This window comes from Ensifer sp. CCNWLY38 (assembly GCF_037120565.1).
GTDB lineage: Bacteria > Pseudomonadota > Alphaproteobacteria > Rhizobiales > Rhizobiaceae > Ensifer > Ensifer adhaerens_H.
This window is the reverse complement of sequence record NZ_JBBBBO010000007.1, coordinates 1-55,600: the sequence shown is the minus strand read 5'-3', so window position 1 is coordinate 55,600 and position 55,600 is coordinate 1. Positions and strand designations below refer to the sequence as shown.

53 protein-coding genes and 1 pseudogene (1 of these 54 cut by a window edge) are annotated in these 55,600 nt (G+C 63.1%); 24 read left to right on the top strand and 30 right to left on the bottom strand.

Annotated elements, in window-relative coordinates:
* The 3 genes from V7S54_RS16290 to hutF all read right to left on the bottom strand — a co-directional run.
* Positions 1 to 441 carry the 5' portion of an ABC transporter permease gene (locus V7S54_RS16290; protein ID WP_057254726.1) on the bottom strand. 417 nt of this gene lie to the left of the window's left edge, so 441 of the gene's 858 nt are visible here — the first part of the coding sequence; its start codon is at positions 439 to 441; its stop codon lies beyond the left edge, outside the window.
* Between the two features lie 141 nt (positions 442 to 582).
* Positions 583 to 1,617, bottom strand: coding sequence for an ABC transporter substrate-binding protein (locus V7S54_RS16285; protein ID WP_065375302.1), 1,035 nt, complete (start codon positions 1,615 to 1,617; stop codon positions 583 to 585).
* 35 nt (positions 1,618 to 1,652) lie between these two features.
* On the bottom strand, positions 1,653 to 3,029 hold the full coding sequence (gene hutF, locus V7S54_RS16280) for a formimidoylglutamate deiminase (RefSeq protein WP_065375303.1): 1,377 nt from the start codon (positions 3,027 to 3,029) through the stop codon (positions 1,653 to 1,655).
* 136 nt (positions 3,030 to 3,165) lie between these two features.
* Here hutF and hutC point away from each other — a divergent pair, with 136 nt between their 5' ends.
* Positions 3,166 to 3,909: a histidine utilization repressor gene (hutC, locus tag V7S54_RS16275; RefSeq protein ID WP_065375304.1), complete on the top strand. Its 744-nt coding sequence runs from the start codon at positions 3,166 to 3,168 to the stop codon at positions 3,907 to 3,909.
* 115 nt (positions 3,910 to 4,024) lie between these two features.
* Positions 4,025 to 6,949 (top strand): aminotransferase, encoded by a 2,925-nt coding sequence (locus V7S54_RS16270; protein ID WP_336408650.1) that lies wholly within the window; start codon positions 4,025 to 4,027, stop codon positions 6,947 to 6,949.
* A gap of 174 nt (positions 6,950 to 7,123) precedes the next feature.
* Here the strand turns inward: V7S54_RS16270 and V7S54_RS16265 are convergent, their stop codons facing one another.
* Together V7S54_RS16265 and V7S54_RS16260 are read right to left on the bottom strand one after the other, a co-directional pair.
* On the bottom strand, positions 7,124 to 8,134 hold the full coding sequence (locus tag V7S54_RS16265; protein WP_065375306.1) for an amino acid ABC transporter substrate-binding protein: 1,011 nt from the start codon (positions 8,132 to 8,134) through the stop codon (positions 7,124 to 7,126).
* A 107-nt stretch (positions 8,135 to 8,241) separates the two neighbouring features.
* Positions 8,242 to 11,298: an aminotransferase class III-fold pyridoxal phosphate-dependent enzyme gene (locus V7S54_RS16260; RefSeq protein ID WP_065375307.1), complete on the bottom strand. Its 3,057-nt coding sequence runs from the start codon at positions 11,296 to 11,298 to the stop codon at positions 8,242 to 8,244.
* Between the two features lie 78 nt (positions 11,299 to 11,376).
* Here V7S54_RS16260 and V7S54_RS16255 point away from each other — a divergent pair, with 78 nt between their 5' ends.
* Positions 11,377 to 11,859 carry an Lrp/AsnC family transcriptional regulator gene (locus V7S54_RS16255; protein WP_058321068.1) on the top strand — a complete coding sequence of 161 codons (483 nt, stop codon included), beginning with the start codon at positions 11,377 to 11,379 and terminating at the stop codon, positions 11,857 to 11,859.
* 11 nt (positions 11,860 to 11,870) lie between these two features.
* Here the strand turns inward: V7S54_RS16255 and V7S54_RS16250 are convergent, their stop codons facing one another.
* Positions 11,871 to 12,809 carry an AraC family transcriptional regulator gene (locus tag V7S54_RS16250; RefSeq protein ID WP_336408651.1) on the bottom strand — a complete coding sequence of 313 codons (939 nt, stop codon included), beginning with the start codon at positions 12,807 to 12,809 and terminating at the stop codon, positions 11,871 to 11,873.
* Between the two features lie 218 nt (positions 12,810 to 13,027).
* Here V7S54_RS16250 and V7S54_RS16245 point away from each other — a divergent pair, with 218 nt between their 5' ends.
* The gene (locus V7S54_RS16245; RefSeq protein WP_065375308.1) at positions 13,028 to 14,074 is read left to right on the top strand and encodes an NAD(P)-dependent alcohol dehydrogenase; all 1,047 of its coding nucleotides are present in this window, start codon (positions 13,028 to 13,030) and stop codon (positions 14,072 to 14,074) included.
* Between the two features lie 134 nt (positions 14,075 to 14,208).
* Here V7S54_RS16245 and V7S54_RS16240 read toward each other — a convergent pair whose 3' ends face one another.
* Both V7S54_RS16240 and V7S54_RS16235 read right to left on the bottom strand, forming a co-directional pair.
* Entirely contained in the window at positions 14,209 to 14,673 is a 465-nt protein-coding gene (locus tag V7S54_RS16240) for an Lrp/AsnC ligand binding domain-containing protein (protein WP_057254736.1), read from the bottom strand.
* Positions 14,674 to 14,692: 19 nt separating this feature from the next.
* Positions 14,693 to 15,856, bottom strand: a complete 1,164-nt coding sequence (locus V7S54_RS16235) for a M20 aminoacylase family protein (protein ID WP_065375309.1) — start codon at positions 15,854 to 15,856, stop codon at positions 14,693 to 14,695.
* Between the two features lie 177 nt (positions 15,857 to 16,033).
* Here V7S54_RS16235 and V7S54_RS16230 point away from each other — a divergent pair, with 177 nt between their 5' ends.
* Positions 16,034 to 17,119 (top strand): D-alanyl-D-alanine carboxypeptidase family protein, encoded by a 1,086-nt coding sequence (locus V7S54_RS16230; RefSeq protein WP_065375310.1) that lies wholly within the window; start codon positions 16,034 to 16,036, stop codon positions 17,117 to 17,119.
* Positions 17,120 to 17,131: 12 nt separating this feature from the next.
* Positions 17,132 to 18,286 (top strand): CobW family GTP-binding protein, encoded by a 1,155-nt coding sequence (locus V7S54_RS16225; protein WP_065375311.1) that lies wholly within the window; start codon positions 17,132 to 17,134, stop codon positions 18,284 to 18,286.
* Positions 18,287 to 18,498: 212 nt separating this feature from the next.
* Here V7S54_RS16225 and V7S54_RS16220 read toward each other — a convergent pair whose 3' ends face one another.
* The 5 genes from V7S54_RS16220 to V7S54_RS16200 all read right to left on the bottom strand — a co-directional run bounded on the left by V7S54_RS16220 (position 18,499) and on the right by V7S54_RS16200 (position 22,562).
* Positions 18,499 to 18,735: a sulfurtransferase TusA family protein gene (locus tag V7S54_RS16220; RefSeq protein ID WP_065375312.1), complete on the bottom strand. Its 237-nt coding sequence runs from the start codon at positions 18,733 to 18,735 to the stop codon at positions 18,499 to 18,501.
* Positions 18,735 to 20,174, bottom strand: coding sequence for a L,D-transpeptidase family protein (locus V7S54_RS16215; RefSeq protein WP_065375313.1), 1,440 nt, complete (start codon positions 20,172 to 20,174; stop codon positions 18,735 to 18,737). The genes V7S54_RS16220 and V7S54_RS16215 overlap by 1 nt, the downstream gene beginning before the upstream one ends.
* Positions 20,175 to 20,441: 267 nt before the next feature.
* On the bottom strand, positions 20,442 to 21,395 hold the full coding sequence (locus tag V7S54_RS16210) for an acetyl-CoA carboxylase carboxyltransferase subunit alpha (protein WP_065375314.1): 954 nt from the start codon (positions 21,393 to 21,395) through the stop codon (positions 20,442 to 20,444).
* 64 nt (positions 21,396 to 21,459) lie between these two features.
* Positions 21,460 to 22,416: a site-specific tyrosine recombinase XerD gene (xerD, locus tag V7S54_RS16205; protein ID WP_065375315.1), complete on the bottom strand. Its 957-nt coding sequence runs from the start codon at positions 22,414 to 22,416 to the stop codon at positions 21,460 to 21,462.
* The gene (locus V7S54_RS16200) at positions 22,413 to 22,562 is read right to left on the bottom strand and encodes a hypothetical protein (protein WP_093233937.1); all 150 of its coding nucleotides are present in this window, start codon (positions 22,560 to 22,562) and stop codon (positions 22,413 to 22,415) included. The genes xerD and V7S54_RS16200 overlap by 4 nt, the downstream gene beginning before the upstream one ends.
* Positions 22,563 to 22,797: 235 nt before the next feature.
* On the opposite strand from V7S54_RS16200, the gene V7S54_RS16195 reads away from it, so the two are divergent.
* Genes V7S54_RS16195 through V7S54_RS16185 form a run of 3 tightly spaced genes read left to right on the top strand, consistent with a single transcriptional unit; the run spans position 22,798 to position 25,821 of the window.
* Positions 22,798 to 23,388 (top strand): shikimate kinase, encoded by a 591-nt coding sequence (locus tag V7S54_RS16195; RefSeq protein ID WP_065375316.1) that lies wholly within the window; start codon positions 22,798 to 22,800, stop codon positions 23,386 to 23,388.
* Entirely contained in the window at positions 23,381 to 24,514 is a 1,134-nt protein-coding gene (gene aroB, locus V7S54_RS16190; protein ID WP_065375317.1) for a 3-dehydroquinate synthase, read from the top strand. Before V7S54_RS16195 ends, aroB begins: the two co-directional genes overlap by 8 nt.
* Positions 24,511 to 25,821, top strand: coding sequence for an HlyC/CorC family transporter (locus V7S54_RS16185; RefSeq protein WP_065375318.1), 1,311 nt, complete (start codon positions 24,511 to 24,513; stop codon positions 25,819 to 25,821). The genes aroB and V7S54_RS16185 overlap by 4 nt, the downstream gene beginning before the upstream one ends.
* Positions 25,822 to 25,824: 3 nt before the next feature.
* On the opposite strand, the gene V7S54_RS16180 is transcribed toward V7S54_RS16185, so the two are convergent.
* Positions 25,825 to 26,106, bottom strand: a complete 282-nt coding sequence (locus tag V7S54_RS16180) for a BolA family protein (protein ID WP_336408652.1) — start codon at positions 26,104 to 26,106, stop codon at positions 25,825 to 25,827.
* Positions 26,107 to 26,254: 148 nt separating this feature from the next.
* On the opposite strand from V7S54_RS16180, the gene V7S54_RS16175 reads away from it, so the two are divergent.
* The 5 genes from V7S54_RS16175 (at position 26,255) to V7S54_RS16155 (ending at position 31,498) form a co-directional block, all read left to right on the top strand.
* Positions 26,255 to 26,884 carry a J domain-containing protein gene (locus V7S54_RS16175; RefSeq protein WP_057254748.1) on the top strand — a complete coding sequence of 210 codons (630 nt, stop codon included), beginning with the start codon at positions 26,255 to 26,257 and terminating at the stop codon, positions 26,882 to 26,884.
* 74 nt (positions 26,885 to 26,958) lie between these two features.
* A complete protein-coding gene (gene cobS / locus V7S54_RS16170; RefSeq protein ID WP_065375353.1) occupies positions 26,959 to 27,954 on the top strand; it encodes a cobaltochelatase subunit CobS in 996 nt (331 codons plus the stop codon).
* A gap of 3 nt (positions 27,955 to 27,957) precedes the next feature.
* A complete protein-coding gene (locus tag V7S54_RS16165) occupies positions 27,958 to 28,398 on the top strand; it encodes a GNAT family N-acetyltransferase (RefSeq protein ID WP_065375320.1) in 441 nt (146 codons plus the stop codon).
* On the top strand, positions 28,395 to 30,290 hold the full coding sequence (gene cobT / locus V7S54_RS16160; RefSeq protein ID WP_065375321.1) for a cobaltochelatase subunit CobT: 1,896 nt from the start codon (positions 28,395 to 28,397) through the stop codon (positions 30,288 to 30,290). The genes V7S54_RS16165 and cobT overlap by 4 nt, the downstream gene beginning before the upstream one ends.
* Positions 30,291 to 30,493: 203 nt before the next feature.
* Entirely contained in the window at positions 30,494 to 31,498 is a 1,005-nt protein-coding gene (locus tag V7S54_RS16155) for an esterase-like activity of phytase family protein (RefSeq protein ID WP_065375322.1), read from the top strand.
* A 205-nt stretch (positions 31,499 to 31,703) separates the two neighbouring features.
* Here V7S54_RS16155 and V7S54_RS16150 read toward each other — a convergent pair whose 3' ends face one another.
* Positions 31,704 to 32,348, bottom strand: a complete 645-nt coding sequence (locus V7S54_RS16150; protein WP_057254752.1) for a queuosine precursor transporter — start codon at positions 32,346 to 32,348, stop codon at positions 31,704 to 31,706.
* 155 nt (positions 32,349 to 32,503) lie between these two features.
* Positions 32,504 to 32,794 carry a 50S ribosomal protein L28 gene (gene rpmB / locus V7S54_RS16145; RefSeq protein WP_034806568.1) on the bottom strand — a complete coding sequence of 97 codons (291 nt, stop codon included), beginning with the start codon at positions 32,792 to 32,794 and terminating at the stop codon, positions 32,504 to 32,506.
* A 380-nt stretch (positions 32,795 to 33,174) separates the two neighbouring features.
* Between rpmB and V7S54_RS16140 the strand changes: the two genes are divergently transcribed.
* Positions 33,175 to 33,951: a DUF3108 domain-containing protein gene (locus V7S54_RS16140; RefSeq protein ID WP_065375323.1), complete on the top strand. Its 777-nt coding sequence runs from the start codon at positions 33,175 to 33,177 to the stop codon at positions 33,949 to 33,951.
* Positions 33,952 to 34,046: 95 nt separating this feature from the next.
* The gene (gene yddG, locus V7S54_RS16135; RefSeq protein ID WP_065375324.1) at positions 34,047 to 34,937 is read left to right on the top strand and encodes an aromatic amino acid exporter YddG; all 891 of its coding nucleotides are present in this window, start codon (positions 34,047 to 34,049) and stop codon (positions 34,935 to 34,937) included.
* Between the two features lie 10 nt (positions 34,938 to 34,947).
* Here yddG and V7S54_RS16130 read toward each other — a convergent pair whose 3' ends face one another.
* Positions 34,948 to 35,385, bottom strand: coding sequence for a cupin domain-containing protein (locus V7S54_RS16130; RefSeq protein ID WP_065375325.1), 438 nt, complete (start codon positions 35,383 to 35,385; stop codon positions 34,948 to 34,950).
* On the bottom strand, positions 35,385 to 36,155 hold the full coding sequence (gene gloB / locus V7S54_RS16125) for a hydroxyacylglutathione hydrolase (protein ID WP_065375326.1): 771 nt from the start codon (positions 36,153 to 36,155) through the stop codon (positions 35,385 to 35,387). The genes V7S54_RS16130 and gloB overlap by 1 nt, the downstream gene beginning before the upstream one ends.
* Before the next feature lie 81 nt (positions 36,156 to 36,236).
* Between gloB and V7S54_RS16120 the strand changes: the two genes are divergently transcribed.
* The 3 genes from V7S54_RS16120 to V7S54_RS16110 all read left to right on the top strand — a co-directional run bounded on the left by V7S54_RS16120 (position 36,237) and on the right by V7S54_RS16110 (position 39,176).
* Entirely contained in the window at positions 36,237 to 37,001 is a 765-nt protein-coding gene (locus tag V7S54_RS16120; RefSeq protein WP_141679460.1) for a class I SAM-dependent methyltransferase, read from the top strand.
* Between the two features lie 145 nt (positions 37,002 to 37,146).
* Complete coding sequence (gene hisC, locus V7S54_RS16115; protein ID WP_065375328.1) at positions 37,147 to 38,253, top strand: histidinol-phosphate transaminase; 1,107 nt, start codon at positions 37,147 to 37,149, stop codon at positions 38,251 to 38,253.
* Complete coding sequence (locus V7S54_RS16110) at positions 38,253 to 39,176, top strand: prephenate/arogenate dehydrogenase family protein (protein ID WP_057254758.1); 924 nt, start codon at positions 38,253 to 38,255, stop codon at positions 39,174 to 39,176. Before hisC ends, V7S54_RS16110 begins: the two co-directional genes overlap by 1 nt.
* Positions 39,177 to 39,236: 60 nt before the next feature.
* On the opposite strand, the gene V7S54_RS16105 is transcribed toward V7S54_RS16110, so the two are convergent.
* On the bottom strand, positions 39,237 to 40,247 hold the full coding sequence (locus V7S54_RS16105; protein WP_065375329.1) for a DUF2125 domain-containing protein: 1,011 nt from the start codon (positions 40,245 to 40,247) through the stop codon (positions 39,237 to 39,239).
* A gap of 202 nt (positions 40,248 to 40,449) precedes the next feature.
* Between V7S54_RS16105 and V7S54_RS16100 the strand changes: the two genes are divergently transcribed.
* Positions 40,450 to 41,001, top strand: a complete 552-nt coding sequence (locus tag V7S54_RS16100; RefSeq protein ID WP_065375330.1) for a gamma-glutamylcyclotransferase — start codon at positions 40,450 to 40,452, stop codon at positions 40,999 to 41,001.
* A gap of 4 nt (positions 41,002 to 41,005) precedes the next feature.
* Here the strand turns inward: V7S54_RS16100 and V7S54_RS16095 are convergent, their stop codons facing one another.
* From V7S54_RS16095 to ftsE, 4 genes are all read right to left on the bottom strand, one after another.
* Positions 41,006 to 41,797, bottom strand: coding sequence for a lysophospholipid acyltransferase family protein (locus V7S54_RS16095; protein WP_065375331.1), 792 nt, complete (start codon positions 41,795 to 41,797; stop codon positions 41,006 to 41,008).
* Between the two features lie 128 nt (positions 41,798 to 41,925).
* Entirely contained in the window at positions 41,926 to 42,624 is a 699-nt protein-coding gene (locus tag V7S54_RS16090; protein ID WP_065375332.1) for a YdcF family protein, read from the bottom strand.
* Between the two features lie 97 nt (positions 42,625 to 42,721).
* Complete coding sequence (locus tag V7S54_RS16085) at positions 42,722 to 43,744, bottom strand: cell division protein FtsX (RefSeq protein WP_065375333.1); 1,023 nt, start codon at positions 43,742 to 43,744, stop codon at positions 42,722 to 42,724.
* Positions 43,737 to 44,396, bottom strand: coding sequence for a cell division ATP-binding protein FtsE (gene ftsE, locus V7S54_RS16080; protein WP_057254764.1), 660 nt, complete (start codon positions 44,394 to 44,396; stop codon positions 43,737 to 43,739). The genes V7S54_RS16085 and ftsE overlap by 8 nt, the downstream gene beginning before the upstream one ends.
* 313 nt (positions 44,397 to 44,709) lie before the next feature.
* Here ftsE and V7S54_RS16075 point away from each other — a divergent pair, with 313 nt between their 5' ends.
* From V7S54_RS16075 to V7S54_RS16065, 3 genes are all read left to right on the top strand, one after another.
* Positions 44,710 to 45,372, top strand: a complete 663-nt coding sequence (locus tag V7S54_RS16075) for a hypothetical protein (protein WP_065375334.1) — start codon at positions 44,710 to 44,712, stop codon at positions 45,370 to 45,372.
* A 63-nt stretch (positions 45,373 to 45,435) separates the two neighbouring features.
* Entirely contained in the window at positions 45,436 to 45,981 is a 546-nt protein-coding gene (gene hpt, locus V7S54_RS16070; protein WP_065375335.1) for a hypoxanthine phosphoribosyltransferase, read from the top strand.
* Between the two features lie 224 nt (positions 45,982 to 46,205).
* Complete coding sequence (locus V7S54_RS16065) at positions 46,206 to 46,565, top strand: response regulator (RefSeq protein WP_057254840.1); 360 nt, start codon at positions 46,206 to 46,208, stop codon at positions 46,563 to 46,565.
* 220 nt (positions 46,566 to 46,785) lie between these two features.
* On the opposite strand, the gene V7S54_RS16060 is transcribed toward V7S54_RS16065, so the two are convergent.
* The 4 genes from V7S54_RS16060 to argH form a co-directional block, all read right to left on the bottom strand.
* On the bottom strand, positions 46,786 to 49,440 hold the full coding sequence (locus V7S54_RS16060) for a TIGR02302 family protein (protein ID WP_336408653.1): 2,655 nt from the start codon (positions 49,438 to 49,440) through the stop codon (positions 46,786 to 46,788).
* Positions 49,441 to 49,643: 203 nt separating this feature from the next.
* A complete protein-coding gene (gene lysA, locus V7S54_RS16055; protein WP_065375354.1) occupies positions 49,644 to 50,912 on the bottom strand; it encodes a diaminopimelate decarboxylase in 1,269 nt (422 codons plus the stop codon).
* Positions 50,913 to 51,029: 117 nt separating this feature from the next.
* Positions 51,030 to 51,224, bottom strand: a complete 195-nt coding sequence (gene lptM / locus V7S54_RS16050; protein WP_057254769.1) for an LPS translocon maturation chaperone LptM — start codon at positions 51,222 to 51,224, stop codon at positions 51,030 to 51,032.
* Positions 51,225 to 51,333: 109 nt separating this feature from the next.
* Positions 51,334 to 52,737 (bottom strand): argininosuccinate lyase, encoded by a 1,404-nt coding sequence (gene argH, locus V7S54_RS16045; RefSeq protein WP_065375337.1) that lies wholly within the window; start codon positions 52,735 to 52,737, stop codon positions 51,334 to 51,336.
* A 26-nt stretch (positions 52,738 to 52,763) separates the two neighbouring features.
* Between argH and tlpA the strand changes: the two genes are divergently transcribed.
* Entirely contained in the window at positions 52,764 to 53,435 is a 672-nt protein-coding gene (gene tlpA, locus V7S54_RS16040; RefSeq protein WP_065375355.1) for a thiol:disulfide interchange protein TlpA, read from the top strand.
* Between the two features lie 74 nt (positions 53,436 to 53,509).
* On the opposite strand, the gene V7S54_RS16035 is transcribed toward tlpA, so the two are convergent.
* The 3 genes and pseudogenes from V7S54_RS16035 to V7S54_RS16025 all read right to left on the bottom strand — a co-directional run.
* Positions 53,510 to 54,382: a 3-hydroxybutyryl-CoA dehydrogenase gene (locus tag V7S54_RS16035; protein WP_065375356.1), complete on the bottom strand. Its 873-nt coding sequence runs from the start codon at positions 54,380 to 54,382 to the stop codon at positions 53,510 to 53,512.
* 150 nt (positions 54,383 to 54,532) lie between these two features.
* Positions 54,533 to 55,462, bottom strand: coding sequence for an electron transfer flavoprotein subunit alpha/FixB family protein (locus V7S54_RS16030; RefSeq protein ID WP_336408654.1), 930 nt, complete (start codon positions 55,460 to 55,462; stop codon positions 54,533 to 54,535).
* 24 nt (positions 55,463 to 55,486) lie between these two features.
* Positions 55,487 to 55,600: pseudogene (locus tag V7S54_RS16025) on the bottom strand (electron transfer flavoprotein subunit beta/FixA family protein); the annotation flags it as partial.

Genomic DNA, 55,600 nt, shown 5'->3' with positions numbered 1-55,600 from the left:
CAGCGCCGGGATCAGGTAGACGAAGCTCGGCATAGTCTGCATGACGTCGAGCACCGGCAGGGTGATGTTGCGCATCACGCGGCTCTTGGCAACCAGGATGCCCATCGGCACGCCGATGACGACCGAGACGATTGTCGCCATCAGCATTAGCGCCAATGTCTGCATCGTCAGGTCCCAGAGGCCGAGCACGCCGACAAAGAAGAGCAGGATACCGACGGCCACCGTCAGGGTCCAGCGCTTGGAGCTCTGCCAGGCGAGCGCCATGAAAATCAGGATGACGACCCACCAGGGCAGGCCGCGCAGAATCCATTCAATGAACAGAACGGCTTTTAGAATGACGGCGCTGATCGCCTTGAAGACCCAGCCATAGCCGCTGACCAGCGCCTGGATGAAATCGTTCACCGGCCCGCGAATGGAGAGATTGAGAGAATCCGGAAACATCGGACGCGTTCCTTGCTCGGGCTGCCAGCGGACACGGTGAGCCGCCGACGGCGCTTGCCTCGGGTATTGTGGCCAACCGCCAGCTCAGGCTCACGCGCGCATTGGATGCAGCGACTAGCCCGAGCCGGCGATGGGTCGCGATTACTTCAGGCTGGCTTCGATCTTGCCGCGGGCTTCGTCCGAAACCCACTTGCCCCAGACGTCGGCCTTGGTCTTCAAGAACTCGGCGGCGGCTGCCGTAGCGTCGACCTTGTTGTCGGCCATGTAGGCAAGGCTGCCGTTGACGGCTTCGAGCGGGAAGGTCGCCTTTTCGAGGATCGCGATGATCTCCGGTGCTTCCTGAGCGAAGGTGCTGTTGACACCATAGGAAACGTCGACCGACGGGAAGGCGCAACCCTGGTCGCGCTTGCCGGTGGCGCTCGAAAGCTCCTTCCAGCAGGCTTCGTTATAGGCCGGCTCTTCGAGCTGGACGAGCTTGAACTTGCCCATGATCGCTGTCGGCGACCAGTAGTAGAAGAGGATCGGCTCGCCCTGGAGATAGGCGGAGGTAATGGCGGAATCGAGCGCAGTACCCGTGCCCGGACGGAAGTTCACATAGGTCTCGCCGAGCTTGTAGGCTTCGAGCTTGGCCGAGCTGACGCCCTCGCAGGTCCAGCCCGACGGGCAATTGAGGAAGCGGCCCTTGGTGGGCTCTTCCGGATCGGCGAAGATTTCGACGATCTTGGCATCGGAAAGCTGCGAGACGCTCTTCAGGTCCGGCGCCTTGGCTTCGATGTTACGGCTGGCGTCGCCCTTGATCACATATTCCGGCACGAACCAGCCTTCGCTGGCGCCGACGAAGGTCTTGCCGACGGCAACGACCTTCTTTTCCTCGACGGCCTTGTTCCAGATGTCCGAGCGGCCGAGCCATTCCTCGGCGAAGATCTGGACGTCGTTGTTGGCGGTTGCCTGCTCCAGCGTCACCGAGTTGCCGGGGATCGAATCCACCTGGCAGTCGTAGCCCTTGGCAAGAATGGTCTTCATCACCTCGGTGATGAAGGCGCCGCTTTCCCAATCGATGCCGGCGAACATGACGGTCTTGCCGTCGCCGCAATAGGACGCGCTGGCGCTGCCGGTGGAGGCGGCAAGCATGAGGCCGGTGGCGGCAAGCGTGAGTTTCAGTTTGCTGATCGACATAAAGCTGTTCCCTGTTTTGATATTGGCTTCTGTGACTATTTCAGTTTCATCAGCACCCGCGCGAAAGCGCGGTCGATGTCTTCCTCCCGGTCGTGGCGTCCGTTCCGGATCTTCCACTCGCCCGCGACCATGACGTCGCGAACGGTCTCGCCGCCGAGCGCAAAGAGCCAGCGGTCGAGGATCTGGTTGTCGCTGGCGGCAGCGATGTAGGGATTGTCGCCGTCGAGCACGACGAAATCGGCGCGTGCGCCGACGGCGATGCCCGCGGTCTTCTGGCCGGCCGCCTGGGCGCCGCCCTTGAATGCCGCGTCGAAGATGGTGCGGCCGATCGAGGCGCCTGGCCCGGTGGCAAGCCGGTTGCGGCGGCGGTCGCGCAGCCGCTGGCCGTATTCGAGCAGACGCAGTTCCTCGGCGACGCTGGTCGCCACATGGCTGTCGGTGCCGACGCCGAAGCTGCCGCCTTCGGCCATGAATTCAACCGCCGGGAAGATTCCGTCGCCGAGATTGGCTTCGGTCGCCGGGCAAAGACCGGCAACGGCGCCGGAGCGCGCCAGACGCTGGCGTTCGGTTTCGGTCAGGTGCGTTGCATGAATTGCGCACCAGCGTTGATCGACCGGCATTTCGTCAAGCAGCCACTCGACCGGGCGGCGGCCGCTCCAGGCGAGGCTGTCGTCGACTTCCTTGGTCTGTTCGGCGACATGGATGTGGATCGGACCGGCGACCGGCGCTGCGTCGAGGATCGTGCGCATCTCCTCGGGCGTCGCCGCGCGCAGCGAATGAATGGCATACCCGAGCGTATTGCTGGCCTCGCGGCAAAGAGGCTCAAGGCGCTGGAGCAGGGCCAGGAAACGATCCGGATCATGCAGGAAGGGCCGCTGCCCGGGATTCGGTGCAACGCCGCCGAAATTGGCATGCGCGTAGAAAACCGGCAGATGGGTGAGGCCGATGCCGGTCGTGCGGGCGGCAGAGAGAATACGCAGCGACATTTCGGCTGGATCGGCGTAAGGGCTGCCGTCGGCCTGATGGTGCAGGTAGTGGAACTCGGCGACGTGGCCGAAACCGCCCTTCAGCATCTCCATGTAGAGCTTGGCGGCGATCGCCTCGACATCGTCGGGGTTTACCAGCCCAACGGTGCGATACATTTCCTCGCGCCAGGTCCAGAAGCTGTCATCGCCGCTGCCGGCCACTTCGGCAAGGCCGGCCATCGCGCGCTGGAAGGCGTGGGAGTGCAGGTTGGCAATCGCCGGGACCAGCGGTCCGACCGCCCGCTCGGCGCCAATGGCGGCGGTGCTGCCGGTTTCGATCGCTGCAATGTGACCTGAATCGTCGAGCGAGATCGCGACGTTTTCGGCCCAGCCACCGGGCAGGAGCGCCCGTTCTGCAAAGATCCGGTTGACGGGAAAACTAACCATGTGCATTTTCCTGTACGTAGTTGTATATGGAACTATAGATATTTTGCGCTGGCGCGCAAGCGTGAAATGAACGAAAAGATTCGTGAGCGAATGCGCATGATTTGTTCGGCATTCTGGAAAGACGGGGCTTGAACCGATGACGGCACTCAGAAAACGGAACGATACGGCCGCCTTCGAGGATGGTCCGGTGCCGCGCTACGAGGCGGTCAAGCAGTTCATCCGCAGCCGCATCGAGAGTGGCGAGTGGCCCGCCCATCACCGCATCCCCTCGGAAAACGACATCGTCGCCGACCTCGGTGTCAGCCGCATGACCGCCAACCGGGCGCTCAGGGAACTGGCAACCGAAGGCGCGATCACGCGGGTGCAGGGCGTCGGTTCGTTCGTCGCCGCGCACAAGGGCAGCACCGCACTTCTGGAAGTCCGCAACATCGCCGACGAAATCCACGAGCGCGGCCATACGCACACGTCGCTGATGACGCTTCTGCAGGAAGAGGTGGCGACGCCGGAGATCGGTTATGCGCTCGGCCTTGCCACCGGTGCCCGTGTCTTCCATTCGATCATGGTGCATTCGGAAAACGGCCTGCCGATCCAGATCGAGGATCGTTTCGTCAATCCGGCAATCTGCCCGCGTTATCTGGAGCAGGATTTCCAGGCGATGACACCGAACGCCTATCTTACCGCAGTCGCGCCCATCACGCGCACCGAACAGATCGTCGAGGCGGTGTCGCCGCAGCCGTGGGAATGCAAGCTGCTCGGCATCGACCGCAACGAACCCTGCCTGATGATCCGGCGCCGTACCTGGTCGGAGACAGCGAATGTGACGACGGCGCGCCTGCTTTATCCCGGCACGCGCTATCGCCTTGAGGGCATGTCGCAGTAGATCGGGATTGGGGCGACGGCAGAAAACCGCACATCTTTTCCTCATCCCGCTCTAATCTCGACAATATTCCGGTCGATTCGGAGGATCGACCGCCGAGTGGGAGGATGACGAGACCATGATTGAGGACGCGCTGAAGCTTCGCACCGAGTTGCCCAGGCCCGATGTCAGCGCCGAGGAGGCGCAGGCGTTGTTGGCGGAGCACTACGGTCTCTCAGGCACGATCAGCGAACTCGGCAGCCAGCAGGACCGCAACTATCGCATCGATACCGGCGAGCGGCGCTACGTGCTGAAGATCTGCCGTGCGGAATATGGGGGGCTCGAACTGGAGGCCCAGAATGCGGCCTTGCAGCATCTTTCCCAGCGCCTGACTTCGGCGCGTGTTGCGGAAGTCGTGCCCTCGCTCAAGGGCGAGGCGATCGAGAGCGTTACCGTCCGCGACCAGGATTACCGGATCCGCCTGTTGAATTTTCTCGATGGCGAGCCACTGACCCGGCGCAAGCATCTCTCGCGTGAAGCCGTTTCCGCGCTCGGCGCGCTGGCCGGGCGGCTGGCCGCTGCGTTGCAGGACTTCGAGCATCCAGGGCTTGAACGGGAACTGCAATGGGACCTGCGCCGCGCCGGTCCCGTCGTGCTTCATCTTCTCGCCGACATGCCGGACCAGCAGCGCAAGAAGCGGATCGCCGAGATCATGGTCGGAGCCATGCGTCGTCTGCAGCCGCTCACGGCCGAGCTGCGCATCCAGGCGATCCATCACGATGTCACCGACGACAATGTGGTGAGCCAGCCCGATGCATCCGGCCGGCCGATCCCTGACGGAGTCATCGATTTCGGCGATATCCTCAAGGGGTGGCTGGTCGCCGAGCTTGCCGTGACCTGCGCCTCTTTGCTGCATCATGCTGACGGTGACCCCTGGTTCATCCTGCCGGCAGTCAAGGGGTTTCACGCCGCGTGCCCGCTGACCGAGGTGGAGCTGAAGGCGCTCTGGCCGCTGATCGTCGCCCGCGCCGCCGTGCTGGTCGCAAGCTCCGAGCACCAGCTTTCGCGCGAACCTGACAACACCTACGTCGAGGGCAATGCCGCGCATGAGCGGGAGATCTTCGACGTCGCGACCTCGGTTCCGCCGGCGCTGATGGAGCACGCCATACTGGCGGCGGCGGGGTTTGCGCCGGCATTGCGGTCGGTGACCGGGGAGAGCCTGATCCAGGGGCTCGGGCCGAGCGATGTGCGCCAGATCGACCTGTCGATCCTGAGCCCGCTGTTGCCGGAGGAGCGCTGGCAGCATCAAGGGCTGCCGATTTCGCTGTTGCAGCACGCGGCCCACGCGATTGGCGTCGCGACAACGCGCTACGGCGAGTACCGGATGACCGAAACGCAACTGCGTTCGCCGAAGCCCGACGCGACGCTGGCGCTGCATGTCGACATCTGCCTGGAAGCGGGCCGCGAGATCGTCGCTCCGTTTGCGGGGCGCGTCATCCGGCAGGACGGGCTGCTGGTGCTGGAGGGAGCCGAGGGGAGCCTGTTCCTTGAAGGGGTGGAAGTCAGCGCCGATCTTGAGGCGACCGCCGCCGCCGGGGCGGTGCTGGGCGTCGTCTCCGGCGAACAGCAGTCCTATGGCCTGATCCGCGTGCAGCTTTGCCGCGAGCATGGCCTCGTGCCGCCGCTCTTTGCGATGCCGCATCAGGCAGAGGCCTGGAAGCATCTGTGCCCGTCACCGGCCGGCGTCCTCGGCTTCGAATGCGATGCGCCGGAACTGCACAGCGAAGCGTTGCTAAGCCGACGGCAGCAGCACTTCGCCAAGCCGCAGAAGAATTATTACCGGCACCCGCCACAGATCGAGCGCGGCTGGAAGGAATATCTCTTCGACGTCGAGGGCCGCAGCTATCTCGACATGGTCAACAACGTAACCATCCTCGGCCACGGGCACCCCCGGCTGGCGTCGGCCGTCGGGCGGCAATGGTCGCTGCTCAACACCAATTCGCGCTTTCACTATGCCGCCGTCGCCGAGTTCTCGACGCGGCTGGCGGCGCTTGCGCCTGACGGGCTCGACACGGTTTTTCTGGTCAACAGCGGCTCGGAGGCGAACGACCTGGCGCTCAGGCTCGCCTGGGCCTATTCCGGTGCGCGTAATGTGGTGACCCTGCTCGAAGCCTATCATGGCTGGACCGTCGCCAGCGACGCGGTCTCCACCTCGATCGCCGACAACCCGCAGGCGCTTGAGACCCGTCCGGCCTGGGTGCATCCGGTGCCGGCGCCCAACACCTATCGCGGCGAGTTCCGTGGTTCCGATACGGCGGACAGCTATGTCCGCTCCGTCGTCAAGAAGCTTACCGAGCTGGACGCCGCGGATGAGAAGCTCGCCGGCTTCATTTGCGAACCAGTCTACGGCAATGCCGGCGGCATCCCCCTGCCGAAGGGCTATCTCGACGCGGTCTATGCCATGGTGCGGTCGCGCGGCGGTGTCTGCATCGCCGACGAGGTGCAGGTCGGTTATGGCCGTCTCGGCGACTACTTCTGGGGCTTCGAAGAGCAGGGTGTCGTGCCGGACATCATCACCGTCGCCAAGGGTATGGGCAACGGCCACCCGCTCGGCGCCGTCATCACCCGGCGCGAGATTGCCGACGCGCTGGAGAAGGAAGGGTATTTCTTCTCATCCGCCGGCGGCAGTCCCGTCAGCTCCGTCGTCGGCCAGACCGTGCTCGATATCCTGACCGAAGAGCGGCTACCGGAGAATGCCCGTGTCGTCGGCGGCTATCTGAAGGCCCGGCTCGAAGCGCTGGGGGAACGCTTTCCGCTGATCGGCGCGGTGCACGGCATGGGGCTCTATCTCGGTGTCGAATTCGTTCGCGACCGGGAGAGCCTGTTGCCTGCGACGGAGGAGACGGTGGCGATCTGCGATCGCCTGCTCGATCTCGGCGTCATCATGCAGCCGACCGGCGACCACCTGAACGTGCTGAAGATCAAGCCGCCGCTCTGCCTCAGCCGGGAGAGCGCCGACTTCTTCGCTGACATGCTGGCACGGGTGCTGGAGGAAGGCTGGTAAGCCAGGCTCTCACCAGGCGGCACCGCCCGCCGTGTTCATCGGCGGGCTCGGCGGCCGTTGCGCCGGGTGAACACCAGAAACGAAAACGCCGCGGGGAGGGCCGCGGCGTCTCGTTGGCGCTTTTCCTCGGTCGAGCAATTCCAAACGGAGACTTTTGCCGGAATTGCTCGGGGATCAGCGTGCCGGCGGGGCGTACATCAGGCCGCCCTGGCTCCAGAGTTTGTTGAGGCCGCGCTCGATCTTCAGCGGGCTGTCCTTGCCGAGGTGGCGTTCGAAGACTTCGCCATAGTTGCCGACGGCGGAGACCGCCTGATAGGCCCACTTCGGATCAAGACCGAGCGACTTGCCGGCTTCGTTTTCGATGCCGAGGAAACGCTTCTGGCCGGTCGTGCCGCTTTCGAGCAGCTTGGCGGCATTGTCCTTGGTGATACCGAGCTCTTCGGCCTCGGTCAGCGCGAACAGGGTCCAGCGCACGACCTTGAACCACTGGTCGTCGCCCTGGCGGACGGCCGGGCCGAGCGGTTCCTTGGAGATGACTTCGGGCAGCACGACGAAACGATCAGGATCGTTCAGCGTCAGGCGTTGGGCGTAAAGCGCCGAAGCGTCGGTCGAATAGACGTCGCAGCGCGCCGTGTTGAAGGCCTGGATCGTCTGGTCGGCCTTTTCGAAAGCGACCACCTGGTACTGGATGTTGTTGGCGCCGAAATAGTCGGCCATGTTCTGCTCGGTCGTGGTGCCGGTCTCGGTGCAGACGGAGGCGCCCGAAAGTTCCTTGACGCTCTTCACGCCGAGATCGTTGCGCACCATGAACGCCTGGCCGTCATAGTAGTTGACACCGACGAAGCTCATGCCGAGATCGGTGTCACGCGACAGCGTCCAGGTGGTCTGCCGCGACAGCAGATCGGCCTCGCCCGACTGCAGCGCCGTGAAGCGCTCCTTGGTCGAAAGCGGCACATATTTTACCTTGTCGGGATTGCCGAGGGCTACAGCTGCGACCGCGCGGCAGAAATCGATGTCGAAGCCGGTCCATTCACCCTTGTCGTTGGGGGCGGAAAAGCCGAGCACGCCCTGGCTGACGCCACAGCGAAGCTCGCCGCGCTCCTTGATGACGTCGAGCATGCCGGCGTTTGCGGCGGTGCCGGCAAGGAACGCCGCGCTCGCCAGTGCTAGAACTCCAAGTTTCATTGTCCTGTTCTCCTCTTTTTCATGTTTTGGGCATGCGTCTTCACCGCCGGGATACGTGTCGTGCATCCCGGCCAACCCGTTTGGTTTTGCTGCTGTTCGACCCGGCGCTAGCCGAGCGTCTTCGCTACGTCTGCGAAGGTCTCCTCAAGTACGTCGATCAAATGATCGGCATCGCGTTTCGAGAAGATCATCGGCGGGCGCATTTTCAGGATGTTGTCCTGCGGACCTTCGGTGCCCATCAGCACGCCCCGGCGGCGCGCGCCGTTGGAAACAGCCCGGGCGAATTGGGTTGCCGGTGCCTTTGTCTTGCGGTCCGAGACGAGCTCGATGCCGAGGAAGAGGCCCATGCCGCGTACGTCGCCGATCACCTCGTAGCGGGCCTGCATGGCGCGGAAGGCGTCGATCAGATAGTTACCGACGGAAAGCGCGTTGCCGCGCAGATCCTGACCCTCGATCACGTCGAGTACGGCGAGACCGACGGCGCAGGAGACCGGGTTGCCGCCGAAGGTGTTGAAATACTCCATGCCGTTGTTGAAGCTGTCGGTCACCTCGCGGGTCGTGACGACAGCTGCCAGCGGATGGCCGTCACCGATCGGCTTGCCCATGGTGACGATGTCGGGAACGACGCCTTGCGTCTCAAACGCCCACCAATGGCTGCCGACCCGGCCGAAACCGACCTGGACTTCATCGGCGATGCAGACGCCGCCCGCCTCGCGCACCAGGCGGTAGACTTCCTTCAGATAGCCCCCCGGCAGGAACACCTGGCCGGCGACGCTCGGGATCGATTCCGCGATGAAAAAGCCGGGGCCTTCGCCCTTTGCTTTCATCGATGCGATCAGTTCGGCAACGCTCTCGGCAAAACGTTTGCCGTGCTCTTCGGCCGGCCAATCCGCCGGCGCATGGTAGCTGTCGGGAATGGTCGCCACATGCACATGCGGCTTCGGGCCCTTACCGCCCTTGCGGCGGAACTTGTAGGGGCTGATGTCGATCAGTTCCTGTGTCGTGCCGTGGTAGGACCAGTCGAGCGTAATCGCGTTTTCGCGGCCGGTGTGGGCGCGCATCAGCCTGAGCGCCAGGCTGTTGGCCTCGGAACCGCTGTTGACGAAGCCGGCAACGGTCAACTCTTTCGGCAGCGTCGCCGTCAGCCGCTCGGCATAGGCGACAATGTTGTCGTGCAGGTAGCGGGTGTTGGTGTTGAGGATCGCCGCCTGCTTGGCCATCGCCTCGACCACCGCCGGATGGGCGTGGCCGATGTGGCAGACATTGTTGAAGCAGTCGAGATAGGCGCGGCCACTGTCGTCGATCAACCACACGCCTTCGCCGCGCACGAACTTGATCGGCTTATCGTACGAGATCGAGAGGTTCGGCAGCAGCAGTTCCTTGCGCCGCCTGACGATCTCCTCGTGCGAGCGGCCCTTCTTCTCGTAGAACTCTTCGGCGATGCCGGCAAAGGTGCGGGCATCGGGGAACAGTTCGGCCCAGACGTCGAGGAACTGCGGCTCGCCGACGCCGAGGATCTCGGTCGCCGTCAGGCTGGTGTCGGTCGAAAGCTGCAGGTGCAGGTGCGGCGCCCAGCCGCCGTTTTCCTTCGGCGCACCCATCTCGCCGACGAGCGCGCCGGCTTCCAGCCGGTCGCCGGCCTTGATCCGGCCCATCGCTTCATGCGCCATGTGGCCCCAGAGGGTGGTGAAGGGCGGGCAGCCCTCCGGCTCGTGGCGAAGCGCGATCAGGCAACCATAGCCGAGCGGGTCTTTTTCGATTTCGACGCTGACGACGGTGGCGGCAAGGGGGGTATAGAGCTTGGTGCCGGCGGCCATGAACAGGTCGAGGCCGAGATGGCGGGTGCGGCGGGTTTGGTCGATGAAGCGTGAGACGAACATCTCGCCAGCATAGACCGTGCGTTCCTCGCCGAAGGGGCCGATGCCGAGCGCGACACCATGGTCGCGGCAATAGTCTTCCCAGATCGCCTGGGCTTCATCCGGCTGTTCGCCTGCGGATTTCACCGTCATCGGATGGGAGGGATCGCCATAGGGCACCAGTGCTGCCGGATAGGTGGCGGCCGGCTTCTCGAGCAGCGGCTTCAGCGTCTTGCGGTTGGCGTTGATCCAGGCTGTGACGCTGCGGGCCCCGGGGGTTGCCTCGAAGCCGCAGGCCTTGCGCAGGATCGCTGTGGCAAAGCGCGGGTTCATCCGGTCGAGCTTGCGCAGCAGCGTCCAGGCCGGCCGCTCGCTGATCGCGAGATAGGGGTTGTCGTCGGTATGGGCCCGGCGCGAGGCCGAGATGGTGACGGATGTCACGAGGCGCATGGCGATGAGATCGAACAGAAGGTCGACCTCTTCTTCCGCCAGCGGATATTCCTGATGGAAGCCGCGGGCGATTGCAGCGGCAGCGCTGATCGGATCGGGATGGTCGAGCCCGGCATAGGCGGCTGTGATCGCCACTTCGGCGATCACCGGCGCGTGCAGGGCATCACCGAAATCGATCAGGCCGGAGATCTGGTCGTGGTCCGCCTTGGCGACCAGCACGTTCCAGTCGTTGGCGTCGTTGTGGATGACGGCGGCGCGAAGGGTGGCAAGGCGCGGTGCGACGGATTTTTCGAAACGGGCGAGGAAGCGCTCCAGCAAAGCGCGGTCTTCGGCCGAGGCGACATGATGCAGCCGGTCGGCCGACCGAGCCGCGTGGCGGATGTCCCAGTCGAGGTCGCGCAGCGCGCCCGGATGCATGAAACCTCTGAGCGATGCGTCGAAGCGGCCGAGCATCTGCCCAAGCGATTGCAGCGCGGCGTCAGTGCGCCCCGTCTCGGCAAGCGGCAGGCCCTCGACCCAGCTGACGAGCCGCAGGCGATGCGTGACGCCGCGCGCGCTCGTGGTCGAAGCGAGGCTCGCGCCATCAAGCGTCGGGCGGATATGCGGCACCGGCAGATCGACGGCATGGGTGCCGACATGGCTGAGAAGCGCCGTCTGGAAATCGCTTTCGACTTCGGGCTCGGCACCGTTGATGATCTTCAGGATGTAAGTGTCGCCACCCGTGGTCTCGACCTTGAAATTCTGGTCGCGTTCGCTGGCAAGCGGCGAGAGCAAACCTTCTAGGCCGTAATGCTCCTTGAGCAGCGCCGCTGCCGCGTCGGTCGAAAAGTCAGGCGTCGTCGTCAGCATATCGTTCATGGGGACCCTCATCTGTCAGCGAGAGTTACATGAGCTGTGCTGCGATGCATCCGGCAATATGCCGGTTGCACCGGCACTATGTTTATAATAACCGTCATATTGTCGGCGCGATCAAGGAGAGCAGACATGCAGGACATCGACGCGATCGATCGCACCATCCTCAGCATCCTGTCGCAAGAGGCGCGCATCCCGATGAAGTCGCTGGCCGGCCGCATCGGTCTCTCGAGAAGTGCGACGACCGAGCGCGTCAGCCGGCTCGAAAAAGCCGGCGTCATCCGCGGTTATCGCGCCGATATCGGCCAACTGGAGGAGGGTACCATCCAGGCCTTCCTGCTCGTCACCTTGAAGCGCACGCCGTCGATCGGCGTGCTCGATCGGCTCGCCGGCTTTTCGTCGGTGCGCAAGGTGTCATCCGTCAGCGGCCAGCTCGATCTGGTCGTCGAGGTGGAGGTCGGCTCGATCAATGCGCTCAACGAGCTGCGCAACGAAGTGGCGACGATGGATAATGTCGAGGACCTGACGACCTCGATCGTCCTTCGGCGGGATATCGAACGGAGCTGAGAGCGTGCTCTTCAGCCCTCGCTCAGCATCTCCGCTTGCGGCCCTAGTCTTTCGAGCAGCGAGCGGCGCACGCGGCCAATGTCGCGCATCGGCGGTTCGCCGAAGTGGCGGGCATATTCCCGGCTGAACTGCGACTGGCTTTCGTAGCCCACCTGGTGGCCGGCGTCGCCGGCGTCGAGTTGCTCCTCCAGCATCAGCCGCCGCGCCTCCTGCAGCCGGAGTTGCTTCTGGTATTGCAGCGGGCTCATCGCGGTGATCGCCTTGAAATGATGGTGCAGCGACGAGACGCTCATGGAGACACGGTTGGCGAGATCGTCGATCCGCAGCGGCCGCGAATAGTGCTCCTTCAGCCAGGCGACGGCGCGGCCGACCTGATGCGGCTGGCTGTCGGTCGTGGCCATCTGCCGCAGGCGGTGGCCGTGCGGGCCGGTCAAAAGCCGGTAGAGGATCTCCTGTTCGATCAGCGGCAAGAGGGTGGGGATATCGTCTGGCCGTTCGAGCAGGCGCAGCAGGCGCAGGGCCGCGTCTTCGAGATCGACAGTGATCTTGCTGACGCTCATGCCGCGCGCCGAAGCGGCAGGCTGCGGCAATTGCGACAAGGACGCAAGCAGCGCCTGAATCTTGCCGGGATCGAGCGTGAAGGCCATGCTGAGATAAGGTTCTTCTGCGGAGGCCTTGCAGACCTGGGAGAGAACGGGCAGGTCGATTGACGTCAGCAGATAGTCCGACGCGCCGTAGATCAGGGTCTCTTCACCGAGCACCACGCGCTTCGCGCCTTGTACGATGATCGCCAGGCTCGGCCGATAGGCCGAGCAGTTGACCGGGGCGTCGCCGCCATGGCGATGAAGGGTCAACCCGGAAATCTCGGTCAGGTGGTCGCCGTCCCGCTCGGCAAACCGGGCAATGACATCGATCATCTGGTGGCGGGCAGTCTGTCTTGTGGCTGTCATAATCTGCGGTCTTTCCAGCGGCTTAGCATTGTGTGAGGCAACGCTCAGATAGGGCATCGACGTGCCATCTCCAGGATCTCACTGTCAATCTTGTAGGATCGTGCAAGAATTTTGCAGGATCGCTCTAACGCTCACCGTGTCTGCGCCCCCATAGTTCGAGGTGCGTCAGGCCGGGTTCCCTCCGGACCTGCACCCTTTCCCAAAATGAGGACAGACTGATGGCCATTGCAAGAGGATATGCGGCGACCGATGCGTCGAAGCCGCTTACGCCCTTCACCTTCGAGCGCCGCGAACCGCGCGACGACGACGTGGTGATCGAGATCAAATATTGCGGCGTCTGCCACTCCGACATCCACCAGGCCCGCAATGAATGGGGCAATTCGGCCTTCCCGATGGTCCCCGGCCACGAGATTGTCGGCATCGTGACGGCGGTCGGCTCCAAGGTCACCAAGTTCAAAGTTGGTGACCGCGCCGGCGTCGGCTGCTTCGTCGATTCCTGCACCACCTGCGCCACGCGCGACCTCGACCTGGAACATTACATGCCGGGTCTGATCGTGACCTATAACGGCGTCGAGGCCGACGGCAAGACCCCGACCCAGGGCGGCTATTCCGACAGCATCGTTGTCAAGGAAGGCTATGTGTTGTCCATCCCGGAGAACCTGCCGCTCGATGCCGCAGCACCGTTGCTTTGCGCCGGCATCACGCTTTATTCGCCACTGCGCCACTGGAAGGCCGGTCCCGGCAAGAAGGTCGCGATCGTCGGCATGGGCGGCCTCGGCCACATGGGCGTCAAGCTGGCGCACGCCATGGGCGCGGAGGTGACCGTTCTTAGCCAGACGCTTTCCAAGAAGGAAGACGGCCTGAAGCTCGGCGCCGACCACTACTATGCCACCAACGATCCGGAGACGTTCAAGGCGCTGCACGGCACGTTCGACCTGATCATCTGCACCGTCGCTGCCGAGATCGACTGGAACGCCTACGTCAATCTCCTGAAGGTCGACGGTGATTTCGTCCTCGTCGGCATTCCGGAAAACGCCGTGCCGGTCCACGCCTTCTCGCTGGTTCCGGCGCGCCGCAGCATTTCCGGTTCGATGATCGGCTCGATCAAGGAAACCCAGGAAATGCTCGACTTCTGCGGCGCGCACGGCATCGTCTCGGAAATCGAAACGATCCGGATCCAGCAGATCAACGAAGCCTATGAGCGCGTCGTCAAGAGCGACGTACGCTATCGCTTCGTCATCGACATGGCGTCCCTCGCGGCGTGACGAGTTAAGGCGCGGCATGTCTCGTCGGGCATGCTGCGCCATTCGGGATTGCAAAGGCGGGTATGGGGAGTGGGGTGTCTCCCGAAAGGTAGCGAGGGCCCGCGCAATTAACGCCCGCGGGTCGCCGCGACCGCTCAAACGAGCGGCAACGGCCCGTCGTTCTTGATCTCCTCCATCACCGCATAGGTGCGGGTCTCCTTGACGCCCGGCAGCGTCCAGAGAACCTGGCCGAGAAAGTTGCGGTAGGCGGCCATATCCTCAAACCGCGTCTTGACGAGATAGTCGAAGCCCCCCGCCACCATGTGACATTCGAGCACGGCTGGTGCCTGTTTGACGGCGGCGGCGAACTGGTCGAAGACGTCGGGCGTCGTCTTGTCGAGCATGACCTCGATGAAGACCAGCAGGCCGAAGCCGAGCTTGTGCGGGTCAAGCCGTGCGCCGAAACCCGAGACGTAGCCCTCCTTCAACAGCCGGCGCAGGCGCTCGCTGGTCGCCGTCGGCGACAGGCCGATGCGATCGGCAAGCTCCAGATTGGTGATGCGCCCATCCGCCTGGAGGATGTTGAGAATTCTACGGTCAATCTTGTCGATCTGATGCATGGTGCCTCCCGCCGATGCCTCAGGCGGCAAGTCGCGTTTCCGCGAGCTTCACCCAGTAGGAGATGCCGTGCGGGATCGCCTCGTCATTGAAATCGTAAGCCGGGTGATGCAGCCCGGCGGTGTCGCCGTTGCCCATGAACACGAAGGCGCCGGGACGTGCGAGCAGCATGTAGGAGAAATCCTCTCCGCCCATCATCGGGTCGAGCGACGGCTTGACGTTGCTTGTCCCCGCGATCTCGGCCGCGGCCTTCAAAGCGTAGCCGGTCTCTTCCGCATGGTTCACGGTCACCGGATAGTTGCGGTTGTAGTGAACGGTGACGGTCGCGCCGTATAGGGCCGCCACTCCTTCGGCGATCGTGCGGATGCGAGCCTCGCCGATATCGCGCACCTCGGGCACGAGAGTGCGCACCGTGCCGCCGAGCACGGCGTCTTCCGGAATGACGTTGTGGGCGAAGCCGGCGTTGAACTTTGTGACGGAGACGACGACCGAAGCGAGCGGATCGACCGTACGCGAGGCGATCGTCTGCAGAGCAGTGACAATCTGCGTGCCGACAATGATCGGGTCGATCGTCCTGTGCGGCTGGGCCGCATGGCCGCCGCGGCCCTTGATGGTGATGGTGAATTCGTCGGTCGAAGCCATGATGGGGCCGACACGGCTGCCGAAGTGACCAATGGGCATGCCCGGCATATTGTGCATGCCATAGACTTCCTCAATGGCGAAACGCTCCATCATGCCGTCCTTGACCATCTCGTTGCCGCCGCCGCCGCCTTCTTCGGCCGGCTGAAAGATGACGGCGACATTGCCGGCGAAGTTGCGGGTTTCGGCGAGATACTTGGCCGCGCCGAGAAGCATGGCGGTATGGCCGTCGTGGCCGCAGGCATGCATCTTGCCAGACGTTTCCGAAGCCCAGGGCCTGCCGCTCGTCTCGGTAATCGGCAGCGCATCCATGTCGGCGCGCAGGCCGATCGTGCGGCCCGCGCCGAGATTGCCGCGGATCAGGCCGACGACGCCGGTGCGGCCGAGGCCCGTCACGACTTCGTCAACGCCGAACTCCTTCAGTTTCTTTTCGACGAAGGATGCCGTATTTTCGACCGCGAACAGGAGCTCCGGGTTCCTGTGCAGGTGGCGCCGCCATTCGGCGACTTCGTTCTGGAGCTCGGCGGCACGGTTGAGTATCGGCATCGGTTCGTCCTGTCGGTCTGTTCGATCACTGTGTATCTGCGGTGGATTGGCAGGGGTGCCCGTGAATGGGCTTTGCCATCTCCTCGCCATATAGGCTAAATAGCCGGACGAGACGAGGCAACAGCGGAATTTCGAGGTTCTATCGTGGTGACAGCAGGAATTTTCACGCGTGGCAAGATGAGGGCGCTTGGTGTCACGGCAGTGACGTGCGCGACGCTTCTTGCGGCATTGCCGGCTGCAGCCAATCCGAGGCTGGTCGTCGACGTCAATTCGCTGAAGGTCTACGAACACCAGGACATCTTCCAGAAATGGTATCCGGCGTCACTGACCAAGCTGATGACGGCCTATACGGCCTTCCGCGCGATCAAGTCGGGACAGCTCACGCTCGAGAGCCCGGTCATCATGACCAAGAATGCGGCCTCCGAGCCGCCGAGCAAGATGTTCTACAAGCCCGGGCAGGCGATGACGCTCGACAGCGCGCTGAAGATGATGCTGGTCAAGTCCGCGAACGACGTTGCCGTCGCGATCGCCGAGACGGTCGGCGGTTCGGAGCCCGCCTTCATCGAGCGCATGAACGCCGAGGCGCGCCGCATCGGCATGACCTCGTCCAACTTCATCAATCCCAACGGCCTGCCGGGTCCCGGTCAGTATACGACGGCGCGCGACCTTGCGGTGCTGGCGATTACGCTGAAGCGCGAGTTCCCGCAATACGCCTCCTATTTCTCGCTGGAAGGCTTTACCACCGGCAAGAAGAACTATCCGAACTACAACATGCTGATCGGCCGCTTCGAAGGTGCCGATGGCATGAAGACCGGCTTCATCTGCGCCTCCGGTTTCAACCAGGTTTCGTCTGCCACCCGTGACGGGCGTAGCGTCGTCTCGGTCGTGCTCGGCGAGGATAGCCTCGGCGCGCGTGCCGACGAATCTGCGCGGCTCATGCAGATGGCGCTGACGACGAGCGGCAACGGCAAGCCTTCCCTCGTGCAGATCCCGCCCTATGGCGAGACGCGCGACGTGGTGGCCGATGTCAGCAAGCAGATCTGCTCGAAGGCGGCGGCCAAGGTCCGCAGCGAAGGCCGCGACGAGGCCGGCCGCCAGAAGCTGCTTTCGCCCTATATCCACGATATCAACCGGCCGCTGAAGCTCGCCTTCGCCGGCCTTATCGCCGGCAGCGGTGAGAAGGCGCCGAAAGTCGTCGCCGACCAGGCTGGCCAGGGCGACGCCGCGAATGTGCCGATCCCCGTGCCGCGGCCGACCTTCTGATCGGAGTTCATGATGGCTAGTCCCTTGTCGGCGGTGCCGGTTTCCATCCTCACCGGCTTTCTCGGTGCGGGCAAAACAACGTTGCTCAACCGGTTGCTGAAGGATCCCGATCTCTCGGACACGGCGGTCATCATCAACGAGTTCGGCGACGTCTCGATCGACCACCTGCTGGTCGAAGCTTCCAGTGACGGCGTCATCGAGCTTTCCGACGGCTGCCTTTGCTGCACGGTGCGTGGCGAATTGGTCGACACGCTTGCCGACCTTATGGATCGGATGCAGACCGGCAAGATCAAGCCGCTGAAGCGCATCGTCATCGAAACGACCGGCCTTGCCGACCCCGCGCCGGTGCTGCAATCCGTGATCGGCAATCCCATCATCGCGCAGAACTTCCGGCTGGACGGCGTCGTCACCGTCGTCGATGCCGTCAACGGCCTGCAGACGATCGCCAATCACGAGGAAGCCCTGAAGCAGATCGCAGTCGCCGACCGTATCGTCATCAGCAAGACGGGTCTCGCCGATGCTTCCACGCGCGACGCGTTGACGGTTCGCATCCGGGCGCTCAATCCGCGTGCGCCGCTCATCGATGGCGACAGCGACGAGGCGGGACGCTCAGCGCTTTTCGCCTGCGGCCTTTATGATCCGTCCTCGAAGATCGCCGATGTCGGCCGCTGGCTGCAGGACGAGGCGCACCACGACGACGGCCACCATCACCACGATCACGATGATCAACATCACGACCACGATCATCATCATGACCATGACCACCATCATCATGATGTGAACCGGCATGGCGGCGACATCCGCTCGTTCAGCATCGTGCACGACCGGCCGATCGAGCCGATGGCACTCGACATGTTCATCGACCTCCTGCGTTCGGCCCATGGCGAGAAGCTGCTCAGGATGAAGGCGATCGTTGCGGTTGCCGACAGACCGGACCGGCCGCTGGTGCTGCATGGGGTGCAGAATGTCTTTCACACGCCGGAGCGTCTGGCGGCATGGCCGGACCCAAACGACCGGCGCACGCGCATGGTGCTGATCACCAAGGGATTGACGGAAGACTTCGTGCGCGACCTGTTCGACGCCTTTACTGGCAAGCCGCGCATCGACCGGCCGGACGCGCAGGCGCTTTCCGACAATCCGCTCGCCGTTCCCGGCATGCGGTTTTAAGCAAACTCCAGGAAAAGTGCGAAGCGGTTTTCCGTCCGGAGTTGCGAGCCAACTTTGGAGCAAACTCCAGGAAAAGCGCGAAGCGGTTTTCCGTCCGGAGTTGCGAGCCAACTTTGGAGCAAACTCCAGGAAGAGTGCGAAGCGGTTTTCCGTCCGGAGTTGCGCCTGCAAAGAACCAAGCCAAAGCGATGCCGCAGCCCGTCGCGGGCGTCTCAGGCGCCCTTGCGGATCAGAAACCGGTGGCCGCCGTCGGCCACAGCGGACTCTTCGAGCGTGTGGCCGTCCTCGTTGCAGAAGTGCGGGATATCGATCACCGCCAGAGGATCAGTCGTCTCGATCTCCAGCAATGCGCCCGGGGCTAGTGAGGACATGCGCTTGCGCGTCTTCAAAACGGGAAGGGGGCATTTAAGCCCCCTGAGGTCGTAGACGATCTTGGTCTCGCCCGGCATCAATTGCCCCAGATTTTCCAGAAGGGGCGCTTCTTCGGCGGCTCTTCGGTGAGCACGGGCGTTTCCGCCACCGCCTCGGGGGAGGGTGCCGTTGCAACGGCGGCCGTCTGCTGCTCGGTCGGAGCTGGCGCCGTCGTGCGTGCCTGCTTGGCCGTCTTCGCCGGTTCCTGTGCCTGCGGTGCGACGGCTGCCTGCTGTTCGGGTGTCTGAACGGCCGGAGCGGGTGCTTCGGCCTCCGGCTCGCCCTTCGAGAACAGGCTCCAGAAGGATTTCTTCGCCGGCTGCTGGACGGCTGCCTGCATCACCGGCTGTGGAATGGGATTGGCGGCCGGAACCGGGACGTGCTTGCCGCCGTCGGTCGCCTTTTCGAGTTCCTTCTTCTGGATCTCGACGGCCTGCTTAGTCTCTTCCGCTTCCTTCTGGTCGGCGAGCTTCTTCTCGAGGTCGCTGGCCTTCATCAGCTTGCCGGCGTCGAAGGAGTTGCCGGTCGGCGCATAGGCGAGCTCGCGGCCGACGCGCTGCTTGGCGACGATCGCCTTGCGCTCGGCTTCGCTCGGCTCGTACCAGACCATGCCGTCATACTTCTTCATGGCCTTGTCGTAGTCGGTCTGGTAGGTCTTCTCGAAGCCTGCCATCGCCACCTGCAGCGCCGGCGGGGTCGACATGGCCGGGCACTGGCCGCCCGGATTGAACGGGCCGGCGGCCTGCTGATTGAAGACGTACCTCTTCTCGCAGACATTGACCTCTGGCGGGCGCTTGGTGATCTCGAACTGGTCGTAGCCGACCTTCAGCATCTTCCAGAACTCGATGTTCGGGTTGTTGCGATGGCGCGCCATGTTTTCCGCGGTCATGCGGAAGGGGAAGGCCTGCAGCTGAACGCTTTCCTGGCCGCCCTTGAAGGAATCCCGGGCGAGCGCGAAGATCTCGATCATCTGCTCGTCGGTCATCGAGTAGCAGCCCGACGACGAGCAGGCGCCGTGGATCATCAGGTGCGTTCCCTGACGGCCGTTCGCCTTGTCGTAGGTGTTGGGATAGCCGGTGTTGATCGCCAGATAATAGTTCGAGTTGGGGTTCAACTGATGCGGGAAGAGCGGGTAGAAGCCTTCCGGCGCCTGGCGGTCGCCTTCCTTTACCTTGGGCCCAAGCTTCCCGGACCAGGCGCAAATCTTATAGGTTTTCAGCAGCTGGAAGCGGTTGGATGTATTGGCCTTCCAGACCTCGAGCGTGCCTTCTTCCTTGAAGATGCGCAGCGCGATCGGGGCCTGCTTCTGCATCCCGAGTTCGGTCATCTTTTTGACCATGGGTCCCGAGACCTGGTACTCGGTCTTGTTCTTGACGGACTTGAGGTCGACCGATGTCGTCGTGTCCAGCGTTTCATTGGTGCAGCCGGCAAGCGCGGCGACAATGGCGGCGGAAGCTACAAGGTTCCAGAAACGCATCAGCAGAGGCCCGTTCAAACCCAACTCGACTAAGAGAGCCCAAGTCCGCGAGGGGTGGGCCGTTCAGAGAATCACTAAGCGATTATACTTCACGAATTCTTAACCCTGCAGGGTGCCCCTGCCGATGCGCTGTTCATGACCTCATGAATATGGCCAAGATTTGGCCACACTCCGCTTTGCAGTTGCGAAATCCGCTTGCGCAATCGCGAACCATCAGGGCCAGATCGAATAGAGAGCGTAGGATTTCCGCCCCTATCCCGTTCCTGCTTAGAGGTTGCGGCCGATATTGAGGTACTTCTGTCGGCGATCCGTGCGCAACTGGTCACCATTGCGTCCGGACAATTCCTTCAACGCGTCGGCGATCACGGTTCCTGTGCGGCCGATGACCGCGTTCGGATCGCGGTGTGCGCCGCCGACCGGCTCCTGAATGATGCCGTCGATGACGCCGAGCGCCTTCAGGTCCTCGGAGGTGATCTTCATGTTGCTTGCGGCTTCCTTGGCGCGGGTGGAATCGCGCCACAGGATCGAGGCTGCACCTTCCGGCGAGATAACGCTGTAGATCGCATGCTCCAGCATGTAGACGCGGTTGCCGGTGGCGATCGCGATGGCGCCGCCGGATCCGCCTTCACCGATGACGACGGTGACGATCGGCACGCGGACGTTGAGGCACATCTCGGTCGAGCGGGCGATCGCTTCCGCCTGGCCGCGTTCCTCGGCGTTGACGCCAGGATAGGCGCCTGCCGTGTCGACCAGCGTGATCAGCGGCAGGCCGAAGCGGTCGGCCATTTCCATGACGCGGATCGCCTTGCGGTAGCCTTCAGGACGGGGGCTGCCGAAGTTGTGCTTGATGCGCGACTTGGTGTCATTGCCCTTCTCCTGGCCGAGAACGGCCACCGGCATGCCGCGGAAACGCGCAAGGCCGGCCTGAATGGCATCGTCGTTGGCGAAGTTGCGGTCGCCGGCAAGCGGCGTGAACTCGGTGAAGAGTTCGGCGGCGTAATCCAGGAAGTGCGGGCGCGAGGGGTGACGGGCGACCTGGGTCTTCTGCCAGGGCGTCAGCTTGGAATAGATCTCGACCATCGCGTCGCGGACGCGCGTCTCCAGGCGTTCGATCTCATCCGAAGTGTTCACGCTCTCGTCTTCGCCGGCGAGCTTCTTCAATTCGAGAATCTTGCCTTCAAGGTCGGAGATGGGTTTTTCGAAATCGAGATAGTTGTGCATGAGATGCGTTTCCGATCATTTTGCGACAAGGACCAGCGGGCCGAAACCAGCGTGCCCGGCCGTCCTAATCCTGTTTTTTCGCCTGTTTGGCAAGAGGGTGATGGTTTTGCACGAGGTTGTGCAGCCGTTCTTCCAGCACATGGGTATAGATTTGTGTCGTTGAAATGTCCGAATGGCCGAGCAGTTCCTGCACGGCGCGAAGGTCCGCGCCATTGGCAAGCAGGTGGCTGGCGAAGGCGTGCCGCAGCACGTGCGGCGAGATCGTGGCGACCCTTATGCCGGCGCGTGCGGCGAGCGATTTCAGATCGCGCGCAAAAACCTGGCGCGGCAGGAAGCCCTGCTTGCCGGAGGAGGGGAAGAGCCACGGGCTTTCGCGGCTGCCCGCTTCCTCTTTGTCCATTTCCTCAGCGAGCGCCTCGCCATAGGCCCGCATCGCCCGGATTGCCGCTTGCGAGAGCGGCACGAGCCGGTCCTTGTTGCCCTTGCCGCGGATGACGAGGAAGCGGCCGTTCTGTGCGAGAACGCTTGCCGGCAGGGAGACCAGTTCGCTGACGCGCATGCCGGTGGCGTAGAGCAGTTCGATCAGCGCATGCATGCGCAGTTTCGCAAGGTGGTCGGGACCTCCTGATGCGGCTTCGGTCTCGGCCTGCCCGATCAGCCGCGAGACGTCCTCGACGCTCAGCGTCTTCGGCAGGCTGCGCCCCTTCTTTGGGGCGTCGAGAATGCCTGTCGGATCGTCGCCGCGCATACCCTCGGCGTAGAGGAATTTGTAGAACTGCCGGAGTGCGGAGAGGCGCCGTGCCTGCGAGGAGGGCTTGAAGCCCTGGCCCGAGAGATGGGCGAGGTAGGTGCGAAGATCGTCCGGGGTTGCCGCTGTCAGCCCGGTTCCGAGCGTGCGCAGGTGCGAGGAGGCATCCTCCAGGTCGCGCTCGTAGGATTGCAGCGTATTGACCGCCGCGCCGCGCTCGGCACTCATCATTTCGAGGAAGGCCTCGACATGGGCGGCAGAGAGGTCGCTCATTGGGGCTTGTTCACCCGCTCGGACGGGATTTTCACGGTCACGTCGCGTTCAACCGGTTCGACAAAGGTGACGAGAGAGACCATCGTGCCGTAGACTAATCCGGCGGCGACGGCACAAAAGAACAGGAACCGGAAAAGGGTCGGCATTTCAATCTCCTCTGCATGAAGCCTCCGGCCGAAGCGGACCAAAGGATATGCATGCAGGCGTTCAAACAGCCATCGTCATCGCGCGTTCGGATGAATGTGCGGCACGAAGGCGGGTGCCAGACCTATATGAACGCCGCTTCGGCCGAGTTCAAGAACCGTGAGCGGACGCGCGCGACGACTTGACGCTACACCCCGATTTGTCGATACCGAAAGGGAATGGGGAATAAGAAGTCCAATGAACGACGTGATCGAACCGGTTTCCGCAACGCTTGCCGAGCGGGCGAAGCTTGTACTCGGTAAACGCAATCTCGTGTTCATCGGTCTCATGGGCGCCGGCAAGTCGGCAATCGGAAGATTGACCGCCCAGGCGCTCGGAGTTCCCTTCGTCGATTCCGACCACGAGATCGAGCGCGTCTCGCGCATGACAATTAGCGATCTCTTTGCCCGATACGGCGAGGAGGAGTTTCGCGCACTGGAGACGCGGGTGCTGAAACGGCTTCTGAGAAGTGGTCCGCGTGTGGTCTCGACCGGCGGCGGCGCCTACATCAACGAGCGCTCGCGCCGCCAGATCAGGAAGGGCGGCCTGACGGTCTGGCTCAATGCCGAGCTCGACGTGCTCTGGGAGCGCGTCAACAAGCGCGATACCCGGCCGCTCCTGAAAACGGAAAATCCCAAGCAGACGCTCGAAAACCTGATGAACGCGCGCTACCCGATCTATTCGGAAGCCGACCTGACGGTGCTGTCGCGCGATGTGAAGAAAGAGACGATGGTGGAGGACGTTCTCACCGCCGTTATCGAATACCAGGACAAGAAGAACCATGAATAGCCATGTTGCGCCCGCTGCCGAACGCAAGGTCCGCGTCGACCTCGGCGATCGTTCCTACGATATCCTGATCGGTCCCGGACTGATTGCCGCCGCCGGCCAGGAGATCGCTGCCCGTCTCAAGGGGCGCAAGATGGCCGTGATCACTGACGAGAACGTAGCGCCGCGCTATCTCGAACCGCTGATGGCGAGCCTGAAGCAGCGTGACCTCGACGCGGTGTCGCTCGTGCTTCCCGCCGGCGAGAAGACCAAGAGCTTCGAGCAGCTGATCCCGGTCTGTGAAACCGTGCTTGGCGCCCGTATCGAGCGCAACGATGCGGTAATCGCGCTCGGCGGGGGCGTCATCGGCGACCTGACCGGCTTTGCCGCCGGCATCGTGCGCCGAGGCTCGCGTTTCATCCAGATTCCGACATCGCTCTTGGCACAGGTCGATTCCTCCGTCGGCGGCAAGACCGGCATCAATTCGCCGCATGGCAAGAACCTGATCGGCGTCTTCCATCAGCCGGACCTGGTGCTCGCCGATACCGACGTGCTCGACACGCTGAGCCCGCGCGAGTTCCGCGCCGGTTACGCGGAAGTCGCGAAATACGGATTGATCGACAAGCCCGACTTCTTCGCCTGGCTCGAAAAGAACTGGCAGGCCGTCTTTGCCGGTGGTGCTGCCCGCATCGAGGCGATCGCCGTGAGCTGCCAGGCCAAGGCCGACGTCGTGGCGGCGGACGAGCGCGAGAACGGCTTGCGCGCGCTCCTCAACCTCGGCCATACCTTCGGCCATGCGCTGGAGGCTGCGACCGAGTATGACAGCGCCCGGTTGGTGCATGGCGAGGGCGTTTCGATCGGCATGGTGCTGGCGCATCAGTTCTCGGCACGCATGAACCTTGCGAGCCCGGACGATGCGTCCCGTGTCGAGGCGCATCTGAAGACGGTGGGCCTGCCGACGCGGATGTCGGAAATCCCGGGCACCTTGCCGCCGGCCGAACGGCTGATGGACGCGATCGCTCAGGACAAGAAGGTCAAGGGCGGCAAGCTCACTTTCATTCTGACGCGCGGCGTTGGGCAATCCTTTGTCGCCGATGACGTTCCGGCGTCAGAGGTCTTGAGCTTCCTGAGGGAAAAACATCCGCAATGACAGGCGAAGCCTTTATTGCTTTTCTGGCGGAGTACTGGCTGTCGATCCTCTCGGTCTTCTGCCTGCTCCTGCTTTCGGCCTTCTTCTCCGGCTCGGAAACGGCGCTGACGGTAGCTTCGCGCTCGCGCCTGCATACGTTGGAGAACAACGGCGAAGTGCGCGCCGGCATCGTCAACCGGCTGATCGAGCGGCGGGACCGGCTAATCGGTACGCTGCTGATCGGCAACAATCTCGTCAATATCCTCGCTTCGTCGCTGGCGACGAGCCTGCTGATCGGCGTTTTCGGCGACTGGGGCGTGGCGATCGCGACGCTCACCATGACCGTGCTGCTCGTCATCTTCTCGGAAGTGCTGCCGAAGAGTTGGGCGATTGCCTCTCCCGATCGCTTCGCGCTCGCCGTCGCGCCACTCGTCCGTCCTTTCGTCGCGATCGTCGGGCCCATCTCCAGCCTCGTCAACGGGATTGTCCGGCGCATCCTCAATCTCTTCGGAGTCAATCTGTCCGCGAACATGTCGATGCTATCGGCGCAGGAGGAATTGCGTGGCGCGGTAGATTTGCTGCACCGGGAGGGGTCGGTGATCAAAGCCGACCGTGATCGGCTGGGCGGCGTGCTCGATCTCGGCGAGCTCGAAGTCTCCGACATCATGATCCACCGTACTGCCATGCGCGCGATCAACGCCGACGAGCCGCCGGAGGCTTGCGTCCGCGATATCCTCGAAAGTCCGTTCACCCGACTGCCGCTCTGGCGCGGTTCGACCGACAACATCATCGGCGTGGTGCATACCAAGGATCTCCTGCGGGCGCTCGCGGAGCCCAATGTCGAGCCGGAAAACCTCGAAATCGTCAAGATCGCGCAGAAGCCCTGGTTCGTGCCCGACACGACCAACCTCAAGGACCAGCTCAACGCCTTCCTGCGCCGCAAGCTGCATCTGGCGATCGTCGTCGACGAGTACGGCCAGGTTCAGGGGCTGGTGACCCTCGAAGACATTCTGGAGGAGATCGTCGGCGACATTGCCGATGAACACGACCTCGACATTCAGGGTGTGCGCCAGGAGGCCGACGGCTCGATCGTCGTCGACGGCTCGGTGCCGATCCGCGACCTCAACCGCGCGCTCGACTGGTCGCTGCCGGACGAGGAAGCGACGACGGTGGCGGGGCTCGTCATTCACGAGTCAAAGAGCATTCCCGAGGAGCGTCAGGCCTTCACCTTCCATGGCAAGCGCTTCATCGTGATGAAACGGGTGAAGAACCGGATCACCAAGCTGCGCATCCGCCCGGCGGAAGAGGGCGCCCCTCCGACGGTTTGATCGTTACCAGCGGGTCGCTTCGCCGGGAGCCGCCGGCTCGACGGCAAGCGCGTGCAGGCCGGCATCGAGTTCCGGTTTCAGGACGTCATTGATGGCGCGGTGACGGGCGACGCGGCTCATGCCGGTAAAGGCGCTGGAAACGATGCGCACCCGCATGTGGGTTTCGCCGCCGCCATCGAAACCCGGCTGATGACCGGCATGCATGTGGCTCTCGTTGATGACCGCCAATCTCTCAGGATGGAAGGCCTCGATCAGCTTCTTTTCGATCGTGTCCGTGAGCGACATTCTTCCGTCCCATTTCCTTGGTTGCTTGACGCCCCCTCGCGGATCGGCAGTACCCGGTAATCGCTGGCTTGGCGGCGCAAAATGCCCGCACAAAGCCAGCAACATTCCGTTTTGTCAATTCTTGTTGTGGCCCCAGCCAAGCCCCATAATGAGCACCATGAGACTCGATTCAAAATACTTCGATCGCATTCGCACCCGGCGCAAGGTTGAGCCCCGGGCGGAGCCGGCTGCGCCCGTCTGTCAGTGGGACGGCTGCGATCAGAAGGGCGTGCATAAAGCGCCCGTCGGCCGCAATGCCGAGGGCCAGTACTTCATGTTCTGCTTCGAGCATGTGAAGGAATACAACAAGGGCTACAACTACTTCTCCGGCCTTTCCGACAGCGAGGTCGCCCGCTACCAGAAGGAAGCGGTGACCGGCCACCGGCCAACCTGGACCGTCGGCGTCAACAAGAATGCCAAGAACGGTCCGACGCAGTCGCAGACGCGGTCGGGCTCGGCCGGCGCCCAGGCCCGGATGCGCGACCCCTTCGGCTTCGTCAGCGAAGCGCGCGCCCGTCGCCCGGAGCCGCGCCAGCGCAAGTTGAAGACGCTCGAGGCAAAGGCGTTCGAAACACTCGGCCTCGGGGCCTCGGCCACTGCTGCCGACATCAAGGCTGCCTACAAGGATCTCGTCAAGAAGCATCACCCCGATGCCAATGGCGGAGATAGGGGATCCGAAGAGCGTTTTCGCGCGGTTATTCAAGCCTACCAATTGTTAAAACAGGCTGGTTTCTGCTAACAACGCGGATTATTACAGAAGCACTTTTGCAGGCGAATGCGCGGGTGCCGTCCGGTGGCCGCTCTGGAGACATGATGAGCAAGATTGACCTCGACATTTCCAACCTCCCCGATACGACGATCTCGGTCCGGGAGGTTTTCGGCATTGATACGGATTTGCGCGTTCCTGCCTATTCGAAGGGCGACGCCTATGTGCCGGACCTCGACCCGGATTACCTCTTCGATCGCGAAACCACGCTCGCCATTCTCGCAGGCTTCGCCCACAACCGACGCGTGATGGTATCGGGCTATCACGGTACCGGTAAGTCCACCCATATCGAGCAGGTCGCCGCGCGCCTCAACTGGCCGTGCGTGCGTATCAACCTCGATAGCCATGTCAGCCGTATCGACCTCGTCGGCAAGGACGCGATCGTCGTCAAGGACGGCCTTCAGGTCACCGAATTCAAGGACGGCATCCTGCCCTGGGCCTACCAGCACAATGTCGCACTCGTCTTCGACGAATACGACGCCGGCCGCCCGGACGTGATGTTCGTCATCCAGCGCGTGCTGGAATCCTCCGGCCGCCTGACGCTGCTCGACCAGAGCCGCGTCATCCGTCCGCACCCGGCCTTCCGCCTGTTTGCGACCGCCAACACCATCGGCCTCGGCGACACCACCGGCCTCTACCACGGCACGCAGCAGATCAACCAGGCGCAGATGGACCGTTGGTCGATCGTCACGACGCTGAACTACTTGGCGCATGACAAGGAAGTCGACATCGTCGCCGCCAAGGTGAAGGGCTTCACCGCCGACAAGGGCCGCGAGACCGTCTCCAAGATGGTGCGTGTTGCCGACCTCACGCGCGCCGCCTTCATCAACGGCGACCTTTCGACCGTCATGAGCCCGCGCACGGTCATCACCTGGGCCGAGAACGCCCACATCTTCGGCGATATCGCCTTTGCCTTCCGTGTGACCTTCCTCAACAAGTGCGACGAGCTGGAGCGGGCGCTGGTCGCCGAGCACTACCAGCGCGCCTTCGGGATCGAGCTCAAGGAAAGCGCTGCCAACATCGTGTTGGAAGCCACCGCCTGAGTGATGGCGCAGGCGAAGGGCGTACGGGCGCTTCGCTTCGTTGAGGAGAAGAGCGTCACGAAGACCGCCAACGCGGTCTTCAAGGGCCTCAAGGCCTTCAACCTCGAAAAGGCGGGAAGCGCCAAGTACAAGCGCTTCGCCATTTCGGTGCGTGATGACAGCGACGAGATCGTAGGCGGCATCGTCGCCTATACGGCGTGGAACTGGTGCTTCATCGAACTGCTCTGGGTAGACGAAGCGCTGAGAGGATCGGGCAGCGGGCGTGAGCTCGTTGCGCGTGTCGAGGCGGTCGCTGCAAGTCGCGGCGCCCGCTACATCTATGTCGACACGTTCAGCTTCCAGGGCGACGGCTTCTATCAGAAGCTGGGGTATGACGTTTATGGCAAACTCGATGATTTCCCGCCGGGATTTCACCGCATCTGGCTGAAGAAGGAACTGTCGTGAGTTCGAACTCGAAGGCAAAGCCGACAACGCGCGAGAATGCTGCTGAACCGTTCAAGCGGGCGCTTTCCGGCTGCATCCGATCGATCGCGGGCGATGCCGAGGTGGAAGTGGCCTTCGCCAACGAGCGGCCGGGCATGACCGGCGAGCGCATTCGACTGCCGGAACTATCCAAGCGCCCGACGCTGCAGGAGCTTGCGGTCACGCGCGGTCTCGGCGACAGCATGGCGCTTCGCAAGGCCTGTCACGACGCGCGCATCCACGCCACCATGTCACCGCAGGGGGCTGACGCACGGGTGATCTTCGATGCGGTGGAGCAGGCGCGCGTCGAGGCGATCGGCGCGCTGCGGATGGCGGGTGTCGCCAAGAACCTCAATGTCATGCTCGAGGAGAAATACGCCAAGGCGAATTTCGGCACGATCGAACGACAGGCCGACGCTCCGCTCGGCGAAGCCGTGGCGCTGTTGGTGCGTGAGAAGCTGACCGGCGAGAAGCCGCCGGCATCGGCCGGCAAGGTGCTCGACCTCTGGCGCGAGTTCATCGAAGGCAAGGCGTCCGGCGACATCAAGAACCTGTCGTCGGCGATCAATGACCAGCAGGCCTTTGCCCGGGTCGTGCGCGACATGCTGACCTCGATGGAGGTCGCCGAGAAATATGGCGACGACGACGTCGAGCCGGACGAGCAGGAAAGCGAGACCGACGAAGATCAGCCGCGCAGCCAGGAGCAGGACGAAAACGCCAGCGACGAGGAAGCCGGCGACGATGCCGCACCCGCCGATGAAAACCAAGCTGCCGAAGAGCAGATGGAAGAAGGCGAGATGGACGGCGCGGAGATCTCCGACGACGATCTCCAGGACGAGGGTGACGAGGACAGCGAGACACCCGGCGAGGTCAAGCGACCGAACCAGCCCTTCGCCGACTTCAACGAGAAAGTCGACTACGCCGTCTTCACTCGCGAATTCGACGAGACGATCGCTTCGGAAGAGCTGTGCGACGAGGCCGAGCTCGACCGGTTGCGCGCCTTCCTCGACAAGCAGCTTGCCCATCTCCAGGGTGCTGTGGGTCGCCTTGCCAACCGCCTGCAGCGCCGCCTGATGGCGCAGCAGAACCGCTCCTGGGAATTCGATCTCGAAGAGGGCTACCTCGACACGGCGCGCCTGCAGCGCATCATCATCGACCCGATGCAGCCGCTTTCCTTCAAGCGCGAGAAGGACACCAACTTCCGCGACACGGTAGTGACGCTGCTGATCGACAATTCCGGTTCGATGCGCGGCCGCCCGATCACCGTTGCTGCCACCTGTGCCGACATTCTGGCGCGCACGCTGGAACGCTGCGGCGTCAAGGTCGAGATCCTCGGCTTTACCACCAAGGCCTGGAAGGGCGGACAGTCGCGCGAAAAGTGGCTCGCCGGCGGCAAGCCGCAGGCGCCGGGCCGGCTCAACGATCTGCGCCACATCATCTACAAGTCGGCCGATGCACCCTGGCGCCGGGCGCGGCGCAATCTCGGCCTGATGATGCGCGAGGGCCTGCTGAAAGAAAACATCGACGGCGAAGCGCTGATGTGGGCGCATGAGCGGCTGATGGCCCGGCGCGAACAGCGCCGCATCTTGATGATGATCTCCGACGGCGCGCCGGTTGACGACTCGACGCTTTCGGTGAACCCCGGAAACTATCTGGAGCGGCACCTGCGCGCTGTCATCGAGCAGATCGAAACCCGCTCGCCGGTGGAACTGCTGGCGATCGGCATCGGCCACGATGTGACGCGATACTACCGTCGCGCCGTGACCATCGTCGATGCCGATGAACTCGCCGGTGCCATGACCGAGCAGCTGGCCGCGCTCTTTGAGGATGAAAGCCAGCGCCGCGGTTCCTCGCGTCTTCGTCGCGCGGGATAATTTGTTTCGTTCGGAGGTGGCGCTTGTCGCTTCCGAACGCCAATCGGCGACAGCCCGTTCCGGCCTTGAGCCGAAGTCAATTTACGGACAAAGTTTTACAGTCTACCAAGCTGCAGCGATGATCTTAGTGCGCCGTGGCGGGTGTCTCTCGTCGTCGTGCTCCGTTTCATTCCTGATGCTCTTCCCCTGAAGGTGTTTCCCTCATGCTCGGTCGCGGACTTCTAGCCCTCCTGCTTTTGGCTTCGACCGGCACGGCATGGGCCGCCTCGAACGGCGAAACTCTGCCGATCCGCAGTCGTCAGATCAGCAGTTTCGCGGTTGGATCGAGCGCCACCCGGTTCGGCGCGCTGGAGTTCGTTGGCGGACTGGAAATGACCTCTGCGAATTCCCTGTTCGGCGCCGTGTCGGGAATCCGTTTTCGACCGGATGGCACTTCCTTCATCGCGATCATGGACACCGGACACTGGCTCGAAGGCGCCGTGGTCCGCGATGCGGACGGCCGGCTTTCCGGTCTTACGGACCTTACCGCCACGCCGATGGCCGACCGCAACGGCGACGTCGGGCTCGCGAAGTGGAAGGTGGATTCGGAAGGATTGGCGCTGCGGTCGGGGCAGGTGGTGGTCAGCTACGAGCAGGCACACCGCATCGACATCTACCCGGACCCGGGCTTTGCTGCATCGACGCCGATCGGGAGCCTGGCGTTGCCGTTCCCGATCAAGGAATTGCGCAACAATGGCGGCATCGAGACCATCGCAGTCGCGCCAAAGGACAGCCCCCTGGCCGGCGCGACGATCGCCGTTGCGGAGCGCAGCGTCGACAAGGCGGATAACCTGCTGGCGGGCATTCTCGACGGGCCGCAGCGTGGCGCGTTTGCCGTCGTGCGCAAGGATCCCTATGCGGTAACCGACGGCGCGTTCCTGCCGAACGGCGACCTGTTGCTCCTTGAGCGGCGCTTCTCTTTTGGCTCGGGTCTCGGCATGCAGATCCGACGTATTGCCGGCGACACGATCAAGCCCGGCGCCGTGGTCGATGGCGAAGTCATCTTCGAAGCCGACATGCGCCACCAGATCGACAATATGGAAGGGCTCGACGTCGTCGTACGGCCGGACGGCGAAGTTCGGGTGATCGTCGTTTCGGACGACAACCACTCCATCCTCGAGCGCAATCTGATGCTCGAGTTCCGCCTCACGACCGCGCTGACGCAGTAGGCAACGGCCCAAAGGGCGAATGATCCAAGCTCTCAAACGACAGAGCCGATGATTGCGGTCGTTTGACCGCAATCATCGGCTCGATCCTTTTCGGCAGACGTTGTTTAGATCATTTCATTGTTTAATCGAAACAATGAAATGATCTAAGTCTTTGAAATTACGCAATTCCGGACGGAAAACCGTTTCACACTTTTCCTGGAATTGCTTAGGCGGATGCCTTGGCTTCCGCTGCCGGCATCGGTTTGACGACGCTCATCAGCGCGCCATAGGGCAAGAGCATGACGAGGCCGCAGAGGATCTTGACGCTCAGGTCGCCGATGGCCCAGGAGATCCAGCGCGGCGCTTCGGCCGTGAGCACGCCGAGCAGGGGCGCGGTTTCCAGCGCGAAGCTGTCATTCGGTCCGAAGAACACGAAGAACGGGGCAAAGGCGAAGGAAAAGAACATTGCGGTGTCGAGTGCCGAGCCGATCAGCGAACCTGCGAGCGGCGCATGCCACCAGCTCTGGCGGCGCAGGCGGTTGAACACCGAGATGTCCAGAAGCTGGCCGAACAGGAAGGCAGAGCCTGAGGCGATCGCGATCCGCGGCGTGGCGGCGACGAAGGAGAGCAGGATGGCGACGATGAAGCCTGCGACCACCACGCGGCGCGCGATGCGCGGTCCGAACTGTCGGTTGGTAAGATCCGTCACCAGGAAGGCGAAGGGATAGCTGAAGGCGCCCCAGGTGAGAAGATCACCAAGCTGCATGCCGGCAATCGAGCCCGGCAGCGGGTACTGTACGAGGATGTTCGAGGCCACGACCACAAGGGTCATCAGCGCGATATAGACGAAGAAAGTGCGGTTGATCAGCATTTTTTTATCCTGGGAGATGCCACCAGCTAGAGGGATGAGAGCCGGATCGAGCATCCGGCCGATGAGTGCAGAAAAACATGCGCACGAGAAAAAGGCTTGCTGGATGAACCCGCAAGCCTTTTAAACGCGTGTCAAAGACAGGACGCTGGCGCCGATTAGGCGGCTTCAGCAACCTTCTTGACGATCTGGCGGCGCAGCAGGCGAGCGCGCATGCTCAGCTCGTTCTCGTCCGACTTCAGCAGGAAGGCGTCGAGGCCGCCGCGGTGTTCAACCGAGCGGAGAGCTGCAGCGGAAACGCGCAGACGGTAGCGCTGGCCGAGAGCATCGGAAATCAGCGTGACGTTGCACAGGTTCGGCAGGAACCGGCGCTTGGTCTTGTTGTTGGCGTGGCTTACATTGTTGCCCGACTGGACGCCCTTGCCGGTCAATTCGCAACTACGGGACATGGTACACCTATTCTCTTTATCGCCGCCGGACAATGCGGTAGCGGGCCCAGAGCCCAGGCCGCGTTCCTAGGCCATTATTGGAAAGTCGCGGTTCTATAGTCAGAGACGGCCCGCCCGTCAAGCCAAACCTCTTGCATTCTCGGAAAACCCGCGGTTTTTCCCGGCCGTTCTTCAGATGTGAGGCGTAGTTCTCGCAAGAATAATGCCTTGCGAGACCCATTCCAAGCGGTTTTGCTATGCGTTATTTCTTGCATGGGGACGTGTGGCGGCCACGGGGCCGGCCCGACGACCGGCTGCAGCGAACTGGGCGTAGAAAAGCCGCAAAGAGCCTGCATTTCAGGGTATTGCGGCGATATTCGAGCGATGGATTTTTTAAGGGCATGAAGTTGCGAAATGGCTTTCGCGTGGCGGCGCTGCTGTCCGCGGTCTCGTTTTCCACAGCATCGTCGGCCGCCGATGTCGAACATCTGACGGATTACAGCATCTCGCTCGCCGGTTTGCCAGTTGCGCGGGCTTCGTTCCACACGGAACTGGAAAAGAATCATTATACGATCTCAGGGACGCTCAAGTCGGCCGGGCTGCTCGACATCCTGAGCCGGACCTCGGGCCAGACGCAGGTTTCGGGTGTGATCGGCAGGGATTACCTGCGCGCCTCGCACTATTCGATGTCCTATCGCAGTGGATCGAAGAGCAGGGCGATCAACGTCACCTATCGCAACGGCAATGTGGTGCAGGCTAGCATGACGCCGAAGCGGACGCCCTTGCCGAAGAACTGGGTGCCCGTCACCTCGCGCGACATGCGCAACGTGCTCGACCCGCTTTCCGGTCTGATCATTCCCGCGGACGCGCGCGTCTGCCCCAACACGCTGCCGATCTTCGACGGCGAGTCGCGTCTCGACATCAAGCTCTCGCCGAAGGGGACCAAGCCTTTCAAGACCAAGGGCTTCGAAGGGGAGGTGATCGTCTGCGGCATCCGCTTCGTGCCGAAGGCCGGCTACAAGAAGGGCCGCGAGGACGTCGAGTACCTGCGTCGTCTGCAGACGATGGAGATCTGGTTTGCCAAGGCGCCCAACGTGAACGTTTATGCGCCCGTCTATGTCCGCATCCCCACCAAGCTCGGACCGGTCACGGTCTCGGCGACGCGATTTGGTGGTTGACGCATGATCGCGTTTAACTAAAAGGTTAAATTTCAAGAAGTATCTGATTTTATCGGCGCAGGTTTCCGTGAGAGAAATCGCGCGAGGGGACGACTATGCAATTCAAGGCAACGCTGATCGGCTTTTCCGCCATCCTGATGTGGTCGCTGCTCGCCTTGTTCACCGCAGCATCCGGCAAGATGCCGCCGTTCCAGCTTTCGGCGATCTGCTTCCTGATCGGCAGCCTCCCTGGGCTGGTGGTGCTGGCAGTGAGACCGGAGCGCCTGGCGCTGCTCAAACAACCGGCCAAGGTCTGGATATCAGGCATTGCCGGCCTCTTCGGCTACCACTTTCTCTACTTCACGGCCCTGCGCAACGCGCCGCCGGTGGAGGCGGGGTTGATCGCCTACCTCTGGCCGCTACTGATCGTCGTCGGCTCGGCGTTGCTGCCGGGCGAGCGGCTGCGCTGGTACCACATTGCAGGCGCTCTAGCCGGCCTTGTCGGCATGATCCTGATCGTGGCGCGCAACGGTTTCGCCTTCGACGATGCCTATCTCATCGGCTATGGCGCCGCCTTCCTCTGCGCTTTCACCTGGTCCGGCTATTCGCTCATCACTCGACGCTTCGAGGCGGTCTCGACGGATGTCGTCACCGGCTTCTGCCTTGCCACATCTCTTCTGTCTTTCGTCTGCCACCTGGCGTTGGAGACGACCGTGTGGCCGCAGACGACCTTCGAGTGGCTCGCCGTCACCGGTCTTGGTTTGCTGCCCTTGGGGGCCGCCTTCTATGCTTGGGACTTCGGCGTGAAGAACGGCAACATCCAGCTTCTCGGCGTTTTGAGCTACGCGGCGCCGGTGCTTTCGACGCTGAACCTGATCCTGTTCGGTTTTGCCGAGCCGTCCTGGCGCATTGCGCTCGCCTGCCTGTTCGTGACCGGTGGCGCAGTGCTTGCGGCAAGCGACATGATCTTCCGCAAGCGCGCGACGGTGGCCCAGCCGGCGGAATAACCGGGGCTTGTTATCGCTTGGGCGGCTGCCAGTCGGGAGCCGCCATCTCGAAGGCGGCGAAATCAAATGCCGGTGCGACGGTGCAGCCGACCAACGTCCAATCGCCAAGCGAGGCGGCGGACTGCCACCAATCGGCGGGGACCACGCCCTGCGGTCTTTCCCCGTTGAGAATGTCGGACCCGAGCCGCAGCATCTCGGCAGGTTCTCCATCTTCGGCGATGCTGAGTTCGAGCGGCGCGCCGGCGTGGTAATGCCAGATCTCGACTGCGTCGCGGACGCGGTGCCAGTGCGAGCGTTCTCCACGTTCCAGCAGATAGTAGATCGCCGTCGAATGTCCGCGTGGGCCACCGGCCGTGTCGCGAAAGGTCTCGATGTACCAGCCGCCCTCCGGATGGCGCGCCAAGCCGAGTGCCTGGATGATATCCGCTGCCGATTGCGCCTCAGCCACTAGAAATTATCCTTCCGCTTGCGGATTTCGGCAAAAACCGCGGCATCGTCGGCGTTCTGCATGCCGAGATGGGCGCGGATCCCGGGGTCGGTGGCGCGCAGGAACGGGTTCGTGCGCTTCTCCAGGCCGATGGTTGTTGGTGCCGTAAAGCCGCCGTCGCAGCGCGTCTCCTCGATCTCGGCGGCGCGCGCCTTGAGTTCGGAATTCTCAGGGTCGACCGTGACCGCGAAGCGGGCGTTGGACAGCGTGTATTCGTGGCCGAAATAGACTGTCGTGTCGTCCGGCAACGCCATCAGCCGGCCGAGAGACTGCCACATGGTCGCCGGCGTCCCCTCGAACAGACGACCGCAGCCGAGCGCGAACAGGGTGTCGGCGGCAAACAGCAGCTTGTCCTGCGGGAAATGGAAGCAGATATGACCGGCCGTGTGGCCCGGCGTCTCGATCACCTCGACGGAATGACCGGCAAAGTCGAAGCGCTCGCCGTGACGCACGGCCTTGTCGAGCCCCGGAATTCTCGAGGCTTCGCCGAAGGGACCGATGATCGTGACGCCAAAGCGTTCCTTCAGGGCGTCATTTGCCGCGACGTGGTCGCCGTGATGGTGGGTCGTCAGGATGTGAGTGAGCTTCCAGCCGCGCCGCTCCAGCGCTTCCAGGATGGGCGCCTCTTCCGGCGCGTCGATCGAGGCGGTCAGGCCGCTTTCGGGGTCATGGATCAGCACGCCGAAATTATCGGTGCGGCAGAGGAAGAGGTCGAGTTCGAACGCGGCCATGGCACGTCCTCCGGTCAGGAGAGAGGGAATGCTGCCGAATGTAGCGAGCCTTACCTTGAAGTCTACCGCTTCGAAGCTAACATGTTGCGAATGCACACCGATATCGTCGACCTGCGCGAATTCTATCACTCCGAGCTCGGCCGGATGGCGGAGCAGTCCGTCACCATGGCGCTTTCGTCCGTCTGGGCGCGGCTCCCGGACGAGCGGCTGGTCGGCCTCGGCTATGCCGTTCCGTATCTCGAACGGTTCCGCAAGGACACGGAGCGCACCTTCGCCTTCATGCCGGCGGGGCAGGGGGCGGTGAACTGGCCGGTTGCCGAGCTCTCCTCGACGGCGCTGGTGTTCGATGAGGAGTTGCCGTTGCCCGACGCCTCGATCGACCGGGTGCTGATGGTGCATTCGCTGGAATTCGCCGAAAGCCCGCGGGAAACCATGAAGGAGATCTGGCGGGTGCTGGCGCCAGGGGGCCGCCTTGTCATCGTCGTACCCAACCGGCGCGGCGTCTGGGCGCGCATGGAGCACACGCCCTTCGGTTCCGGGCGACCCTACTCGCGTGGGCAGTTGACGGCGCTACTGCGCGAGACCAACTTCACGCCAGGCGCCACGGCGGATGCGCTGTTCTTCCCGCCGTCGAAACTCAGGGCCATCCTGCGGCTGCGTCGGGGCTTCGAGCGGCTCGGACGCTCACTCTGGCCGGTCTTCTCCGGCGTCATCGTCGTCGAGGCGCAGAAGCGGCTTTACCAGGGGCTGCCGGTCGCCGCACGCGCATCGCGCCGCGTCTTCGTGCCGGTGCTGGCGCCGCAGGGCGTGCCGAGCACGCGTGAGCGGCCGCATCCCACCCGCTAACCTGCGCCGGAGCCGCGGCGGACCCTCGACAAAAGCCGCTTGCGCCGCTAATGGCTTGACCTCTTTTCCTGCCTGCAGCGCCGCGCGCCTCCCAAGGCACGCATCGGTCGCTGCAGCACTTTGATGGCCATAGAAAGCTGACCCAATGAGCCTTGCTTCGAAGAGCCCTGAGCCGCGTTCCGGCATCCTGGATATTGCCGCTTATGTGCCAGGCAAGGAGCATGCGCCGGGTGTCGCCAAGGTGCACAAACTCTCGTCCAACGAGACGCCGCTTGGCGCGAGCCCGAAGGCGATCGAGGCCTTCCAATCGGCTGCCTTCAGCCTCGAACGTTATCCGGATGGCCAGGCGCGGGCGCTTCGAGAGGCGATCGGTGCCGTGCACGGCCTCAACCCGGCAAACATCATGTGCGGCAACGGCTCGGACGAATTGCTCGGGCTTCTCTGCCACACCTATCTCGGGCCTGGCGACGAAGGCATCATCACCGAGCATGGCTTCCTCGTCTACAAGATCCAGATCCTGGCGGCGGGCGCGACGCCCATTACCGTCAAGGAGAAGGACGCGCGCGTCGATGTCGATGCCATTCTCGCGGCGGTCACCGAGCGCACCAAGGTCGTCTTTCTCGCCAATCCGGCCAACCCGACCGGCACCTACATCCCTGTCGATGAGGTCCGCCGGCTGCATGCGGGGCTGCCCGAGGGTGTGCTGCTGGTGCTCGACGCGGCCTATGCCGAATATGTGCGACGCAACGACTATGCCGCCGGGCTCGAGCTCGTCTCGGCCAGCCGCAATGTGGTGATGACCCGCACCTTCTCGAAGATCTACGGCCTTGCGGGTTTGCGCATCGGCTGGATGTATGCACCGCCGGAGGTCATCGACGCGGTCGACCGTGTCCGTGGGCCGTTCAACCTCAGTGCGCCCTCTATTGCGGCGGGTGCAGCGGCGATCCGTGATCAGGCTTTCGTGGCAACGGCGGTCGATCACAATCTCACCTGGCTTGCGCGTGTCAGCGAAGCCCTTGAGGCGCTCGGCCTGCGCATCACGCCCTCGGTCACGAATTTCGTGCTGATCCACTTTCCGGAGGAAAGCGGTAGGCGGGCCGAGGAAGCCGATGATTTCCTGACCAGCCGCGGCTATATCTTGCGGGCGGTCCGCAGCTACGGCTTCCCCAATGCGCTGCGCATGACCATCGGCTCGGAAGAAGCCAACGAAGGCGTCATCGCGGCGCTGACCGAATTCATGGGACGGAAATAATGGCTCAGCAGTTTGAAACGATCGCCCTCATCGGCATTGGTCTCATCGGCTCGTCGATCGCGCGCGACATCCGCGAGAAGCAGCTTGCCGGTACGCTCGTCGTCTCCACGCGCAGCGAGGCGACGTTGAAGCGTACGCAGGAGCTCGGGCTCGGCGATCGCTATACGCTGTCTGCGGCCGACGCCGTTCGCGACGCGGACCTCGTGATCGTCTCGGTCCCGGTCGGCGCGTCCGGTGCCGTCGCGGCCGAAATTGCGGCGCATCTGAAGCCCGGTGCGATCGTCACCGATGTCGGCTCGACCAAAGGCTCGGTGATCGCGCAGATGGCGCCGCATCTGCCCGAGACCGTTCATTTCGTGCCAGGGCATCCGATCGCCGGTACCGAGCACTCGGGTCCGGATGCCGGCTTCGTCGGCCTCTTCCGCGGCCGCTGGTGCATCCTGACGCCGCCGGAGGGGGCAGATGGGGAAGCGGTGGCGCGGCTCCGGCGTTTCTGGGAAACGCTCGGCTCGATGGTCGAGGAGATGGACGCCGAACACCACGACAAGGTGCTGGCGATCGTCTCGCACCTGCCGCATATCATCGCCTACAACATCGTCGGAACGGCCGATGATCTTGAGACGGTCACCGAATCCGAAGTCATCAAATATTCGGCCTCGGGTTTCCGCGACTTCACCCGTCTCGCAGCATCCGATCCCACCATGTGGCGTGACGTCTGCCTGCACAACAAGGACGCGATCCTGGAGATGCTGGCGCGGTTTTCGGAAGATCTCGCCTATCTGCAGCGGGCGATCCGCTGGGGCGACGGCGAGAAGCTCTTCGACCTGTTCACCCGCACCCGCGCCATCCGCCGCTCGATCATCCAGGCGGGCCAGGATACGGCAATGCCGGACTTCGGCCGACACGCCATGGATCAGAAATAGCCTCGGCAGGGCCGGAAGACCGCTAACGGCCTTCCCTCCGGAACCTTGTCTGACGACGACCTATAGCGTCGGCAGGACGCCGATCGGGATGAAGGCGAGAAACGCCGTGCCGTCGCGCACGTTGAGTTTCACGGTCGCCTCGTCCTTGCCGTTGGCAAGCGCCTTCAGCATGTTGGCGGTATTGTCGACGAGGTTGGCGTCGTCGGGGATCAGCTTGACCAGATTGGCCCGCCAGGCCTCGATGTTCGTCATCGTCAGCGAGAACTCGCCGGAAATCAGTCCCTGATCGTTGACCGAGAACGGGCCGGAAAGCTTGGCGTTCATGCCGGAGCCGAGATCGAGGGTGAGCTGTCGGAGTTCGCCCTTGCTGCCGCGAAACATCTCCGGCGTCGGCGTGGTTGCCATCCACCCGGCCTTGTCGGTGAAGGTCAGGTCCGCAGCGACGGTCGCCGGCGGCGCGTAGCTCGGGCCTTCCTCCGGACGAAGATCGAGCTTGTCGACGCTCAAAGCGGCATCAAGGTCCGCGCCGTTCTGGCGCAGGTGCAGTTCGCCGTGGCTGGCGCCGAAGCCAAGACCCTCGCCCGAAAGCGGCAGGCGCACTCGGCCGGTGAGGTTGTCATAGGTGAGCGAGGTGCGGTCGACACCGGACAAGGTCGCGCGCACGCTCGCATGCAGCAGCGTCCAGTCGGCGAAGACGTTGAGGCCGGGCGACGCCCGGATTTCGGCCGGGCCGTCGAGCTCGATCACGGCGTGGCCGGGCTGGTAGACCTGGGCGGCTGTCCGCAGCGCCCCGAAGGAGGCGGATGTGCCATGGCGGGTGTCGTCGAGGTGGACCTTGTCGCAGAAGAGGCCGATGCGGAACGGAAAGCCGCGCACGTCCATGTTCGTGCATTCGCCGCCGAGGCCGGCTGCCTGTCCATCGGCAAGACGGGCCGTGAGACGTTTCTCGATCTGATCGGCGGCGAGGAACCAGCCGGCCGAATAGATGCCAGCGACAAGCACGATGCCTGCCGTCAGCCAGCGGAACTTCCGGCTGACCGGCGAGGGATTGGAAACTGCGGTTGCCGACATGGGCGCGGATACCTCACTCTAAACTGGACTGCGGCTGCCTTTCGGGTGGCGCCGTCGATCCGCAAAACTATTCTTGTCTTCGGGTGCACGAGGACGAGCTTGTCTCTTTCGTGCCGAGATGCTGTGCCGTAGAAACCGACATGGCTGACCATTCCTACAAGCCGATGATGATTCGGTGGCGAGAGCAGACAGCACGGGTTGAATGACAGTGGATATGGACGAATTTTGGGTCTTTGGCTACGGGTCGCTGATGTGGAACCCGGGCTTTGCCTTCGAGGAGAAGCTGACGGCACGCGCATTCGGCTATCGCCGGTCGCTCTGCGTGCATTCCTGGGTTCACCGCGGCACCGAACAACGGCCGGGACTGGTGCTTGGGCTCGACCGTGGCGGCTCCTGCATCGGCACGGCTTTTCGCGTCGAGCGTCGGCAGCGGGAGAGTGTTACCGACTATCTGCGCGAGCGTGAGCTGGTGACGCATGTCTACAAGGAGCGCACGATGCCGGTGCTGCTTGCCGACGGACGGCGGGTGCCGGCGCTTGCCTATGTCATCGACCGCGACCACGTCCAGTATGCCGGAACGCTCAGCACCGGTGAGGCGGCCGATATCGTCGCCGTTTCGACCGGAAAATCCGGGCCGAACAGCGAGTATGTGTTCAACACGCTTGCCCATCTCAAGGAAATGGGCATCCGCGATCACTGGCTGGAAGAGGTGGTGGGTCTGCTCGAGCAGACACGCCAGCGTGCGCGGGCCTGACCGCTCAGGCCCTGCCCGCGGCCTTCAGCTCCTTCAGCCTTTGCTCGGCGGTCGGCGGCAGCGGCAGGTGCGGATTGTTCTTCACCGTTTCGACAAGCAGTTCGTCGCTGGCCTTCTCCGTGACTTCCATGAGCTTGGCAAGGAAGGCATCCGGATCCATGCCCGCCTCGACCGGCGGCAGGATGCGGACCTTGAAGTGGCCGGGAAAGCGCAGGAACTTGCGGCGCGGCCAGAAGAGGCCGGGATGCATGGCGACCGGCACGACCGGCACGTTGAGGTCGCGGTAGAGGCGCGCGATCCCGTATTTGTATTCCGGCGGAGCGCCCGGCGGGCGACGCGTGCCTTCCGGGTAGATGATGAGTTCGCGGCCCGTTGCCATTTCCTGCTTGGTACGGTCCATGACGCCGGTCATGGCCTTGCCGCGGGCGGCCCGGTTCACCGGAACCATGCGCTGCTTGAGGATGTACCAGCCGAACAGCGGGATCCAGGTGAGCTCGCGCTTCAGGATGTAGAAGGGATCCTCGAGCCAGGGGAGCAGCGCATAGGCATCCCAGAAGGACTGGTGCTTGGGGGCGAAGATGTAGGGGACCTTCGGGAGGTTCTCCAAGCCTTCGATCTCAAAGGTCGTCCCGACCATCTTGTCGAGCAGCCAGTGATTGCTGCGCACCCAGTTCTTCGGCACGAACCAGGCCTTCTTGCGCGGCAGCAGGAAATAGATCGGCGTCAGCACGATCATCTGCACGATCAGATTGGCGTAGAACACCGTGTTGAAAAGGATCGAACGCAAGACGATCATCAGGCACGCTCTCGTAGGCGAGTTCTTAAGGGGCTCGGCGTCAGGCCGATTGATCGCTGCCTACACGAAACCGTGCCGAAGGAAAACTGCCCTCTCTCACTTTAGGCCGGCGACGTTCTCGAAGGCCTCTATTCTTCCGCCGGCGTGGCGCGGGAGGAATCGGTGCGCAGACCGCTCGTCGGCCGGGCGCCGGCGAGATCGCGAACCGATGCGATCGTATACTTCCCGAATTCCAGGAGGATCGATTTCAGCACCATCGGGTTGCGCAGCCAGTTCGTCGTCTTCAGATCGGAATTGACCACCGGGTAGGGGATGAACTCCGTCTCCGGGCGGGTGCGCCGAAGCTCCAGCAGACTGCGCGGCATATGGTAATTGTTGGTGACGACGAGCACGCTCGTATAGCCGCGATCATGGATCCATTGTGCGGTCTCCGTGGCGTTGCCGATCGTATCGATCGCCTCATGACCGATATCGACGCAGCATTTGAAGAGATCGGCGGAGCTCTGGGTGTTGCGGCGGATCTGGCTGCCGGTGGTCGTCGGGTGGACGCCGGAGATCAGCAGGCGCTTGCCGGCGCCACCCTTCAAGAGATCGACCGCCTGGTCGATGCGCTGGAAACCACCGGTCAGCACGACGATCGCATCCGCCTTGGGATGCACGGGCGGCTGCAGCGATGCGACGGTGTCGGCGAAATTAAGGAAGGCGCCGATCAGGAGCGCGAGCGGCAACAGCAGGACGAAGAAGGTTCGCCGGAGAATTTTGCGCAAGAGGCTGCGGGTTCGCCGGCGATCGTCGGCTCTCCCCTGCCATTTGCCTCCTTCGGCCATCCCGTTCCCGCGTAGTTCTCGCGCCATCATGATTCTCTTCACATAGCCACAGATTACGGCAAGGAATAGATCGAGGCACGGCGAAACATCGGGCAGTTCAGCTCTGGTAGAGATCCGTGCGGCCGGGGTCCGAACGGATGAGGTCGATCTCGTAGATGGTGCGCATGACGGTGAGGCGCGCGGTCACGGTCGTCAGGATGGCGATGACGACGATGATGGCGGCGATACCGAGATAGCCACCATAGCCGATAGTAAAGGTTCCGAAGAGGGCGGTTGCCTGATCGGTCTGCGGCGTTGCCAATGTCTGCGACTGCCAGAAGCCGGCAAGCGCAAAGGACAGTGCGGCCAAAAGGCCGCCGGTGCCGGCACCCTTGAGGCTGATTCTCAGAAAATGCTTCTGGAATTCGGAGGCGACGAAACCGGCCTCGGCACCGACGAAATGCAGCACCTCGACGATGTGGCGGTTGCCGGAAAGGGCGCCGCGGGTGGCGAAGATCACCGTCAGCACCATGGCGGAGAACACGAGGGCCAGCACGCCGGTGCCGATCATCGCCGTGGTATTGGCCATGGCGACGAGCCGGTCGACCCAGGTGCGGTGATCGTCGAGGAAGGCCTGCGGGATCGTCTCGGTCAGCGCCTTGCGCATGGCGGCGAAATCGGGCGGATTGTTTTCGTCGATGGTGATGATGATCAGCCGCGGCACCGGCAATTCGTCGAGATCGAGGCCCTCGCCGAGCCAAGGTTCCAGGAGACGCGCAGTGGCGGCGCGATCAACGATCTTGCCATCGGTCGTGCCGCTGAAGGTCAGCGCCAGATCGCGGGCATCGGCGAGCGCCTTCTCCATGTCGAGGCTATCGTCCGGCTTGATCTGGACGGTGATCTCGCGGGAGATCTGCGACTGCCAGCTCTGGGCCGTTGCCCTGACCATGCTGACGCCGCCGAGCGTCAGGCAGGCAAGGAACGACATGATGGCGATGACGCACATCAGCGCATGGCCGGAGACATTGGTCGAAGGCACGATCGGGCCGGTCGGCCGCACGCGCATTTCCGTTCGGCGGGGCTGCTGTTCCGGCGGTTGCTCGGGTGCGCTGTTCTGGCGTTTCGTGCGGCTGTCACTCATAGATGTCGAGCCGCCCCTGCGAAAGGATCATGCGTCGCGCCTCCACCTGATCCATCAGCGACAGATCGTGGGTGGCGATCACCACTGCGGTGCCGAGCCGGTTCAGTTCGAGGAAGAGATTGAGGAGGCGCCTGGCCATCGGCGGATCGACGTTGCCGGTCGGTTCGTCGGCAAGCAGGATCTCCGGCCGGTCGATCAGTGCCCGGGCGATTGCCGCGCGCTGCTTCTCGCCGCCTGAAAGGACTGGCGGCAGGACATTGATGCGCTCGCCGAGGCCGACCCATTTCAACAGTTCCAGCACGTCGGCGCGATAGCTCGATTCCTCCTTGCCGCGGACGCGCAGCGGCAGAGCGACGTTCTCATAGGTGGTGAGGTGATCGAGCAGGCGAAAATCCTGGAAGACGATGCCGACGCGCCGGCGCAGCATCGGGAACTCCTCGCGCGGGATCGACGAGATGTTGCGGTCGAACATCCGGATCAGGCCGCGCGTCGGCTGCAGCGAGAGGAACAGCAGTCTCAATAGGGTGGTCTTGCCGGCGCCCGACGGACCGGTCAGGAACTGGAACGAACGGCGCGGAATATCGAAGGTCAGGTCCCGGAGGATTTCCGGTCCCATGCCATAGCGCAGTCCGACGTTCTCAAAATGAATCAAGCGGCAGCCCAGTCTCTCTCACGGCCCTGCAACCGACGGCCGGTTCCGGTCCTCCGCGCATAGGACGACCAGCCTCGAAAGGCAAAACCGCCAGCGGAATCATGGTTAAGCAGCGGTTAATTTTTCATGAAAAGGTGCCGCTTTCGCGACGTCTTTCCGAAACATTAACCATTCCGGTTTACGTGTCGGAAAGATTTGATGCAATGCCTAGATTCTTGCATGCCAAGGGTTCGCGCATTGCCCGATGGTTTCGCAGTCGAGGCGGTAGGTCGAGTGGCCGCGCCGTCCCCCTGTGAGACAGGAGGAACTGGTCATGCATGCATTCCGGACCAAAACCGCCGGCGCTTCGGCGGACTTCCTGCCTCCCGAACGGGGCGGTCGTGAGGCAGCCGCGATGCCGCGACGCATCGACTATGTCGATGCCGAGTTCGAGGTGATTGCTGCCTCGTCGCGCCGAGCGCCCTATCCGGTGTTCAACGACAATGCCAAGATGGGAAATCAGAAACGGCCGACCTTGACGGTCGTGGCCGATGAAACGTCGCTTACCGGCCGACTGTTGAGCCTCGCCGAAGAGCGGCTGCGCGACATGCCGGCGCGCCGCTTCGCGGGCCTGGTCGCGGGTTTCGCACTCGCATCCTTTCTGGTGATCGTCGGGTTCGCGGGCGACGGGCAAGCCGATGTCCAGCCGCTTGCGATATCAGGTGTCACGAGCTCACTCGACTATTCCGGCGGCATGCGGGTGCTCTCCGTCTACGGCTCGATCGACAACCGCTCCGATGTCGAACAGCGCATGCCGCTCGTCGTGGTGGGGGTGGCGGCCAACGGGCGCCAGGTTACGACCACGCGCGTGATGCCGGAAGGCGCGGCAATCGCACCGGGGGAGAGCCGTCATTTCAGGACGCGGCTGCCCTATGCAGGTGGAAAAATGCCCGATGTGACGGTTTCCTTCGCTGAAAACGGTGTTTCAGCCCGCTGATTGTGCTAAGCGGCGCGGATGGGAAGGCTTTGGTCTTCCGGATGAAACGCTGGAGAAGCCTTGATGCCCGTTGTTCGCGGTAAGAATATCGAACCTCTCTACACGGCCGAAACGATTGCCGCGCGCAACAGCGAGCTGGCCGGGATGATCGTCCACGGTCCGCACAAGGATCTGCTGGTGATCGCGGTGCTCAAGGGATCGTTCATCTTTGCTGCAGACCTGATCCGCGCCATGCACAACACCGGCCTTGCACCGGAAGTCGAGTTCATCACGCTGTCGAGCTACGGGCTCGGTACGGTCTCTCAGGGCGTGAAGATCATCAAGGACATCGACAGCGACGTGCATGGGCGTGACGTGCTCTTGATCGACGACATTCTCGAATCCGGCCGGACACTGCGTTTCGCCAAGGAGTTGATGTACGAGCGCGGCGCGCGCAACGTGACGATCGCCGTGCTGCTCGACAAGCGGGTCAAGCGCAAGGTCGAGCTCGAAGCCGATTATGTCGGTTTCGAATGCCCGGATCACTTCGTCGTCGGCTATGGCATGGATGTCGCCTATGCCTTCCGCGAGCTGCCTTTTGTAGGTGTCGTTACCGGCGACGCCGAGTAGGGCGTGTCAAAACGGCACGCCGACCCTGAAATCCGGTCGCCGCGCGTTTACCGAACACAAACGAAAAACTGGTTGGTTGGGGATGTACCGCGTGGTGATTCCCTATCGGATTGGCGGTGCTGCAGCGCCGTCGTGTTCGGTCGATGACCGACGCCCGCTGTAACCTTTTGGATCGGGTGCGGGCGTCGGCGTGAAAGCCGCGCCTCGGAAACGCGGAGGCCATGATGGCGAAAATCCTGATTACCGAGGACGAGGATGCGTTGCGTTCCTTCGTCGCGCGGGCACTGAAGCTCGACGGCCATGAGACGGTCGAGGCGGGCGACGGTGCCGACGGCCTTGCCTGCCTCCAGAGCGAGGCTTTCGATCTCCTGCTTTCCGACATTCGCATGCCCGTCATGGACGGCATCGAGCTGACGCATCAGGCGTCGGCTGCCTTTCCGGCAATGAAGATCCTGCTGATGACCGGCTATGCCGAACAGCGCGAGCGGGCGGACGATCTGGCCGACAAGATCGTCGACGTCATCTCCAAGCCCTTTTCCCTTCCCGATATCCGCAAGGCCGTTGCGCTCGCGCTGGCTGCCTGACGAAGCCCAATCCGACAACTGATTGCTGCCGAGGTCGTGGGCGTGAGGACTAGATCATTTCATTGTTTCATCGAAACACTGAAATGACCTAAGCCTTTGAAATTACGCAATTCCGCACGGAAAACCGTTTCGCACTTTTCCTGGAATTGCTCTAGGCGTCGCAACGCCGCGCCTCGCGAGGACCGGAACATCGGATCGGCTGGCCCGAACCAGCTACGGCTCATTGCATGTCGAGCAGGCGCTCGAGATATTGCCGCTCGGCCTCCGGCGACAGGTTATCCCCGAGCCGGCGGCGGATCTCTTCGAGGATCTGACGGGCGCGTTGCGTGTCAAATTCCTCGGGCACCTTTACGTGGTCGCCAAATTCCGGACCCCGATTGCTCTGAGGCCTGCCGAGCGGATCGCGGCCGTTCTGGCCGAATTGCGGGACACCCATGCCCGGGCCCTGACCCTGGCTCTGCATCTGGTTCATCATGTCCTGGGCACCCTGGCGCAGCGCCTGTAGCGCGCGGCCTTGATTGCCGACCGCCTGTTCGCCTTGGCCCTTGCCAAGCGCGCCGGAGGCCCCGTCCATTTCCCGCTTGGCTTCGCCAAAGCCCTTGCCTGGCTTGATGCCCATGCTTTCGAGGCTCTTGTTGAGTTCTCCGAGCTGCTTGCCAAGCGCATCCTGCTGCTGCTTCAACTGCTTGAGCGCATCCTTCAGCTGTTCCGCGGTCATCTCGTCGAGCGGGTTGGGCTGGCCATTCGGATCGCCGCGCTGTTCCGGATCCTGCGGCATCTCCTGACCGAAGAGCTCGTTATCCTCGCCCTGCAACGGATCGCCGCGCTGCATCCGGTCGCGCTGCGCCTGGTCGAGCTTGAAGGTCTCGTCCATGAGCTTTTGCTGATCCTGCAGCAATTTGCCGAGCTTCTCGATCTGCTGGCTCATGGCATCGTTCTGCTGGCCCATCTGCTGCTGGCCGCGGCCGGCCTGCAGATTGTTCATCATCCGCTGCAGTTCCGACAGCAACTGGCGTGCCTGATCGCGCGCGCCGGAGCGCGCCAGGTTCTCGATCTGGTTCATCATCCTTTCGAGGTCCTGCTGGCGCAGGATGTTGTTCGGGTTCATCTTGCCGGCCATGCGCGGGTCTTTCGCCGCCTGCTGGGCGAGGGCCTGCATGTACTCCTGCATGGCCTGGCGCAGCTCCTGCATCAGCTTGGCGATTTCCTGGTCGGACGCATTGCGTTCCAGCGCGTCCGAGAGCGCCTGCTGTGCGTCGCGAAGACGCCGCTCGGCGAGCGACAGGTCGCCATCTTCGATGCCGAGCGCGATCTCCCATAGGTATCCGGCGGCGTCACGCAGCATGTCGTCGTTGTAGGCAAGCGCCATGCGCGTGCGAGCCGATTTCAGCAGCAGGAAATGCGTGAGGTTGGGGATCCAGTCCTCGGCAAGGGAAGCAACGGCATCGTTGAGGTCGACCGCGCGCGGCAGGTCGTTGGCGTTGAGGGCGAAGACCTGGCGTTGCTCGGCGACTGCACCGGCGAGCGGCTGGATGAACTGGCGGGCGGGCAGGATCATTTCATGCGGCGGGCTGCGGCCCTCCTGGCCCGCGGCGTCGCGGGCGGCGAGGGTGACCTTCACGCGCTTGCCGGCGAGCGGGTGTTCGCTGAGGTTTCGGCTGGTCGTGCCCTTGGCTTCGCGCGCGTTGCGCCGCGGCAGATCGAGCCGGTATTCCGGCAGCGGATAGAGCGGGCGAGCCCCCTCCGGAGCTTCGTCGAGCGGCTGGATCTCGGCCCAGGCCTGAGCGATGCCGTAATCGTCCGTTGCAGCGAAGGTGATTTCCAGCGCCGCATTGATAGTCGGACGAGGAATGCCGTCGAAGGAGATCTGCGGCACACCATCCGGAATGATCTTGAAAGCCCAGCGCCGATCCCCGACGACAAGCTCGCCGTCCTTGACGACCTTGTAGACATGGTTGCGCACGGCATTCGGAATGCGGGCAGGCTCTGACGCAACCATTTCGGCGACCTTGGGCCCGGCCTCGCCTACCTTCGGCTTGGGCTTCGTTTCCCCGGCTTTCTCGCCGGCCGCCGGAATGGCGATTGCGTTGACCGCGCCGCTTTCCGCAAAGCGGACGATCTGGTCCGGTCCGGCCCCGGTGACACGGACCGTCAGGTCGCTGAACTGCGGGATGGTAATCGCCCCGGTGTCCTCCGCAGCCGATACGGCCTCCGGCTTTCCGGTGAGGAAAATCGGGGCACGGCCGGTATAGGCGGGTGGCGTCACCCAGGCATCGATGCGGATATCGGCCGTTTCGACCGCAGCCTGCGGCAGGCGCAGCGCGTCGCTGAGCAGGCCGGCGCGGTTGGAATAGGAATAGGCGAAGGCGACACAGGCGAGAAGCACCGGTACGGCACGCAGGGCAAAAGGATCGTGCCGGGCGATATCAGGACGCGGAAGCCCCGTCTCGAGCGCGCCGATCATCCGTGCCATGCGGGCCTGGTGCTCGCGCCACAGCGCTTCGCCCAGTGGATTGTCGGTTGCCGGCCGATCGTCCTGGACGCGGATCGCCTGGTGGGGCAGGGCGTTGCGCTCTTCCAGCATGCGGTCGGCGTCGACATTTCTGGGCAAACGGATCCGCGTCAGCGGAAACAGCGATGCGAGAAAACCGATGGCGAAGGCAAAGAGGGCTGCGGCATGCAGCCAGAACGGTGCCACGCGGAAGAAGCCGAGCCAGGCGAAGGCGAGGAACAGAAGCACGATGGAGCCGGGCAGGAGGATGCGCGGCAGAAACTGTTCGGCGACCAGCACCGAGCGCGCCAGCCATCTCTTCAGTGCCAGGGTTCTCGAAAACGGCTTCGGTTGTGGCGTTTCATCCTGCCGGAATTGCGTCATCCGCCCAAGTTTCCTTTCGGTCGCCCATCAACCCTTGTGGCTGACCCTATATCGTAAAGCGAGATGCGGCCGGAAACGGCGCAGCTCAGCTTATCCCGCTGACACTCAGGATACCATCGTTTGTGGCGAAGACGAGGGCGCAAACAGAATCGTGATCGCCCGGGTGGCCGATCCACAGATTGTCGTTGTTGGTGCGGGTCGCCTCAGGCGAGCCAGTCCGGAACCGAATCGAGGCCGATCAGGGCATCATGGTCCTGACGCGGACGAACCACGTGGAAGCGGTCGCCCTTGACCAGCACTTCGGGGATCAGCAGACGGGAATTGTAGGTGCTGGCCTGGACGGCGCCATAGGCACCTGCCGAGCTGATGGCGAAGAGATCGCCGGGCTTCGGCATCGCCATCTCGCGATCGAGCGCCAGGTAGTCGCCGGTTTCGCAGACGGGCCCAACGACGTCGGCACGGATGCGCGGGGCGTTGGCGGCGGAGATGCGAACAGGGCGGATCTCGTGATAAGCCTCATAAAGCGTCGGGCGGATAAGGTCGTTCATCGCGCCGTCGACGATGACGAAGGTCTTGTCGCCGCCATCCTTCACGTAGATCACTTCGGTCACGAGGATACCGGCATTGCCGACGATCAGCCGGCCCGGTTCGGTGACGATCTTGCAGCCGAGCGACTGCAACTGGCTCTTGACGATTTCCGCATAGGCATCCGGCAGCGGCGGCGGATTGTTGTCGTCCTTGTAGGGAATGCCCAAGCCTCCGCCGATATCGACGTGGTCGATCGAATGGCCGTCGGAGCGCAGCGTGTCGACCAGCTCGCGCAGCAGCTTGAAGGCATCGTCGAAGGGCTGCAGCTCGGTGATCTGGCTGCCGATATGCATGTCGATGCCGGTGACCTGGATGCCGGGCAGCGTGGCCGCATGGGCATAGACGGCGCGGGCGCGCTCCCAGGATATGCCGAACTTGTTTTCCTTCTTGCCCGTCGAGATCTTGGCGTGGGTCTTGGCGTCAACGTCAGGATTGATGCGGAAGGAAACGTGGGCACGCTTGCCGGCGCGCACGGCGCGCTGGTTCAGCACCTCGAGTTCCGGCTCGGATTCGACGTTGAAGCAATAGATGCCGGCGTCCAGCGCGAGATCCATTTCCTGCGGCGTCTTGCCGACGCCAGAGAACATGATCCGGCTGGCGGGAATGCCGGCTGCAAGGGCGCGGCGCAGTTCGCCGCCCGAGACGACGTCGACACCGGCGCCCAGGCGACCGAGCGTCTTCAGCACCGCCTGGTTCGAGTTGGCCTTCATCGCATAGCAGACCATCGCGTCCACATCGGCGAAGGCCTTGGAAAAGACCGTGTAGTGGCGCTCGAGCGTGGCGGTCGAATAGCAATAGAAAGGCGTGCCGACGGCGCGGGCGATGTCGGTGACCGGCACGTCTTCAGCGTAGAGGATTCCGTCGCGGTACTGGAAGTGGTTCACGGCTGCAGCTCGGCTTTTGCGCAATTCCAGGAGAGTATGAAGCGGTTTTTCGTCCGGAATTGCGTAATTTCAAAGAGTTAGATCAATTCAATGCTTCGTTGGAAACGATGAGCGGATCTAAAGGAGGGGATCGAGCAGGAAGGGACGATCGTCCGGTTTTTCCTTCTGCTCGACGGTGCCGGCGGGCGCCTTGGTGTTGATCGGCGCCGTCGAGCCGGGGCGGTCGAGATCGCCCTTGCGTCCGCAACCGACAAGAACCAGCCCGGGGATCGCCAGCAGGAGCGCAAGCCGGGCCGCCTTCGTGAATGTCATCGTTATTTTCCTTCGCGGGACTGATGCTGGTGCGATGTCTTATCGATTTTTCAGGCGCTTGTGCACCCTGAATTTGCGTGCGGAGGCCGCCCACACCTTCGCTCATCCCTTAGTTTCGGGCGCGCCACCAGGCGATCTGTTTGCGAACCTCGTTGGGCGCAGTGCCGCCGAAGGAGGTGCGGCTGGCAACCGAAGCCTCGACCGTCAGAACGTCGAAGACCTTCTCGGTGATGTCCGCATGGATCGATTGCAGATCGGCAAGCGAGAGATCCGCCAGGTCGCACGCCTTCTGTTCGGCGAGCGCGACGGCGCGGCCGGTGACGTGGTGGGCGTCGCGGAAGGGCAGGCCCGCCTCGCGCACCAGCCAGTCCGCGAGATCGGTCGCGGTGGAATAGCCGGAGCCAGCGGCCGCCTTCATGCGATCGGTGCGGATTGTCATGTCGCGCACCATGCCGGTCATGGCGGCAATCGCCAGCTCAAGGCTCTCGGCGGCGTCGAAGACCTGTTCCTTGTCTTCCTGCATGTCCTTGGAATAGGCGAGCGGCAGGCCCTTCATGACCGTCAGAAGTGCTACCAACGAACCGTTGATGCGGCCGGTCTTGGCGCGCACCAGCTCGGCGGCATCCGGGTTCTTCTTCTGCGGCATGATCGAGGAGCCGGTCGAAAACGCATCCGACAGGCGGATGAAGCCGAATTGCGGCGTCGACCAGATGACGATCTCTTCGGCAAGGCGCGACAGGTGCGTAGCCGTGATCGATGCCATCGACAGGAATTCGAGCGCGAAGTCGCGGTCGGACACGGTGTCGATCGAGTTGCGGGTCGGGCCGGCGAAGCCGAGCGCTTTTGCCGTCATGTGCCGGTCGATCGGGAAGCCGGTGCCGGCAAGGGCCGCAGCACCAATCGGGCTTTCGTCCATATGCTCGATGGCATGGCGCACGCGCGAGCGGTCGCGGCCAAACATTTCCACGTAGGCCATGCAATGGTGGCCGAAGGTGACCGGCTGCGCGGTCTGCAGGTGGGTGAAGCCCGGCATAACGGTATCGGCATGTTCTTCGGCACGGTCGAGGAAGGCGGCGATCAGCGCCGTCAGCGCCTTCTCGGTGCGCTGCAGCTCTTCCTTGACCCAGAGGCGGAAGTCGAGCGCCACCTGGTCGTTGCGCGAGCGGGCGGTGTGCAGGCGACCGGCGGAGGGACCGATCAGCGTCGCAAGCCGTGCCTCGATGTTCATGTGGATGTCTTCGAGGCGGCGCGAGAACTCGAACTGGCCGCTTTCGATCTCTGACAGGATCGTGTTGAGACCGTGAACGATCTTGTCTTTGTCTTCGGCCGAAATGATGCCTTGATGCGCCAGCATCGTCGCATGCGCTATTGAGCCGCGGATGTCCTGGGCATAGAGCTTCTTGTCGAAGCCGATCGAGGCATTTATCTCCTCCATGATCGCGTCCGGACCCGAGGCAAAGCGACCGCCCCACATTTGGTTGGAGGATTTCGTCTCGGAATTGCCGTCAGCCATGAAGAATGCCCGCCTTGGAGTATGAAATGCCCGACCAGAAGAAATCCCCCCCGGCCGTGAAACTGTTCGCGCTCGCCGCCCTGTTTGGCGTGATCGTCGGTGCGGCAGCGGTATACGTGAAGGAGACCGGGTCTGGCAATGGCGAGGCGACTGAAACGGCCGCTGCCGGCTGCCCGCTGACATCAGCCAAGGTCGCGTCCTTGAAGCCGTTCATGAAGGGGCAGGTCGCTGCCATGTCGCCGGCTTCGTCGCCGCGGCCGATCGCGCTCGACTTCAACGGTCCGGACGGCAAGCCGACCAATGTCTCAGCCTTTGCCGGCAAGACCCTGTTGGTCAACCTCTGGGCCACCTGGTGCGTGCCCTGCCGCGAGGAAATGCCGGCGCTCAACGCGCTGCAGAAGTCGCTCGGCAGCGACAAGTTCGAAGTGGTGGCGATCAATATCGATGTCGGCGACGACGAAAAGCCGAAGGCCTTTCTCGACGAGACCGCGGTCCAAGAGCTTGCCTACTATCGCGATGCCTCTATGGGCGTCTTCAACAACATGAAGAAGGAAGGCCTTGCCTTCGGCCTGCCGGCGACCTTGCTGCTCGACGACAAGGGCTGCCTCATCGGCTCGATGAACGGCCCGGCCGCCTGGGACAGCGACGATGCGAAGGCACTGATCAGCGCCGCTGTCGCCCCGGCCGCCGGCAGCTGATCGCAGATTTGCCGGCGTGCAAATACAAAACCCGGCGGAGCGCCGGGTTTTTTCTTGTCGGATGCTGACGGATTTTAGCGGGTCGGAACCGGCACTTCGCCGCGGTAGTCGTAGAAGCCGCGGCCGGATTTGCGGCCGAGCCAGCCAGCCTCCACATACTTCACCAGAAGCGGGCAGGGGCGGTACTTCGAATCCGCCAGGCCGTCATAGAGCACCTGCATGATCGACAGGCAGGTGTCGAGGCCGATGAAGTCGGCAAGCTGCAGCGGACCCATCGGATGGTTGGCGCCAAGCTTCATCGCCGTGTCGATGGCCTCGACGCTGCCGACGCCTTCGTAAAGCGTGTAGATCGCCTCGTTGATCATCGGCAGCAGGATGCGGTTGACGATGAAGGCCGGGAAATCTTCGGCGACCGTTACGGTCTTGTCGAGCGTCGCAACGAATTCCTTGGCGGTCTTGAAGGTCTGCTCGTCGGTGGCGATGCCACGCACGAGCTCGACCAGCTTCATGACCGGAACCGGGTTCATGAAGTGGATGCCCATGAAATGCTCGGGGCGATCTGTGGCCGAGGCCAGGCGGGTGATCGAGAGGGAAGAGGTGTTGGTCGCCAGAATCGCTTCCGGCTTCAGGATCGGACAAACCTGGCCGTAGATCTTGCGCTTGATCGTCTCGTCTTCGGTGACGGCTTCAATGACGAGGTCGGCCTGCGACAGGTCGTTGATGTCGGAGGAACCCTTGATCAGGGCAAGTGCTGCCTTGCGGGCCTCGTCGGTCATCTTGCCGGACGATACCTGGCGGGCGAGGTTGCCGTTGATGGTGGCGAGGCCTGCTTCGATCCGTTCAGCGGCAAGATCGTAGATCTGCACCTTGTATCCGGCGATTGCCGAAACATGCGCGATGCCACAGCCCATTTGCCCGGCACCAATAATTCCGACAGTCTTGATCATCGCGGCGAACATCCATCTTCAAGAGTTGGCGGTGAGGCCGCCATCAGACACGCAAACCGGGCCGGTTTGGCCGGCCCGGTAGATTGTTAATGCCAAGTCCGCGCTTTTGCCAGCCCTTTTCAGGGGCTCGCGGCTGGCCATCGAGAATGCTCAAAGGGCCTTCTGCAACTCTGGCAGCGCTTCGAAGAGATCGGCAACCAGGCCGTAGTCGGCGACCTGGAAGATCGGTGCCTCTTCGTCCTTGTTGATCGCGACGATGACCTTCGAATCCTTCATGCCGGCGAGGTGCTGGATCGCACCGGAGATGCCGCAGGCGATGTAAAGATCGGGTGCCACCACCTTGCCGGTCTGACCGACCTGCCAGTCGTTCGGCGCGTAGCCGGCGTCGACGGCGGCACGCGATGCGCCGACGGCAGCGCCGAGCTTGTCGGCAACCGGCAGGATGACTTCCTGGAATTTTTCCGACGAGCCGAGCGCACGACCACCGGAGATGATGATCTTGGCCGAGGTCAGCTCCGGACGGTCGGACGACGACAGCGCGTCGGCGACGAAGCTGGAGACACCCGGGTTGGCGGCAGCCGCGACACTTTCGATCGCGGCCGAACCGCCTTCTGCGGCAGAGGCGAAGGAGGCGGTGCGCACGGTGATGACGCGCTTGGCTTCCGTCGTCTGCACCGTCTGGATGGCGTTGCCGGCATAGATCGGGCGCTTGAAGGTATCGGACGAAACGACTTCGATGATTTCCGAGACCTGGGCGACGTCGAGCAGCGCTGCAACACGCGGCATGACGTTCTTGCCGACCGAGGTCGCAGCCGCGACGATCGTGTCGTAGTTGCCGGCAAGCGAGACGATCAGGGCTGCCAAGGGCTCGGCGAGGTTGTTGGCAAGCGAGGCGTCGTCGGCGACGAGCACCTTGGATACGCCCGAAAGCTTGGCAGCCTGTTCGGCCGCCGCCTTGGCGCCGCTACCGGCGACCAGCACATGAACGTCGCCACCGATCTTCGAAGCAGCGCTCAGAGCCTTGGCGGTCTGGTCGGAAAGGTGGTTGCTGTCGTGGTCAGCCAGAAGAAGAATGGCCATGATAAAATCTCCCTTTCCCTGAACTTACAAAACGCCGGCTTCGGTCTTGAGTTTCTCGACCAGCTCGGCGACCGACTTGACCTTGATGCCGGCCTTGCGGCCCGACGGCTCCTCGGTCTTCAGCACCTTGAGGCGGGC

Coding starts and splice junctions, on each gene's coding strand:
- V7S54_RS16285 (WP_065375302.1), bottom strand. CDS start 1,617: ATGTCGATCAGCAAACTGAAACTCACGCTTGCCGCCACCGGCCTCATG.
- hutF (WP_065375303.1), bottom strand. CDS start 3,029: ATGGTTAGTTTTCCCGTCAACCGGATCTTTGCAGAACGGGCGCTCCTG.
- hutC (WP_065375304.1), top strand. CDS start 3,166: ATGACGGCACTCAGAAAACGGAACGATACGGCCGCCTTCGAGGATGGT.
- V7S54_RS16270 (WP_336408650.1), top strand. CDS start 4,025: ATGATTGAGGACGCGCTGAAGCTTCGCACCGAGTTGCCCAGGCCCGAT.
- V7S54_RS16265 (WP_065375306.1), bottom strand. CDS start 8,134: ATGAAACTTGGAGTTCTAGCACTGGCGAGCGCGGCGTTCCTTGCCGGC.
- V7S54_RS16260 (WP_065375307.1), bottom strand. CDS start 11,298: ATGAACGATATGCTGACGACGACGCCTGACTTTTCGACCGACGCGGCA.
- V7S54_RS16255 (WP_058321068.1), top strand. CDS start 11,377: ATGTTTATAATAACCGTCATATTGTCGGCGCGATCAAGGAGAGCAGAC.
- V7S54_RS16250 (WP_336408651.1), bottom strand. CDS start 12,809: ATGACAGCCACAAGACAGACTGCCCGCCACCAGATGATCGATGTCATT.
- V7S54_RS16245 (WP_065375308.1), top strand. CDS start 13,028: ATGGCCATTGCAAGAGGATATGCGGCGACCGATGCGTCGAAGCCGCTT.
- V7S54_RS16240 (WP_057254736.1), bottom strand. CDS start 14,673: ATGCATCAGATCGACAAGATTGACCGTAGAATTCTCAACATCCTCCAG.
- V7S54_RS16235 (WP_065375309.1), bottom strand. CDS start 15,856: ATGCCGATACTCAACCGTGCCGCCGAGCTCCAGAACGAAGTCGCCGAA.
- V7S54_RS16230 (WP_065375310.1), top strand. CDS start 16,034: ATGAGGGCGCTTGGTGTCACGGCAGTGACGTGCGCGACGCTTCTTGCG.
- V7S54_RS16225 (WP_065375311.1), top strand. CDS start 17,132: ATGGCTAGTCCCTTGTCGGCGGTGCCGGTTTCCATCCTCACCGGCTTT.
- V7S54_RS16220 (WP_065375312.1), bottom strand. CDS start 18,735: ATGCCGGGCGAGACCAAGATCGTCTACGACCTCAGGGGGCTTAAATGC.
- V7S54_RS16215 (WP_065375313.1), bottom strand. CDS start 20,174: ATGCGTTTCTGGAACCTTGTAGCTTCCGCCGCCATTGTCGCCGCGCTT.
- V7S54_RS16210 (WP_065375314.1), bottom strand. CDS start 21,395: ATGCACAACTATCTCGATTTCGAAAAACCCATCTCCGACCTTGAAGGC.
- xerD (WP_065375315.1), bottom strand. CDS start 22,416: ATGAGCGACCTCTCTGCCGCCCATGTCGAGGCCTTCCTCGAAATGATG.
- V7S54_RS16200 (WP_093233937.1), bottom strand. CDS start 22,562: ATGCCGACCCTTTTCCGGTTCCTGTTCTTTTGTGCCGTCGCCGCCGGA.
- V7S54_RS16195 (WP_065375316.1), top strand. CDS start 22,798: ATGAACGACGTGATCGAACCGGTTTCCGCAACGCTTGCCGAGCGGGCG.
- aroB (WP_065375317.1), top strand. CDS start 23,381: ATGAATAGCCATGTTGCGCCCGCTGCCGAACGCAAGGTCCGCGTCGAC.
- V7S54_RS16185 (WP_065375318.1), top strand. CDS start 24,511: ATGACAGGCGAAGCCTTTATTGCTTTTCTGGCGGAGTACTGGCTGTCG.
- V7S54_RS16180 (WP_336408652.1), bottom strand. CDS start 26,106: ATGTCGCTCACGGACACGATCGAAAAGAAGCTGATCGAGGCCTTCCAT.
- V7S54_RS16175 (WP_057254748.1), top strand. CDS start 26,255: ATGAGCACCATGAGACTCGATTCAAAATACTTCGATCGCATTCGCACC.
- cobS (WP_065375353.1), top strand. CDS start 26,959: ATGAGCAAGATTGACCTCGACATTTCCAACCTCCCCGATACGACGATC.
- V7S54_RS16165 (WP_065375320.1), top strand. CDS start 27,958: ATGGCGCAGGCGAAGGGCGTACGGGCGCTTCGCTTCGTTGAGGAGAAG.
- V7S54_RS16155 (WP_065375322.1), top strand. CDS start 30,494: ATGCTCGGTCGCGGACTTCTAGCCCTCCTGCTTTTGGCTTCGACCGGC.
- V7S54_RS16150 (WP_057254752.1), bottom strand. CDS start 32,348: ATGCTGATCAACCGCACTTTCTTCGTCTATATCGCGCTGATGACCCTT.
- rpmB (WP_034806568.1), bottom strand. CDS start 32,794: ATGTCCCGTAGTTGCGAATTGACCGGCAAGGGCGTCCAGTCGGGCAAC.
- V7S54_RS16140 (WP_065375323.1), top strand. CDS start 33,175: ATGAAGTTGCGAAATGGCTTTCGCGTGGCGGCGCTGCTGTCCGCGGTC.
- yddG (WP_065375324.1), top strand. CDS start 34,047: ATGCAATTCAAGGCAACGCTGATCGGCTTTTCCGCCATCCTGATGTGG.
- gloB (WP_065375326.1), bottom strand. CDS start 36,155: ATGGCCGCGTTCGAACTCGACCTCTTCCTCTGCCGCACCGATAATTTC.
- V7S54_RS16120 (WP_141679460.1), top strand. CDS start 36,237: ATGTTGCGAATGCACACCGATATCGTCGACCTGCGCGAATTCTATCAC.
- hisC (WP_065375328.1), top strand. CDS start 37,147: ATGAGCCTTGCTTCGAAGAGCCCTGAGCCGCGTTCCGGCATCCTGGAT.
- V7S54_RS16110 (WP_057254758.1), top strand. CDS start 38,253: ATGGCTCAGCAGTTTGAAACGATCGCCCTCATCGGCATTGGTCTCATC.
- V7S54_RS16105 (WP_065375329.1), bottom strand. CDS start 40,247: ATGTCGGCAACCGCAGTTTCCAATCCCTCGCCGGTCAGCCGGAAGTTC.
- V7S54_RS16100 (WP_065375330.1), top strand. CDS start 40,450: ATGACAGTGGATATGGACGAATTTTGGGTCTTTGGCTACGGGTCGCTG.
- V7S54_RS16095 (WP_065375331.1), bottom strand. CDS start 41,797: ATGATCGTCTTGCGTTCGATCCTTTTCAACACGGTGTTCTACGCCAAT.
- V7S54_RS16090 (WP_065375332.1), bottom strand. CDS start 42,624: ATGGCCGAAGGAGGCAAATGGCAGGGGAGAGCCGACGATCGCCGGCGA.
- V7S54_RS16085 (WP_065375333.1), bottom strand. CDS start 43,744: ATGAGTGACAGCCGCACGAAACGCCAGAACAGCGCACCCGAGCAACCG.
- V7S54_RS16075 (WP_065375334.1), top strand. CDS start 44,710: ATGCATGCATTCCGGACCAAAACCGCCGGCGCTTCGGCGGACTTCCTG.
- hpt (WP_065375335.1), top strand. CDS start 45,436: ATGCCCGTTGTTCGCGGTAAGAATATCGAACCTCTCTACACGGCCGAA.
- V7S54_RS16065 (WP_057254840.1), top strand. CDS start 46,206: ATGGCGAAAATCCTGATTACCGAGGACGAGGATGCGTTGCGTTCCTTC.
- V7S54_RS16060 (WP_336408653.1), bottom strand. CDS start 49,440: ATGACGCAATTCCGGCAGGATGAAACGCCACAACCGAAGCCGTTTTCG.
- lptM (WP_057254769.1), bottom strand. CDS start 51,224: ATGACATTCACGAAGGCGGCCCGGCTTGCGCTCCTGCTGGCGATCCCC.
- argH (WP_065375337.1), bottom strand. CDS start 52,737: ATGGCTGACGGCAATTCCGAGACGAAATCCTCCAACCAAATGTGGGGC.
- tlpA (WP_065375355.1), top strand. CDS start 52,764: ATGCCCGACCAGAAGAAATCCCCCCCGGCCGTGAAACTGTTCGCGCTC.
- V7S54_RS16035 (WP_065375356.1), bottom strand. CDS start 54,382: ATGATCAAGACTGTCGGAATTATTGGTGCCGGGCAAATGGGCTGTGGC.
- V7S54_RS16030 (WP_336408654.1), bottom strand. CDS start 55,462: ATGGCCATTCTTCTTCTGGCTGACCACGACAGCAACCACCTTTCCGAC.